51 protein-coding genes and 7 tRNA genes (1 of these 58 running past the window's edge) are annotated in these 57,671 nt (G+C 48.2%); 12 read left to right on the top strand and 46 right to left on the bottom strand.

Annotated elements, in window-relative coordinates; genetic code table 11:
• From AC50YG_RS24545 to efeO, 7 genes are all read right to left on the bottom strand, one after another.
• Positions 1 to 161: the start of a hypothetical protein gene (locus AC50YG_RS24545; protein ID WP_494830536.1), read on the bottom strand. It extends 541 nt beyond the left edge of the window; only the first 161 of its 702 coding nucleotides appear in the window; its start codon is at positions 159 to 161; its stop codon lies off the left edge, out of view.
• Positions 162 to 390: 229 nt separating this feature from the next.
• Positions 391 to 591, bottom strand: coding sequence for a hypothetical protein (locus AC50YG_RS24540; protein ID WP_341279422.1), 201 nt, complete (start codon positions 589 to 591; stop codon positions 391 to 393).
• Positions 592 to 608: 17 nt separating this feature from the next.
• Positions 609 to 1,541, bottom strand: coding sequence for a TRM11 family SAM-dependent methyltransferase (locus AC50YG_RS24535; RefSeq protein WP_494830534.1), 933 nt, complete (start codon positions 1,539 to 1,541; stop codon positions 609 to 611).
• Positions 1,541 to 1,882 (bottom strand): LapA family protein, encoded by a 342-nt coding sequence (locus AC50YG_RS24530; RefSeq protein ID WP_473756289.1) that lies wholly within the window; start codon positions 1,880 to 1,882, stop codon positions 1,541 to 1,543. The genes AC50YG_RS24535 and AC50YG_RS24530 overlap by 1 nt, the downstream gene beginning before the upstream one ends.
• A 142-nt stretch (positions 1,883 to 2,024) precedes the next feature.
• The gene (locus AC50YG_RS24525) at positions 2,025 to 3,809 is read right to left on the bottom strand and encodes an FTR1 family protein (protein ID WP_494830532.1); all 1,785 of its coding nucleotides are present in this window, start codon (positions 3,807 to 3,809) and stop codon (positions 2,025 to 2,027) included.
• A 22-nt stretch (positions 3,810 to 3,831) separates the two neighbouring features.
• A complete protein-coding gene (efeB, locus tag AC50YG_RS24520; protein WP_494830530.1) occupies positions 3,832 to 5,160 on the bottom strand; it encodes an iron uptake transporter deferrochelatase/peroxidase subunit in 1,329 nt (442 codons plus the stop codon).
• A gap of 4 nt (positions 5,161 to 5,164) precedes the next feature.
• Positions 5,165 to 6,076 (bottom strand): iron uptake system protein EfeO, encoded by a 912-nt coding sequence (gene efeO, locus AC50YG_RS24515; RefSeq protein ID WP_494830528.1) that lies wholly within the window; start codon positions 6,074 to 6,076, stop codon positions 5,165 to 5,167.
• A gap of 218 nt (positions 6,077 to 6,294) precedes the next feature.
• Here efeO and AC50YG_RS24510 point away from each other — a divergent pair, with 218 nt between their 5' ends.
• On the top strand, positions 6,295 to 8,418 hold the full coding sequence (locus AC50YG_RS24510) for a putative bifunctional diguanylate cyclase/phosphodiesterase (RefSeq protein ID WP_494830526.1): 2,124 nt from the start codon (positions 6,295 to 6,297) through the stop codon (positions 8,416 to 8,418).
• A 141-nt stretch (positions 8,419 to 8,559) separates the two neighbouring features.
• Here the strand turns inward: AC50YG_RS24510 and AC50YG_RS24505 are convergent, their stop codons facing one another.
• Positions 8,560 to 8,943 carry a glyoxalase superfamily protein gene (locus tag AC50YG_RS24505; RefSeq protein WP_494830524.1) on the bottom strand — a complete coding sequence of 128 codons (384 nt, stop codon included), beginning with the start codon at positions 8,941 to 8,943 and terminating at the stop codon, positions 8,560 to 8,562.
• A 184-nt stretch (positions 8,944 to 9,127) separates the two neighbouring features.
• Between AC50YG_RS24505 and AC50YG_RS24500 the strand changes: the two genes are divergently transcribed.
• Both AC50YG_RS24500 and AC50YG_RS24495 read left to right on the top strand, forming a co-directional pair.
• Positions 9,128 to 10,045 carry a class 1 isoprenoid biosynthesis enzyme gene (locus AC50YG_RS24500; protein ID WP_494830522.1) on the top strand — a complete coding sequence of 306 codons (918 nt, stop codon included), beginning with the start codon at positions 9,128 to 9,130 and terminating at the stop codon, positions 10,043 to 10,045.
• 124 nt (positions 10,046 to 10,169) lie between these two features.
• Positions 10,170 to 10,409: an NHLP leader peptide family RiPP precursor gene (locus tag AC50YG_RS24495; RefSeq protein WP_056037153.1), complete on the top strand. Its 240-nt coding sequence runs from the start codon at positions 10,170 to 10,172 to the stop codon at positions 10,407 to 10,409.
• 52 nt (positions 10,410 to 10,461) lie between these two features.
• Here the strand turns inward: AC50YG_RS24495 and AC50YG_RS24490 are convergent, their stop codons facing one another.
• The 9 genes from AC50YG_RS24490 to AC50YG_RS24450 form a co-directional block, all read right to left on the bottom strand.
• The gene (locus AC50YG_RS24490; RefSeq protein WP_494830520.1) at positions 10,462 to 12,378 is read right to left on the bottom strand and encodes an ATP-binding protein; all 1,917 of its coding nucleotides are present in this window, start codon (positions 12,376 to 12,378) and stop codon (positions 10,462 to 10,464) included.
• Positions 12,379 to 12,532: 154 nt separating this feature from the next.
• Complete coding sequence (locus tag AC50YG_RS24485) at positions 12,533 to 13,399, bottom strand: CheR family methyltransferase (protein WP_473756297.1); 867 nt, start codon at positions 13,397 to 13,399, stop codon at positions 12,533 to 12,535.
• Positions 13,372 to 16,068 (bottom strand): CHASE3 domain-containing protein, encoded by a 2,697-nt coding sequence (locus AC50YG_RS24480; protein WP_494830517.1) that lies wholly within the window; start codon positions 16,066 to 16,068, stop codon positions 13,372 to 13,374. The genes AC50YG_RS24485 and AC50YG_RS24480 overlap by 28 nt, the downstream gene beginning before the upstream one ends.
• Positions 16,069 to 16,263: 195 nt before the next feature.
• Positions 16,264 to 16,968: a sigma-70 family RNA polymerase sigma factor gene (locus AC50YG_RS24475; RefSeq protein ID WP_237163518.1), complete on the bottom strand. Its 705-nt coding sequence runs from the start codon at positions 16,966 to 16,968 to the stop codon at positions 16,264 to 16,266.
• Between the two features lie 44 nt (positions 16,969 to 17,012).
• Positions 17,013 to 17,465, bottom strand: coding sequence for an anti-sigma B factor RsbW (gene rsbW / locus AC50YG_RS24470; RefSeq protein WP_341279434.1), 453 nt, complete (start codon positions 17,463 to 17,465; stop codon positions 17,013 to 17,015).
• A 57-nt stretch (positions 17,466 to 17,522) separates the two neighbouring features.
• Positions 17,523 to 18,068: a DUF948 domain-containing protein gene (locus AC50YG_RS24465; RefSeq protein ID WP_494830515.1), complete on the bottom strand. Its 546-nt coding sequence runs from the start codon at positions 18,066 to 18,068 to the stop codon at positions 17,523 to 17,525.
• A 146-nt stretch (positions 18,069 to 18,214) separates the two neighbouring features.
• Positions 18,215 to 18,670, bottom strand: a complete 456-nt coding sequence (locus AC50YG_RS24460) for an ATP-binding protein (protein ID WP_494830960.1) — start codon at positions 18,668 to 18,670, stop codon at positions 18,215 to 18,217.
• Positions 18,671 to 18,687: 17 nt separating this feature from the next.
• Positions 18,688 to 19,014, bottom strand: a complete 327-nt coding sequence (locus AC50YG_RS24455; protein ID WP_046229046.1) for an STAS domain-containing protein — start codon at positions 19,012 to 19,014, stop codon at positions 18,688 to 18,690.
• 304 nt (positions 19,015 to 19,318) lie between these two features.
• A complete protein-coding gene (locus AC50YG_RS24450) occupies positions 19,319 to 20,461 on the bottom strand; it encodes a PP2C family protein-serine/threonine phosphatase (RefSeq protein WP_473756300.1) in 1,143 nt (380 codons plus the stop codon).
• Between the two features lie 225 nt (positions 20,462 to 20,686).
• On the opposite strand from AC50YG_RS24450, the gene AC50YG_RS24445 reads away from it, so the two are divergent.
• Positions 20,687 to 21,064, top strand: coding sequence for a YtxH domain-containing protein (locus AC50YG_RS24445; RefSeq protein ID WP_494830512.1), 378 nt, complete (start codon positions 20,687 to 20,689; stop codon positions 21,062 to 21,064).
• A gap of 62 nt (positions 21,065 to 21,126) precedes the next feature.
• Here the strand turns inward: AC50YG_RS24445 and AC50YG_RS24440 are convergent, their stop codons facing one another.
• A complete protein-coding gene (locus AC50YG_RS24440) occupies positions 21,127 to 22,629 on the bottom strand; it encodes a hypothetical protein (protein ID WP_494830510.1) in 1,503 nt (500 codons plus the stop codon).
• A 118-nt stretch (positions 22,630 to 22,747) separates the two neighbouring features.
• Between AC50YG_RS24440 and AC50YG_RS24435 the strand changes: the two genes are divergently transcribed.
• Positions 22,748 to 23,635 carry a helix-turn-helix domain-containing protein gene (locus AC50YG_RS24435; protein WP_494830508.1) on the top strand — a complete coding sequence of 296 codons (888 nt, stop codon included), beginning with the start codon at positions 22,748 to 22,750 and terminating at the stop codon, positions 23,633 to 23,635.
• Positions 23,636 to 23,971: 336 nt separating this feature from the next.
• Here the strand turns inward: AC50YG_RS24435 and AC50YG_RS24430 are convergent, their stop codons facing one another.
• The 10 genes from AC50YG_RS24430 to AC50YG_RS24385 all read right to left on the bottom strand — a co-directional run bounded on the left by AC50YG_RS24430 (position 23,972) and on the right by AC50YG_RS24385 (position 35,337).
• On the bottom strand, positions 23,972 to 24,685 hold the full coding sequence (locus tag AC50YG_RS24430; protein ID WP_494830506.1) for a Crp/Fnr family transcriptional regulator: 714 nt from the start codon (positions 24,683 to 24,685) through the stop codon (positions 23,972 to 23,974).
• Positions 24,686 to 24,769: 84 nt separating this feature from the next.
• The gene (locus tag AC50YG_RS24425) at positions 24,770 to 25,864 is read right to left on the bottom strand and encodes a carbohydrate ABC transporter permease (RefSeq protein WP_494830504.1); all 1,095 of its coding nucleotides are present in this window, start codon (positions 25,862 to 25,864) and stop codon (positions 24,770 to 24,772) included.
• Complete coding sequence (locus tag AC50YG_RS24420) at positions 25,864 to 26,946, bottom strand: carbohydrate ABC transporter permease (RefSeq protein ID WP_341279444.1); 1,083 nt, start codon at positions 26,944 to 26,946, stop codon at positions 25,864 to 25,866. Before AC50YG_RS24420 ends, AC50YG_RS24425 begins: the two co-directional genes overlap by 1 nt.
• 26 nt (positions 26,947 to 26,972) lie before the next feature.
• Positions 26,973 to 28,394: an ABC transporter substrate-binding protein gene (locus tag AC50YG_RS24415; RefSeq protein ID WP_494830502.1), complete on the bottom strand. Its 1,422-nt coding sequence runs from the start codon at positions 28,392 to 28,394 to the stop codon at positions 26,973 to 26,975.
• Positions 28,395 to 28,657: 263 nt separating this feature from the next.
• Positions 28,658 to 29,701 (bottom strand): LacI family DNA-binding transcriptional regulator, encoded by a 1,044-nt coding sequence (locus AC50YG_RS24410; RefSeq protein WP_494830958.1) that lies wholly within the window; start codon positions 29,699 to 29,701, stop codon positions 28,658 to 28,660.
• Between the two features lie 82 nt (positions 29,702 to 29,783).
• The gene (locus tag AC50YG_RS24405) at positions 29,784 to 30,593 is read right to left on the bottom strand and encodes an alpha/beta fold hydrolase (protein ID WP_494830500.1); all 810 of its coding nucleotides are present in this window, start codon (positions 30,591 to 30,593) and stop codon (positions 29,784 to 29,786) included.
• A gap of 85 nt (positions 30,594 to 30,678) precedes the next feature.
• On the bottom strand, positions 30,679 to 31,962 hold the full coding sequence (locus AC50YG_RS24400; protein WP_341279447.1) for an AAA family ATPase: 1,284 nt from the start codon (positions 31,960 to 31,962) through the stop codon (positions 30,679 to 30,681).
• A gap of 292 nt (positions 31,963 to 32,254) precedes the next feature.
• Positions 32,255 to 33,733: a serine hydrolase domain-containing protein gene (locus tag AC50YG_RS24395; protein WP_494830498.1), complete on the bottom strand. Its 1,479-nt coding sequence runs from the start codon at positions 33,731 to 33,733 to the stop codon at positions 32,255 to 32,257.
• A 25-nt stretch (positions 33,734 to 33,758) separates the two neighbouring features.
• Complete coding sequence (locus tag AC50YG_RS24390; RefSeq protein ID WP_494830496.1) at positions 33,759 to 34,643, bottom strand: ROK family protein; 885 nt, start codon at positions 34,641 to 34,643, stop codon at positions 33,759 to 33,761.
• 103 nt (positions 34,644 to 34,746) lie between these two features.
• Positions 34,747 to 35,337, bottom strand: a complete 591-nt coding sequence (locus tag AC50YG_RS24385; RefSeq protein WP_494830494.1) for a ribonuclease H-like YkuK family protein — start codon at positions 35,335 to 35,337, stop codon at positions 34,747 to 34,749.
• Positions 35,338 to 35,540: 203 nt separating this feature from the next.
• Here AC50YG_RS24385 and AC50YG_RS24380 point away from each other — a divergent pair, with 203 nt between their 5' ends.
• Entirely contained in the window at positions 35,541 to 36,854 is a 1,314-nt protein-coding gene (locus AC50YG_RS24380; protein WP_473756317.1) for an ABC transporter substrate-binding protein, read from the top strand.
• A 19-nt stretch (positions 36,855 to 36,873) separates the two neighbouring features.
• Positions 36,874 to 38,562 carry a methyl-accepting chemotaxis protein gene (locus tag AC50YG_RS24375; protein WP_473756318.1) on the top strand — a complete coding sequence of 563 codons (1,689 nt, stop codon included), beginning with the start codon at positions 36,874 to 36,876 and terminating at the stop codon, positions 38,560 to 38,562.
• A gap of 86 nt (positions 38,563 to 38,648) precedes the next feature.
• Here the strand turns inward: AC50YG_RS24375 and AC50YG_RS24370 are convergent, their stop codons facing one another.
• Positions 38,649 to 39,476 (bottom strand): sugar phosphate isomerase/epimerase family protein, encoded by an 828-nt coding sequence (locus AC50YG_RS24370; protein ID WP_494830491.1) that lies wholly within the window; start codon positions 39,474 to 39,476, stop codon positions 38,649 to 38,651.
• Between the two features lie 320 nt (positions 39,477 to 39,796).
• On the opposite strand from AC50YG_RS24370, the gene brfA reads away from it, so the two are divergent.
• Positions 39,797 to 40,006: a ribosome rescue factor BrfA gene (gene brfA, locus AC50YG_RS24365; RefSeq protein WP_494830486.1), complete on the top strand. Its 210-nt coding sequence runs from the start codon at positions 39,797 to 39,799 to the stop codon at positions 40,004 to 40,006.
• A 22-nt stretch (positions 40,007 to 40,028) separates the two neighbouring features.
• On the opposite strand, the gene AC50YG_RS24360 is transcribed toward brfA, so the two are convergent.
• Both AC50YG_RS24360 and AC50YG_RS24355 read right to left on the bottom strand, forming a co-directional pair.
• Positions 40,029 to 40,307 (bottom strand): YqkE family protein, encoded by a 279-nt coding sequence (locus tag AC50YG_RS24360; protein WP_341279456.1) that lies wholly within the window; start codon positions 40,305 to 40,307, stop codon positions 40,029 to 40,031.
• Between the two features lie 142 nt (positions 40,308 to 40,449).
• Positions 40,450 to 40,743, bottom strand: coding sequence for a hypothetical protein (locus AC50YG_RS24355; protein ID WP_473756321.1), 294 nt, complete (start codon positions 40,741 to 40,743; stop codon positions 40,450 to 40,452).
• A 264-nt stretch (positions 40,744 to 41,007) separates the two neighbouring features.
• Between AC50YG_RS24355 and AC50YG_RS24350 the strand changes: the two genes are divergently transcribed.
• Positions 41,008 to 42,387 carry a Glu/Leu/Phe/Val family dehydrogenase gene (locus AC50YG_RS24350; protein WP_494830479.1) on the top strand — a complete coding sequence of 460 codons (1,380 nt, stop codon included), beginning with the start codon at positions 41,008 to 41,010 and terminating at the stop codon, positions 42,385 to 42,387.
• A 119-nt stretch (positions 42,388 to 42,506) separates the two neighbouring features.
• On the opposite strand, the gene AC50YG_RS24345 is transcribed toward AC50YG_RS24350, so the two are convergent.
• The 8 genes from AC50YG_RS24345 to isdC all read right to left on the bottom strand — a co-directional run bounded on the left by AC50YG_RS24345 (position 42,507) and on the right by isdC (position 53,104).
• Entirely contained in the window at positions 42,507 to 43,742 is a 1,236-nt protein-coding gene (locus AC50YG_RS24345) for an aminopeptidase (protein WP_473756325.1), read from the bottom strand.
• A gap of 65 nt (positions 43,743 to 43,807) precedes the next feature.
• Positions 43,808 to 44,794: a Gfo/Idh/MocA family protein gene (locus tag AC50YG_RS24340; RefSeq protein WP_494830472.1), complete on the bottom strand. Its 987-nt coding sequence runs from the start codon at positions 44,792 to 44,794 to the stop codon at positions 43,808 to 43,810.
• Between the two features lie 165 nt (positions 44,795 to 44,959).
• Positions 44,960 to 45,730: an ABC transporter ATP-binding protein gene (locus AC50YG_RS24335; RefSeq protein WP_494830470.1), complete on the bottom strand. Its 771-nt coding sequence runs from the start codon at positions 45,728 to 45,730 to the stop codon at positions 44,960 to 44,962.
• Positions 45,720 to 46,703 carry a FecCD family ABC transporter permease gene (locus tag AC50YG_RS24330; protein ID WP_494830468.1) on the bottom strand — a complete coding sequence of 328 codons (984 nt, stop codon included), beginning with the start codon at positions 46,701 to 46,703 and terminating at the stop codon, positions 45,720 to 45,722. Before AC50YG_RS24330 ends, AC50YG_RS24335 begins: the two co-directional genes overlap by 11 nt.
• A 60-nt stretch (positions 46,704 to 46,763) precedes the next feature.
• A complete protein-coding gene (gene isdE, locus AC50YG_RS24325; RefSeq protein ID WP_494830466.1) occupies positions 46,764 to 47,717 on the bottom strand; it encodes a heme ABC transporter substrate-binding protein IsdE in 954 nt (317 codons plus the stop codon).
• 99 nt (positions 47,718 to 47,816) lie between these two features.
• Positions 47,817 to 51,473 carry an NEAT domain-containing protein gene (locus tag AC50YG_RS24320; RefSeq protein WP_494830464.1) on the bottom strand — a complete coding sequence of 1,219 codons (3,657 nt, stop codon included), beginning with the start codon at positions 51,471 to 51,473 and terminating at the stop codon, positions 47,817 to 47,819.
• A 164-nt stretch (positions 51,474 to 51,637) separates the two neighbouring features.
• Complete coding sequence (locus tag AC50YG_RS24315) at positions 51,638 to 52,069, bottom strand: NEAT domain-containing protein (RefSeq protein WP_473756335.1); 432 nt, start codon at positions 52,067 to 52,069, stop codon at positions 51,638 to 51,640.
• A 21-nt stretch (positions 52,070 to 52,090) separates the two neighbouring features.
• A complete protein-coding gene (isdC, locus tag AC50YG_RS24310) occupies positions 52,091 to 53,104 on the bottom strand; it encodes a heme uptake protein IsdC (RefSeq protein WP_494830461.1) in 1,014 nt (337 codons plus the stop codon).
• A gap of 536 nt (positions 53,105 to 53,640) precedes the next feature.
• Between isdC and AC50YG_RS24305 the strand changes: the two genes are divergently transcribed.
• The 3 genes from AC50YG_RS24305 to isdG are packed head-to-tail and all read left to right on the top strand — an operon-like array spanning position 53,641 to position 56,719.
• The gene (locus tag AC50YG_RS24305) at positions 53,641 to 54,609 is read left to right on the top strand and encodes an ABC transporter substrate-binding protein (RefSeq protein ID WP_473756340.1); all 969 of its coding nucleotides are present in this window, start codon (positions 53,641 to 53,643) and stop codon (positions 54,607 to 54,609) included.
• Positions 54,606 to 55,604, top strand: coding sequence for a FecCD family ABC transporter permease (locus AC50YG_RS24300; protein WP_494830459.1), 999 nt, complete (start codon positions 54,606 to 54,608; stop codon positions 55,602 to 55,604). Before AC50YG_RS24305 ends, AC50YG_RS24300 begins: the two co-directional genes overlap by 4 nt.
• The gene (gene isdG / locus AC50YG_RS24295; RefSeq protein WP_494830457.1) at positions 55,601 to 56,719 is read left to right on the top strand and encodes a heme oxygenase; all 1,119 of its coding nucleotides are present in this window, start codon (positions 55,601 to 55,603) and stop codon (positions 56,717 to 56,719) included. The genes AC50YG_RS24300 and isdG overlap by 4 nt, the downstream gene beginning before the upstream one ends.
• Before the next feature lie 183 nt (positions 56,720 to 56,902).
• On the opposite strand, the gene AC50YG_RS24290 is transcribed toward isdG, so the two are convergent.
• The 7 genes from AC50YG_RS24290 to AC50YG_RS24260 form a co-directional block, all read right to left on the bottom strand.
• Positions 56,903 to 56,979, bottom strand: a tRNA-Pro gene (locus AC50YG_RS24290).
• Positions 56,980 to 56,988: 9 nt separating this feature from the next.
• Positions 56,989 to 57,063: transfer RNA gene (locus AC50YG_RS24285), tRNA-Gly, on the bottom strand.
• A gap of 9 nt (positions 57,064 to 57,072) precedes the next feature.
• Positions 57,073 to 57,159 (bottom strand) — tRNA-Leu (locus tag AC50YG_RS24280).
• A 20-nt stretch (positions 57,160 to 57,179) separates the two neighbouring features.
• Positions 57,180 to 57,255: transfer RNA gene (locus AC50YG_RS24275), tRNA-Thr, on the bottom strand.
• A 14-nt stretch (positions 57,256 to 57,269) separates the two neighbouring features.
• Positions 57,270 to 57,346 (bottom strand) — tRNA-Asp (locus tag AC50YG_RS24270).
• A 16-nt stretch (positions 57,347 to 57,362) separates the two neighbouring features.
• Positions 57,363 to 57,438 (bottom strand) — tRNA-Val (locus tag AC50YG_RS24265).
• A 10-nt stretch (positions 57,439 to 57,448) separates the two neighbouring features.
• Positions 57,449 to 57,523 (bottom strand) — tRNA-Glu (locus tag AC50YG_RS24260).
• Positions 57,524 to 57,671 lie beyond the last annotated feature (148 nt).

Raw genomic sequence — 57,671 nt, 5'->3', positions numbered from 1 at the left:
CTGTTGTCACCATAAGGATGCAAAATATGAATGCGGGGCTCAACGCCGGATTCGCGAAATAATTGGTCAAGCTTGTCCCGACAAACGTTAAAGGCACTCTTAGTCGTAGCCACACCTGCCAGCAAAAATATGTTAACGGCTCCTCCACCAGCTGCCAGCATGCTTCTCCCTCCATTGCAAAGAAATATGGTATAGGTACATTATGCGGGAAGAAGCTTCGATTCATTCCTGCACGTGCCACTTAAAAATAATCCAAATTTGCATCAAACACTAACGAGAATGCCCGCCTTCTAGACGCTTTAATTAAAAATAAGCCTCCCGCTACGCTGCACATTCCCAGCATAACAAAAGGCTATTCAAACGATTAGGCATCGCCCAGCTGATAGCTGACTACACGCCCATCTTTTTGCGTTGATTATTGACCTTCTTCGTGTTCTGGCTCTTCATTTGCTGCGTGTTTGTTGAAAAGCCGCCTTGTGCGAAGGCATCTGCTTTCCCCTGCTTCTTCTGGGCCAGCAATTGCTTGGCTTTCTCCGCTTGAGTCAGCTTCTTCGGCTGCTCCTGTACTTCCTTGTTCTCCACGTCCGACATATTATCACCTCGCTTTATTATTTAACCAATGTAATAAATCTTGTAAAAACACCCTTATGCAGTTCGCAGCGATCGACCAAGCTGAAGCCGGATGCTGAAAGCTGCGTTTCAATCGGCTCCGTCGTCACAATGACTGCAAGGTCAGCAATCCGTCTTACACTTTCCAGCATATCAAGCTGCTCGCCAATCGGCAAGACCGAACATAAATTATACGGCAGATCTACGATTGCCGCATCATAATGCCCTTCCAGCTCACGCATATCGCCAAGTGCAACGAGTTCCTTACTATAGCCAAAATGAGCAAGATTGACCCGTGCGCCCCGTATCGCGAGCGGATTGCGATCCACACCGCGAATATCAATGCCCATCGACAACGCTTCAATGAGCACGGTGCCCATGCCGCAGCAGGGGTCGATCACCTTCGCCTTGGGCGCCTCGCCTGCTGGCCCCGAAGCTATATTGACTATCGCTCTGGCCACCCTCGTGCCAAGTGCTGTTGAATAATTTTGCGGCTTTTGCCGATGGGCGAGCCAGATCGCACTCGCTTCCACACAGTCGCCAAACCAATAACGCTGCTGCCAAAAGGTAATGCCCAGCAGACGTTCCGGCTGCCGCATATCCGCTACTCCAATTAATGATGCGCCGACGGAACGCTCAAGTCCGCGCTGCTCCTCGTAGCTGTATGGAGCGTCCGCCACTGTGCAAAGCACCTTGAATGTCGCTCCATTCAAATCGACAAGCGGCAGCTGCTCCAGCAGCTCCGGCAAAGTTTCACCTGAAAGGGAGAGCTCTAGGCGACGCTTGAGAAATGGACTGCGGCTCGGATGAACGTTATGCTCACTCACGACGAAGCCATCACTGAGCGGAGCTTCCAGCAGTCGCGACAATTCCAGTCGGCATAGCTCCAATTCCTCTTCATGACAGCTGTAGCTGTATAAATAGCGAGTCATTAATGGTCTACTGACGTCCGTGTCTGAGGAAGCGCAACCTCATCGATGCTGAAAGGTGTAAGCTCCGGCTTTGCTTTTCTTTCCACCTCAGCGGTTAATTCATTCACCTGTTTATTCAGAAGCTTAACCTGGCGCTGCAAGCGGAACACACGCACCATGCCAAACAATCCAATAACTAGTCCGCCAAGGAGCGTCGAAGCGAGAATGACGAGGATAAGCGGAATTTGAGTCTGCGCAAACATAAAATTAACTTGCACCGAATTGACATTAATTACGGCAAACAACGCAATAACAAATGCAAACAGCAGTGCGGATATAAGCATCGTCTGAGCCTTCATCATTTTCTCCACCTTTATCTGGGTTGCTATTAGTTTATCATATTCCCTATTAAACCAATAGTCGCAGCGCCAAACAGCAAGCGGATGCCCGCCTCAAGGGCAAGCATCCGCTTTAGATTGTTCCCAAAACAGCTTTAATGGTTAACTACGCTTTTCTTCTCGCCTGCTGCCACACGAACATTATGATTATGATCACCAATACCGCAAGCTGCGTAAGCGCCGTCTCCAGCGTTGGATAAATACCAAGGAAGCCAATGGTAGGCCATTCGCTTACCGCATGCGTCGGCAGCCATGCAGCGACCTGCAGCGAGTGAATGCTTTCTCCCATAAAGCGGAACACCAAATAATAAATGAGCACCGATGCCACAATGAAAAAGGGCCGAATCGGCAGCTTCGTGCTGAAGCGAATAATAACGAAAGCTATTGCTACGAGCAGCAGGAACGTTACGCCAATACCTAAGATCATTTGGTATGGATCAATGGAAGGCGCCATGCCGACATAAAATATCGTCGTCTCCGCCCCTTCCCGCATAATGGCAAGCGCCGACACAGCGAACAGGGACCACAGACTGCCGCGGGCAATTGCGCTGCCCATCTTGTTGTCTATATAGCTGTTCCAGCTTCGCAAATTCGCTTTGCTGTGCAGCCAGTTGCCAACGGTTATCATTAAGATGACGGAGACAAGACCAGCGATGCCCTCAATCGCTTCACGCGCGCTGCCAGCAGCCGCTTGAGCAATCGCATAAGTGAGCAGCACAGCCATAATAGCGCTCAGCAGTAGCCCTACCCAGACGCCAGACCATACCCAGATGCGCTTCGACTCGTTGCCCGATTTTTTCAAATAAGCCAGTAAAGCCGCAAGCACGAGAATCGCCTCAAGCCCCTCGCGGAGCAAAATCATTCCAGCATCCCAGGCGGTATAGCGCGTTTCCTCCACCATTGGAGCAAGTATCTCTCTGATTTCGGCAATTACGGCTTGGGCTTTATCCGGAACCGGTGGATTGGAGAGCAAATAGCCCGATACCGCCGTCATTTGAATTTCGATTTTCGTATAAGCATCAGCAGAACGAATCTGCACCTGCCCCTCGACCGACGGCCATTTTGAAATGAAGGCTTGCATTTGGCCATCGGCCTCACTTAAATTGCCCGCGGCTATGTCTTTAGCTGCTTTATCCACAATCGCAATCAGGTCAGCAATGCCCAGTTTTTCCGCTGGTACAGCAGCCGCATCGATTTTGCCTGCCATATAATCATTAAGCAGCTGAATCATCGCATTCGTTTCCGTCTCGGCTTGCTCCGCACGCGGAGGCTCGGCCTGCAGCGCAATCCGGATCATGCTCATTGCCGTCTCCAGCTTGCCATAGACGGTGAAATTGTCTGAGCGGATCGCAGGTTCAATCGTCAGCCAATTATCGTTAATCGTCTTATAATCAGCGCTCGCCTTCCCCCATTGCTCTCCTTGAATTTCGACCAGCAGCTTTGTCGCCATAGGCAGAAGCAGCTTCGCCGCTTCCTTGCCGCTCAGCTTAGATTGATCGTCCTTCTGGACGCTTTTCACATATTTATTAATCGCCTTTGCCAGCTCGGATAAGGAAGCCTTCGCCTCATCCGGCTTGCTGTCTCCCTGATCCAAGAGCACGATCGCATGAGCCAGCGCGGAGTCGACATCGGCGGATAAATCTGATTTTTTCACGTTTAGCTGCTTCCAGCGCTCATTCGCTTCTTTAATATGGCCCGATGCCTGTTCCCAGTCGCTCTGGCTTGCCGCCGCAAGCGCTCCGCCAACGAGCGGAAGCAGCTTATCCAAATCGCTGGACGTTTCTGCAAAAACGGGCCTCACGCCAATCGAGCCTGCTACCATGGCTGCTAAAATAACGATAATACCGAGCCATTTCCACCCTATGCTGTAACGGCTGCTACTTGAAAACATATGCCGCTTCTCCTCTCTCCTGCTACAATAACGTCTCTCCAATATAGCCGCCCTCGCTGACGCCAGGGAAACAAGCAAACACGGCGCTGCCCGTATGCACGATATATTCATTCAACTTATCCATCCGGCTCAGCTTGGTCTGCATCGGAATAAACTGCTTGCTCGTATCGCGGTTATAGCAAATAAACAATAGTCCCGCGTCAAGCTGTCCAGTGCGCTTATCAAGACCGCTGGAGTAGGAGTACGAGCGGCGCAATATTTTCAAAGACCCGTCACCTCTAGCAAGTGCCAGATGCGAGTTGGCTGGAATGACCGGCTTGCCATTCTCATCCTTTTTATTCACATCAACGGTGTCAAACTCCTTCAAGCTGCCAATGGGAGCACCGCTCTCCCGATGGCGGCCGAAGGTTGCCTCTTGGTCAGACAGCGTCGAGCGATCCCACACCTCTACCCGCATGCGAATTCTTCTCACGACCATATAGCTCCCGCCCGCCATCCATGGTACACCGTCATCGGCGGAAGCCCAGACGACCTGCTTCATCTGTGCTTCATCGCTCGTATCCGGGTTCGCGGTCCCATCCTTGAAGCCCATCAAGTTGCGCGGTGTCGCGCCCTCCTTATCAGCGCCGGATGTGCGCTGAAAGCCTTCCGTCGTCCAGCGCAGCACCGCTTTTCCCCGTGCAATCCGCGTCAAATTGCGAATGGCGTGGAAAGCGACCTGCATATCGTTTGCGCATACCTGCACGCCGATATCGCCACCGCACCATTCCGGCTGCAGCTCATCGCCGCCAAATGCCGGAAGGTCCTCAAGGGAAGAGGGCTTCTTGCTTGACAGGCCAAAGCGCCCATCAAAAAAGCTCGGCCCTACGCCGAACGTAATCGTTGTTTTGGAAGGCGATAAGCCTGCAGCTTCGCCTGTATCGGATGGCGGCAGGTTCAAGTTATTATTGTCCGTGCCAATCATCGTTCCTTGCGTCATTGCAGCCGAAGCGGCTGTCCAAACTTGAAACAAGGTACGCACATCATCGATTGAAGCTGCTGTCAGATCAAAAGCGGCAAATAAAATAAAATCCTGTGACGGCGTCGCAATACCTGCCTGATGAGCACCGTAAAAAGGCAGCACATCTCCATTTGCTCCAGCCCCTGTCGCCGCCGTCGTCGGGACGGACAGCGTTTTGCTTGCCGCCTGCATAATGCCGCCTACGCCAGTCGCGCCGATCAGCAAACCAGCCCCACCAACGCCCATGAGCCGCAGTAAATCTCTGCGGCTCATCGGTTTTTCCAGCACACTGTCGCCAGCCTGCTTCTGATTATGCTTCTGTTTATCGTCGTTGTTAGTAGTAGAACTCATGACATTAAGCCCCCAAAATTTTGCCCATTTGTGAAAGCGGTTCTGCCAAAGCGTCCAGCAGCTGGCTCAGCTTCTTCGTATCTTCTTCTTTCAAATCAAGGTAAGATTTATAGCCATCGCCATCTTTATAAACGGCAAGCGCATCGTCAAGATTTGTGAAGCTTGTGCCAATCAATGTTTCCAGCTGGGCATCATGCTTGTTCAATTGCGGCTTGAGCAGCTCATAAATTTTCTCTGCACCTTCTACGTTAGCGACAAAATCATACAAGTCAGTATGCGAATAACGCTCTTCCTCGCCGGTTACTTTAGAGGAGGATACTTCGTTCAGCAGCTCAACCGCACCCGTAACGAGCAGGCTAGGCTCAATTTCGACCGTCTCCATCAGTGCGCGAAGCAGCTTGATGTCCTCAAGCAGCGTGTCGGCATAACCTTCAGCGCCTTTTGTAGTATTTTCTTCCCATAAAATTTTCTCGATTCGGTGGAAGCCTCTCCATTCCTTCTCGTCGACATCATTTTCACGGGCATCAATATGCGGGTCAAAATCGCCCAGCGCTTCAGCAATCGGCTCGATTCTTTCATAGTACATTCTCGATGGCGCATACAACTGCTTCGCCGTCTCAATGTCGCCCGCTTTAACGGCGTTGACGAATTTTTCGGTTTCAATAACGAGCGAATCCGCCTCTTTAATCGTGAAGGCGCGATATTCGTCAAGAACAGGCTGCCATTCCTCTTCGGTGGCAGGTGCTATTGTAGCAGCAGGCGCCTCCTCCGACGCTGCTGGTGATTCTTCAGCTGTATTTGTTGCTGTCGCTGCCGCAGTGTCTGTTTTTGTATTAGTAGCAGTATCCGACCCACAAGCAGAAAGAAATAATAGGCTTGCACAAGATAATGAAATTGCGATTAACTTCCAGTTCATTCGATTTTCCCCTTTAAGAATCCACATCATGTGAATTTATTCTATTGCGAAGTATATTCCTATTGAGAATCATTGTCAATTATATTTTTATGGCAACGATGGCACTTATCTTTCCTGCATTTCTTCCTGGCAGCCAGCAGGAGGGAAATCGTTGACAATTATTCTCATCAAACATAACATAAACATAAATGAACCTCATGAGGAAGTGTCAGCAACCCTTGTCTATTACCCAACATATAGCAAAAACCATTTATCGGCCTGGTGTCGGCAAGCTTATACGACCGATCAGCAGACTGCTATTTAATCATATGAATGAAGGCATCGTCATTTATCATACAGATGGACAACTCGTCATGAGCAACCACGTAGCTGAAAAATACGGTTTTCTCGCTACAGCAGCAGCCAAGGACAGCATGTACCCGCTTTATTTTAAAATGAACGGGGCAATGCCGCTCCCCTCCGAACAGCAGCCCCTGAACCGCTTGCTTCAGGGGGAGCAGGATATTGTCCAAGAGCTATGGCTGAAGCCCGGCGAGGGAAAAGCCGGAAGCATCGTGCGAATCGTCGGCAAGGCCCTTCGCTCCTTCCGAGGAACCCCGCTCGGCTTTATGCTCGTCGTCCACGATATTACGCTCAGCAAATGGCATGAGAAGCGGCTGGAAGTAAGCGAGCAGCGCTTTAAATCGCTTTTTGAGCATAATCCGGATATGGTACTGTGGTTTGATTTGCAAGGAAAGCTGCTGAGCGTCAATGCCGCCATTGAACAAGTCACTGGCTATATAGCTTCCGAGCTTATCGGCCTTTCGGTTGACGAATTGATAAACGATGTCGAGACTTGGCAGCTGCAGCACATATTGGAGCAGGTCCATACGGGACGGACTATTAATCAGGAAACGTCTATTACTAATAAAACGGGTGAGCTTGTTTATTTGCATGCAACGGTCATTCCCATTATTGTCGAGGAGCAGCTCGCCGGGTTCTACATCGTGGCCCAAAATGTGACCGCGCAAAAGCAATCGATGGAGACGATTTCCCGCATTGCTTATTTTGATTCCTTGACGGGCTTGCCAAACCGCCATTCGTTTTTCGAGACGCTGACCGCGACTTTGGCCCAATGCAGCACATGCATGGACAGGCAGTTCGCTGTACTTTTCGTCGACTTGGATCGCTTTAAGCTCATTAATGATACGCTTGGCCACCGGGCTGGCGATTTTTTACTTGAGCAAACAGCTCTACGCATGCGCAAGTGCGTAGGAGAAAGCGGCACGATTGCCCGGCTCAGCGGGGATGAGTTTATTATTTTGCTGACGCATGCCGGAGCTCAAGAAGCCAAGCAGCTGGCAGAAAAAATACTAGACGAAATCGCCGTTCCCATCGTCTACGACAATAATCGGCTGCTCTCTACTGCAAGTATTGGCATCAGCCTATATCCCGACCATGGCACATCCTCCGAGCAGTTGATTCAATTTGCTGATATTGCGATGTACCGAGTAAAGGAACAGGGAAAAAACAGCTATCTCTTTTTCACCTCCGAAATGAATGAATCAATCGTACGCCGTACGACGATGGAGAAGCAGCTCGCGATCGCTTTGGAGCAGGAGCAGCTGACGCTGCTTTATCAGCCGCAGGTGAAGGCGAGTACAGGGGAAATCACTGGCTTCGAGGCGCTTGTGCGCTGGAATATGCCGGAGCGGGGACTGATCTCTCCTTTGGAGTTTATTCCGCTGGCCGAGGAAACGGGCATGATTATCCAGCTCGGCGAGTGGGTGCTGCGCCGAGCCTGCGAGCAGCATAAACGCTGGATAGATGAAGGGCTTATGCCGGTAACGATTGCGGTCAATATCTCGATGAAGCAATTTGAGGATGACAGCCTGTTCGAGACGATCAGACATATACTATTCGAAACGAAGCTGCCTCCTGATTTGCTGGAGCTGGAAATTACCGAGAGCATCGGACTGCAAGGCGCCGATCAGGTCATTAACAAGCTGAATCGGCTCAAGACGCTAGGCGTGCGCATTGCCATTGATGACTTTGGAACAGGCTACAGCTCGCTGCACTATTTGCAAAAGCTGCCGATTGATACACTTAAGATCGACAAATCTTTTATTCGCGACATGACCAGCGTCACGCCTGATATTTCAATCGTCCATTCCATCATCAGCCTTGCACACAGCCTCCAGCTTGATGTTTTGGCCGAAGGGGTCGAGGTCGCTTCCCAGCTGGAAATGCTGGCTGAGCTCAAATGCGAGCGGCTGCAAGGTTATTTGTTCTCTCGTCCGATTCCGGCTGATGAGGCGCGCGCGCTGCTGCATCGGCAAAAGCTGGATGAATATTATCACTGATTTCAAGGATAGCGTTAGGACATCCTTTCCTATAGTTCAAGGTGAAACGGCTGTCGTATTCCTTTGGCGGCGCTGCGCGTTTCATTCCGAGAAATATAGAAAAGCCATACAGCGGATTGAATCAGCTCCGCTTGTATGGCTTTATTTCATTTGGTTTTCATAAAAAAGCAGCCGATTGCCGAACGGATCCGTCACGACGCATTCAAGCGTATGCCAAGGCGTCCGTTCCAGTCCAGGCTTGGCGTAACGGTAATCCTTTTCAAGCAGAAGGGTATGATAGGCTTCAATTTGGCTCGTTTCAATACTAATAGCTGCGCCGGGGCAGCTATCGCCATGATGCTCAGATAAATGCAGCACACAGCAGCCATTAGATACTTGCATATACAATGGAAAATCCGCCTCATAACGATGCTCCCAATCCAGCCGGAAGCCTAGAAAGTCCATATAGAACGCTTTAGCATGTGCTTCATCAAAAATTCGCAAAATCGGTACGACTGGTTTCATTAATAGCCCGTTTTGTCCCATTCGCGACTCCTTTCGGCATTCGCCGCACTCTTTTTATCGTTTTCCCACAAAAAAGTTCCAAGTTTCTACATTTTACTTAACTTCCCCTCTATCTTCAACCGCCAAAACAAAGTATAATACTGGAAAACAAATTATTTTATGTGCCTTTAAGCCTATTATATAAAGATAAGAGGACTCTTACCCCATGCCATTTATCACCCATTTTGAAGCCAGCCTTCAGGCTGTTTTCTCCAAAGCACAGCAAATAACGGCAAAATTCCCCGCACCGCTAAATCAAACGGGACAAGCGTATATCATGCATATTAATCCTCTGCATCGCAGCGGCAGCCAGAACTATCTCGGCTATTTGCTGCCCTATTGGATGACGGAAATGGCCGATGTGACCAAGGAGCAATGCGAGCAGCTTGCGCTTGCCAATTTATTTGGCATGCTGCATTTTTTCATTGTGGATGAAGTGATGGATACGGGGAGTTCGGAAAGCAGACAGAAGCTGGCTTTGAGCCATTTATTTTATACGCAGATGTACGGTGTTCTGCACCGTATGCACACTTCTGACTCTAAGTTTTGGGAGTATTACGACCGCTACATGGCCGATTGGTCGCTTGGCGTGGCCCAAGAGTCCGAGAGCGATTATTTCAATACCGATCCGCTTCGCACCGCTTTAAAATCGTCACTCGTGAAAATAGCCAGCACCGGAGCCTTGCTCCTCTCGGGCCAGCACGCCTTCATACCAGCAGTCGAACAGGCTGTTGATTATGTCCTCGTTGCGCTTCAAATGGCCGATGATTGGACGGACTGGGAAGCTGATTTGGCCGATGGAAGCTACAATGGATTGCTAGCGTTATTCAGGAATAGATGGCCAGAGCAGTCGCCGATTACAGTCAGTAAAGTGAGAAAAGCGATATATGTGCAGGGGCTACTAACGGACTATGTAGAGCTCGCTTGCCAATTTGAGCAAGCCCATCAACAATTAGGCCTTAAGGCTGGTTATTTACTGGAGTTTCATGCCTCCATAACCGCTTCTCTCGCAAATGATGCTCAAAATATAGAGCTCAGTCGAAAAAAACAGATGGAGGGCGGACTCTTTCAAACACTATCATGACAAAATTCGCTAAAAAAGCTGCTATTCATTAGTATTTTCTGAAAATATATAGTAGTTTTTGTCGAAATTTCATGTTACAATATGTAAATGGAACTTATACATAATACTAGAAAGGTGGAACAGTATGAGCAGCGAAAACAATTTACGACAGCAAATTATTCAGAAAGCATGGGAAGATGAGGCTTTCAAGAAGCAGCTCCTGGCTGATCCACGTGCCGCTATTAAAGAGGCGTTTCAAGTTGAAATTCCAGAAGGCGTTGAAGTAAAAGCAGTAGAAGAACAGACTAACAGCTATTATCTCGTTATCCCTGTCAGTCCTGCTGATAGCTCCCAAGCAGCTGTCGCATCCCCACCTTGGAAGTAAGCCTCTACGTACAGTCATAAATCAAGCGCCCTGCCAGGACGGCAAGGCGCTTTTATTGAATTTCCGCTATAGGCAAACTTACGAACGCTTCCGTGCCTACTCCTTTAATACTGTTAAAATAGATCCGACCGTTCATCACTTCAATAATGCGGAAGGTGACCATCAGCCCAAGACCTGTACCTTTGGACTTATTGGAAAAATACGGCTCGCCCAATCTTTCCAGCTCGCTCTCCTCCATCCCTACTCCATTATCGCTAATGCGAATAATGACGGTGGAATCCTCCTGATAGGCAATAATGTCGATGCTTCCCTTTGTCGGCAGCGCTTCTATGCTATTTTTCACAATATTAATAATCGCTTGTTTGAACTTAGAGGAATTTCCCCGCACATACAGCTCAAAATTCGACTCCACCCGCAGTTCCCCACCTTGAATCGTAGCAAGCGGAGATAATATCGCTTCGATTTGTCCCAATTCCTCGGCAATATTCAATATAGTCGTCATTTCGACCTGAGGCTTGGCAAAGGTCAAAAAGTCCGTAATGATGCTGGAGGCGCGATCCAACTCGTCGATAGCCAGCAGCATATAATTTTTATCCTTCTGATCGGCAGAACGATGGCCAATTAACTGGAGAAAGCCGCGTGTCACCTGCAGCGGATTGCGCACTTCATGTGCAACCGATGCGGCGAGCTGGCTAATGATTTCCATTTTCTCAGAACGCTGCAGCTCATTATTGAATACTTCCAGCTTTCGGGAATACAGCAGCATTTGCTCATAGTTATTAATAATCCGCCGGATCAACACCACAATTAAGGAGAAAATGAAAAACAGCGTTCCCCATTTCCAATAAAACATTTCATAATCTTTGTGTGTAAAATAAATGACCAGCTCCGATACCACTGTTAGGGCAAACAGCGCAAAACCTGTAGAAATAATAATACTTTCCCGGTTTCGCTTCATACAATAAAGCGCAAGCACCGAAATTAAGATGATGTTGCCGATCATGACGGACGATGCGAAGATGAGTGGCACGATGCTCTCATAATAATGCAAAATCCCTCCGCCTAGCAGGATGCTCAGCAGCAGCCACGCGATGCTTCCGATGGAGATGACTAATTGGACGCGCAAACCATATTTTAATATTCGGCTTGTGCCTTTCCCGATAATTTGCTCAAAAAACAAAAAGATCCAGGTCATAATAAACGTTGAGGATATATCAAATAAATAATAATACACTCGGCTGGATTTGCCGAAAAACGCATACAAATACGGAGAAATCGTCAAAGTCATAACCCCAAGCGACAGCATCAGGAGACATAACGAATTCCAGCCTGGCCAATATATTTTATTCACAAACAGCATACATATAAGTAATGAAATCGATACAAATACAAGTGTGCCGCCCAAAATGATATCCAAAATATTTTTCTGTAAATATTTGGAATTCATGTTTTGGAAATCGCCAAGCTTCACGCTGCCCTCGATTCCTAGCGAGCTTGCATCTGCGTTGCCTTTTAAATATATGTATATCGGCTTATTATAATAATGAGGAGACAGCTTCAGCAAAATATTGTTCGTCTCATAGCCGTAGTTGCGCTCATCCTCATATATAAGATAACCATCGTTAAATATACGAATTTGCTGTGCAAAGTTCACGTCCAGCATAATACCTGGATTTTCCCACTTCAAATCTGGAACCTCAATCTTGATCCAGGCGGAGTTAAAGCCGTCCGGCTTGGTGGTTACCCGATCATTGCCTGTTGACCAGATCCATCTATCATTGTGCTCTTGATCCATCACATCTGCGAGCACCGGCTCCTGACTTGCCTCATCTAGCCATTGAATATACCACTGATCAATATGTGTTATTGGTGGAGGAGGAGGACTCGCAAAAGCTCGAGGAACCATTAAACAGATGGATAAAACGAAGAATAATACGATGAACCTTGTGTATCTCAATACTTCTCTCATTCCTGCACCTCAAAGCTTCGAAGATTCATCACTAGCCCATTTCTCCTAAAGTATTCGACAATCTTTGATAGCATCCCTGCCTTTTTTACCTATTGGCAAAAAAATTATATAACACAAAAAAAGAGCAGACAAGCCGCTCTTTCAATAATATACCTTATGTTACGGCATCTCCACTTAATGTTGGTTTGCGATAAATCCGCTCATTCGGGTTAAATTCGACATATTTCAAATGCTTATCGAGCTGGACAATGGACTCCTTATTGCCCAAACCGAGAAACCCCTCCGCCGCCAAACTGTTGTAAAACAGCTTATGGACTTGCTGCTGCAGGGTCGTATCGAAATAAATCATCACATTGCGGCAAAGAATGAGGTGAAATTCATTGAACGAGCCGTCCGTCACCAAATTATGCTGGGCGAACATAATATTATCCCGCAGCTCAGGCAAAAAATAAGCATATTGATGATCCGTTTGATAATATTCGGAAAATGCGCTCATACCGCCTGCTTCCATATAATTTTTCGTATAGATTTGCATTTGCTTGAGCGGGTAAGCACCGCGCTGGCACTTTTCAATCGCGCTCTCACTCATATCGGTCGCATAAATTTTGCTATGCTGGGTGAGGCCCTCCTCTTTGAGCAAAATTGCCATTGAATAAACCTCTTCGCCTGTCGCACAGCCGGCATGCCAAATTCTAATTTCCGGAAGTCCCCGCAAATAAGGAATTACCTCTTGCCGCAGGGCACGAAAAAAACCAGGGTCCCGAAACATCTCGGTCACTCTAATAGAGAAATCATGCAGCACCTTGTCCAGCATTTCTTTATCACGAAGCACCTGCTCGAGCAGTCTTGTAATCGTAGGAATTCCTTCAATACGCAACCGATTTTGAATCCGGCGCAAGAGCGACGAACGAATATAATGCCGAAAGTCAAATCCATAATAACGGTAGATGCCTTCTAAAAATAATTCCAGCTCTACGTTTTCCACTTCTTGATTCATCGGCCCTCCTGCTTCGTCATCCATACGCGCAGCAGCGAGTAAAGCTGCTCCATTTGGAGCGGCTTGCTAATATAATCCGAGGCGCCCGCCTGCATGCAGCGTTCCCGATCATTCCTCATTGCTTTCGCTGTGAGTGCAATAATCGGCAGCTCCTTCAGCAATGGATTGCTGCGAATGCTGCGTATAGCTTCCAATCCATCCATAACCGGCATCATAATATCCATAAGAATAATATCAAAATCAGGTTGTTTATTCAAAAGCTCCAGGCCGAGCTTGCCGTTGCTCGCTGATTCCACGATAACCCCTTTACTGGTAAGCGCCGTCTTGAGCGCAAATACATTGCGATCATCGTCATCAACGAGCAGCACCCGTTTTCCTTCAAATAGCCGCGTATCCTCTATATGAGCTTTAAGCTGTGCCGTCTCTTCCTCGCTAAGCTCTTCTACATCCTGTTGCTTAGAATCGCCTCCAGCAGCATCAGATGCAAGCCATATTACGGTATTGGCACCAGCCGCCGACTGGTCACGACTATTCAGCATTTCCTGGCTGAACGCTACGAATTCTTCACTTAAGCTTGGCAAAAACAACGTAAACGTACTTCCCTCGCCCTCCACGCTCTCAAGCTGTAGCCTGCCTCCCAGAAGGCGGGTAAATTCACGGCAGATGGATAAGCCTAAGCCCGTACCGCCATATTGGCGATTCGTTGTGCCATCCGCTTGCTGGAACGCTTCGAATATAATGGCTTGCTTGTCTGGCGAAATGCCAATGCCGCTGTCGCTTACCGAAATCGCAATCATCGTATCCGATGGAGCCTCGCCATTATAAAGCTCAAGTATTCTTGATTGTTCAACAGGAGAAACGCTGAGGCGCACGGAACCTCTATCTGTAAACTTGAACGCATTGGACAGCAGATTTTTTAATATATGCTGCAAGCGGTGACCGTCCGTCGAAATAATAGGCGGCGCTTGCTCATCGAAGCCAGTAACGAAGGAAAGCTGTTTTTTCTCGGCTACAGGATCGAATAACTGGCGCATCAACATTGGAATTTCTGTCATATTCACTTCGTCAATCGTCACTTCAAGCTTACCGGCTTCGATTTTCGATAAATCCAAAATATCGTCGATCAGGCTGAGCAAATCCTTGCCCGCCGAATGAATGACGTGGGAATAATGCTGTTCTTCCTCCGTCATCGTCTTATTTTCATTCTCATAAAGCATCTGCGACAAAATTAAAATGCTGTTAAGCGGCGTACGCAGCTCATGTGACATATTGGCCAGAAAATCCGTCTTGTACTGCGAGCTCTGGACAAGCTTCTCGGAATAATCCTCAAGCTCATGCTTCGTCTGCTCCAGCTGACTGTTGCGCTGCTCCGCCAAGTCCCGCTGCTCCTGTAAATAATCGTTCGTCAGGCGCAGCTGCTCCTGCTGCATTTGCATTTCTTCAGACTGTGCCTGCAATTCCTCAGACTGCGCCTGAAGCTCCTCGGTCAGCATTTGTGATTCATTAAGCAGACGCTCGATTTCCATACGTCCTACGACGCTGTTTATAGCTACGCCAAGGCTTTCCTGCAGCGCTTTAATAAGCGTAAGATGTTTGTCATCGAAGCTTCCTAAAGAGGCAAATTCCACAACCGCCAGCACTTTACCCTCGAAGAAAATCGGAGCCACCAGCAAGCTTCGAGGAGAAGCCTCCCCTAAGGAAGAGCGGACTTTAACATATCCCATCGGCAAATCTGTCAAATGATACAGCCGTTTGTCAACGACACATTGACCAGCAATTCCTTCTCCGGGCTTGAAGCTTACAGCCGCTTCTATGGCATGCTCATGCCCGGCAAAAGAAGCCGTCTTCACATAGGTAGTCACGCCATTTTGTACATGGCGCAAATAAATAGCGCTATAAGTAGCATCAACCATCGGCGTTACTTGATAAACAAACGCTTCGGACAGATCAGCAATATGCTTAAAGCCCTGATACATATCCGCTACCTCCACGGTACGCTTCTGTACCCAGCTTTCTTCATTGACGTTGTCCAGCAATTCATTGGTCGCCTCGGCCAGCTCGCGAATTTCATCCTTCGTATTCACGCGAATCCGCTCATTAATATCACCTTCTGAAGCGATGATGCTGCGAATCGTATGTTTGACATCCTTAATCGTACGAACAATGGCACCTGAGACGAATATAGCAGCAGCAATCGCGCTTATCGTCACTAAGGCAAAGGCAATAAACAGCACATATTGCAAATTGCGATTATTTTGTGAGAGCGTCTCCACTCTTAGCTTCGTTAGCTCCTTCTCCGAAGTGCGAAGCTGATCCAGTTGGGTACGCACCTTTTCGACAATTTCCTTGCCCAGATCACTCGCATAATAGGTCCGGATCGCATCCATCTTGTTTTCTTTACGCAGTTGAACAACGGGCTGCCCTGCAAACTTGCCCCATTGCTCGATATTCGCTTTAATTTCCTCTAAATTCGCCTGTTGGGTAGGATTATCATTCAATAGCTCATGCAGCTTATTATAATTGCTTCCCCATACTAAAGTAGCATCATTGTAAGGAACCAAATACTTTTCGTCACCACTGATAACGTAACCCCGCTGCCCATTTTGCATATCAAGCATATTAATTTCAAGCTGATCAACCATTTCATGAACCGTAATATCGTGATCTGCTATGAAATTGATTTCGCTCTGCAAAGCATTTATACGCACAACAATAATAACAATAGCAACAGCTAAACATAGTAGTATGCTAAGGTAGCCTAATAAAATTTTCGCTCTTATCGTAAAGCGCATCGAACGCCAAATAAGTCATTCCTCCATTCCAACCATACCTATAACTCTATCATTATTGCTTAGAGTATGGCAAGAAACGAGGCACCCAAGATGAACTTACAGCCATGCCCGCAGCTTCTCAATCGCGCGCTTCTGAATCCGGGAAACACTCATTTGCGAGACTCCCAGCTTGTCGGCTATCATGCGCTGCGACTGGCCTTCCTGATAGATTAAATGGATGACGGTCTGTTCTTCTTCCTTGAGGCTTTTCATCGCTTCCCCTATATCCAGCTTCATATCAAGCGCTTTAAATTCATCGGACGGATTAGCGATGAGATCGCCAATCGAAGCACCATCCCCTTCGCTGGTGAGCGGTGTATCTAGAGACGTGTAATGGTAATAATCACGTCCTGCCAAGATTTCAATCGTCTCTTCCTGCGTAAGCTCCAGATGGGCCGCGATTTCCTCCACTTTCGGCGAGCGTTCCAGCTTTACCGTCAGCTCATCTATCGCATGCTGAAGCATGCTGCCTTTTTCCTTTACACGTCTAGGCACTTGAATATACCAAGAGCGGTCACGCAAATAATTTTTCAAATTGCCGATGACGCTTTTCATCGCATAACCTTCAAACGGAATACCGATTGAAGGATCGTATTGTTTAAAGAGCCGCAGCAGCGACATTTGGCCCACCTGATATAAATCCTCATATAAATCCGGGCGGCTGCGAGACATTTTGCCAGCAGCCATTCGAACGATATCCTCATAATGCACCAGAAGCGCCGTAGCCGCTTCATTACAACCTTCATCACGGTAGGTTTGCATGAAAGCGGCTATTTCACTTGGAGCTTTGGAGGAGGGTTTTGTACTCATGCCATCTCCTCTTTTCTGCCAAGCAGTTTGGTAAGAATGACCTCCGTACCGCTAGTCGTATTCACTTCCACATGATCCATAAGCGCCTGCATCATATACAGGCCAAGTCCGCCAATTGGAGCATCGCTTAGTCTCGTCGTATGGAGCGCCCCCGCTGTACGGTTGACAGCCTGTTCATAATTAAAGCTGGTGCCATTGTCACGAATACAAATTTTCAAGCCGTCGAGCTGCTGTTCAAAATTCACTTGCAGCTCGCCAGAGCCAAGCTGCTCATAACCATGTATAATCGCGTTATTGCACGCCTCGCCTACGGCTACCTTCATATCTTCAATTTGCTCATATTCAAAGCCTAATTTAACGGCCAGACCATATAAGGTCAATCTTACAATATCGAGATAATCTGCCTCCGCTGGAATTGTCAACTGCACCGATGTTTTCATATCAGCCATTCTTTCCTTTCTACAGTAAGATGTTATGTTTTGTGCGTCATGCTGCTAACGGTCTGTTTACTGTCTGCTTGAAGCCGTATTATGCATACCAGCTGGTCCAGATACACTTTCTGCGGCTCCTGCAGCAGCTTTACGCTCTACGAGCAGCTGCAGTACTTTCGCTGCAAGCGTTGCTCCTTGGGCAAGTAATTCCGTCTTTGTGTTATTTACTGCCACTTTCGGTCTTGCTGCTTCCGCTTCGGCTTGTACAGCGGCTCTTTCCTTCCGCAGCTTCTGCCCTGATTTCACAGAGGAAATGAGTGCAACCGCCGATTCCTTAACCGCCGAGGTCGCTTCCTGAACGACATGGCCCACATCATCAAGTGATCCGAACAGCGAATCAAGCGATTTGAGCTTCATATTTACATCATCCGCAACAGAGTTCGTGGTTTGAACGACACTCTTCACCTCTGTACCGATTGCCGATATCTCATGCTTCACTTCGATTAAAGTTACCCTCATTTCATCAAGTGAATACTTAAGTGATCTAAGCGCCTCTATCACATAATAAACGAGTATGGCAAAAGCAATTGCTGCTATCAAAACCCCTATCTCCCATAGCATAAGCATAGCCCCCTTACTTTCCTTGTGCTTCTTGTTACGTTTAAGTTACCCTGCTCCACAAGGAATGAAACAGCAGCCGGCTAGCAATATAAAAAAACAAAACCACGACTTGCCGGGGCGTCCCATGCCTTAGTCGTGGTTATGTGTTATTGCAGCGGCAGAAGACGCTTGGTCATGATGACCTGCGTGCTTTCAGCGGAATGTATATTAACTTCATCCATTAACGCCTGCATTAAATACAAGCCAAGTCCGCCAACTTCCAAACCGCTCGCGTCTTCACCTTCAAGCGGCCCGGCCTTTTCCATACAGGCGCCAGCTTCAAAGCCTGCTCCGCTGTTCGTAATTTTAATCGTCAAATGATCTGGCAGCACTTCAAATTCAACTAAAATTTGAAGCTCGTCCTCCGCTGCTTGAACGGCATCAGACGCTTCCCGCTCGCCCGCTTGATCTGGCGTATAATGCAAAACAGCGTTATTGCAAGCCTCTCCAACAGCAACCTTCATATCCTCGATATCCTCAAACGAAAAACCCATTTTAGAAGCAATACCGTATAGGCTAAGCCTGACGATATCCAAATATTGTGCGTCCGCCGGTATTTGCATCACAATACGCTTCATCCTTAGCTTACGGTCCCTTCATTGATATAGCCTGAAATACCGGTAATATCAAATAGCCGCTTAATGCTTCTTGGAATATTTTTAACGATAAATTCTGCTTTCTTCTCATCACGCGCTTTAATGACCGACACAACGATGCCGATACCTGTACTATCAATATAAGCAAGGCGTTCCGTATCAAGAACAAGCGTTTTATCCGTACGATTGACAACCGTTTCGAGCAGGGAGCGCAGCTCAGGCGCTGCGGCCAAATCAAGCTCACCGCCTACTTGTACAATTATCGCGCTATCCGTTTCATGAATAACTGCCTGAAATTTGTTTAACGTCATTGAACACACTCCCAAGGCAAATTTTAAGTAGATCATATCAATAACACCGTCACTGCACAAGCGGAGAGCAGCCGATCTTGAAGATCGGCTGCCCGCTTGCCGCTCGCGGGATGAAAGCGACTATTACATTTACCATGCCTACGTTTGCAATAAAGTGAAAGGCAGCCGATCATGCTGTTCATACAAAACCAGCATCTGCTGAAATAGTCAGATATCCTTATATTAAACCGTTTGGGAATGATTGAAACAGCTCGCGGGCCATGATTTCAAAATTTTTTCTATGTCTATCTCGCTTGTACTTCTATCACGCCTTCGCTTTTGTTTCGACCGTAACGAGGCAAATATCATCCTGCTGGCTTACCTGTCCCAAGCCTTCGAACAGATTCAGCACATGATCCTCGAGCTGTTCCCCATTTTCACCCAGCCTTGCTTGCAGCTGCTGGACATCATCCTCTTGTCCTTTGGCGAGCTGATCGAGCAGGCCATCGGTATAGAGCACGATTTTCACCTGATTTCGATAAGCAATCGTGCCTTTTTTCACTTCAATGTTATCAAAAAATCCTAACGCGCAGCAGCCTTCCGTCAGCAGCTGCGGTTTTTGATCCACAAAAGCGATACCAGCGGGATGCCCCGCATTGACATACTCAATCGTCTGCTCGTTCGTGTCCAGCACATAATAGATGGCGGTAAAATAATAGTTCATCAGTTGATTCGAGCCCTGCAGCTGCATCATTCTCCGGTTCAGCTCAAGCACGACGAGCTCGGGATCGGAAATGCTTTTAATCGTATCCTGCAGCGCCGAATAAATATACATGCATACGAGCGAGGAAGAAATGCCATGGCCCATCATATCAAGCAAAATAACGCCATATTTTCCGCCGCCTAAGCAGTACCAGGCATAAAAGTCGCCTGCCAGCTCAGAGGATGGCCGATAAATCGCATCGATTTTGACCCGATCATTGTCTATCGGATCGCTAAGTATGCTGCGCTGCACCTGCTTCGCCAAATTCAGCTCGAAGGAAATTCGCTGATCGCGCTCCTTATGCCAATCCTTTTCATATTTAAGACGAAGCGCTGAGCGGATGCGGGCAAGCAGCTCGACTTTATTGATCGGCTTCATGACATAATCGATCGCTCCCGCGTCCAGCGCTTCCGCCAGCTTATTTGAATCCCCAAGCGCCGTAACAAAAATAACCGGTATATCGCGGTAGCGCTCGCTTTCCTGAATGCGCCTGCACGCTTCAATGCCATCGATGCCCGGCATCATTAAATCCATTAGAATGAGAGAAACCGGCGGTTCCGTTGCATTCGGCTCATCTAGCTCCAAAATATCAAACAGCTCCATTGCTGAGGAGGCTGTTGCTAATTTCGTATATCCGGCTTTTTGCAAGATCTTCTCTATAATGAGCAAATTCGTAGCGTTGTCGTCCACAATTGCAATTCGCATATGCTCGCGCTCCTTTCGTTGCTACAAGTTAATCAACCTTTTTTTTCAAAGTGAAACGCTCTAGTAGTTATATCATATACGAATATGCCTTTCCAATCCTATAAATAATGATCCTTCCATAAAGAGTGTTTCGCTGCCATTCATTTTAACCATTGTTTCAAAACTTGCTAGGCGGGTTACTTAATGACATGAGAGACGATAACCAGATAAGAGGAGAGGATTAATATGTCAAACCCTGTAAACGAAGCAAAATCAAACGGACTGCTCGCGGGAATTCTGATTGGAGGTGCGCTCGGTGCTTTGTCGGCCCTGCTGCTTGCTCCAAAATCAGGCTCCGAGCTGCGAAAATCTCTTTCCAATACATGCTCCGATTTATCACAAAAAACAGGTCGCCTAGCTTCCAACATTAGCGAGAAAACGAGCGATCTCGTTTCAACTATAGGCCATAAAACGCAAAATCTCGCCACCACCGTTCGCGATGAGGCCTCTGACATAGCCGACCATGCGAAGGAAAGCACCGAACATGTCATCAACGCTGTTACTGAGAAAGCCGAAGAAGCGAAGGAAGGCATTGAGGCTCAGCTTGAGGCACCGAAAGTTTAATCGAAATACTAAAAAAGGAGCCACACCAATCGGTGAGGCTCCTTTTTTGATGATCTAATTAGCTAGAGCGCCACATGCTTAATCCGCATAAGCTCCCCAACCTTGCTGAACAGCGCGGCGTTATGTCCAATAGACATGGCGCAGTGATGGGTTGGCGCTTCGGCAAACCATTTTGACATATAATCATCCGGATGCAGCTTGAACTTCACTGGCGTCTGCGTATTGCCGATGCGCATAATTGGGCCGTTGGTTGACTCCGCCTCGCTGCTGATCAGCTTTAGCCTGCCATCGCCTGTCTGGGTTAGGTTGAGCGTCGTAATCGGTCCCGTCTGCACCTTCGCTTCAACGGATACGCCCGTTCCTTGCTTGCCATGATACATACCCATGCCGCGCAAAATCGGCTTACCCTCGGATATCGCCACATGGAACGGCCCATCATGCCCGAGCAAAATCGTCTCGTCAACGTAATCGACGACGACGATTTCCGCGAAACTCCCGCCTGTACCGAGAATATCGCATATTTTCATAGCGATGGCCGTCTTCAAATCTCCTTCTCCTGAGCAAGGAATACCTCTGGCTGTCAGCAAAGAATGCCCTACGATAAAACCGCCTTGCAGCTTCTCGTATTCGCTGCCTGGCGCACCATGATAATAATAGGTTAGTGCATCAAGATCATATTCGCGCACCAGCTTTTCCTGTGCAGCCGCAACCTTGCATGACCATTCAAGCTGCTCCTCCGTCGGTTTTCTCGCAATCGGATCAGAAGGGGAGTCGCCGCTGAGCTGGAACATTGCCAGTACTTCATCCAGCTTGCGCTTCGTTTCCTGCGGCGTAATCGCCTTTAGCATGCGATCCAAATCGCACATTTCCAGCACTTCAATATGAAGGCCGGTCTGAGCCTGAATCATCGTAAAATCGCTATACATGTCCAGCATTCCACTGTACGTATTGCCGAGGAAGCCAAAACGGCCGTGGCGCAGCGTGCGTGGAACAGCAGCAGCCCTTACCCATTGTTCAATTTCCAGCCATGCGCGTTTGGCTTCCTTGCGTTCGCTAGTCACCTCATTCGTAAGCGAAATTTCCGGCGTATAATCAAGCCCGAGTAGGCCATTCACGACTTTGAAGGGAATTCCCGCTCGATTAAAGGCATTCGCAAACTCGGGAACCGGGCAAGCGCCGCAATGCGCCAGCCATTCTCCTGTCGTCGAGCTGTCATAATTCATTCGCTCAGTCGGCTGCAAATTAAGGAACACGACAGGCGCTTTATTAATTTGATGGATAGGCAGTACCGTCGAGCTGGTCGAATACGTGGCGGCATGGCAGAAAACCAAATCTACATTTTGCATATTAAGCCATTCTCCCACCTTGCGCCCCTCGCTTTCCGTATCCACCAAGCCATAATGGAATACTTCGCCCCATTGGGCGATTTTCTGCGCAATAAACGTTCCATATTGCTCAAGGCGCTCGCGCAGGCCGGGGAACTGCTCCCAATAAGCTCGCAATCCTACGGAATACAAGCCAATTTTCGGTTTACGGGCAGGCTTAATCGGTGTCAGCAGTGTCATGACGGATCATCCTCTCGGCTATAATCATGTTTTATATGACTATTGTAACGGCTTACATTATAATAAACATCAAATAAAGTTGTTCAAAAATAATACAATCTTGGGGAGGTATTCATCCATGCCTGCTTATCGTGAAAAAGCCATTCATGCCTGGACACCTGAATCCGTCCGCCTAGCCGCCACTCCATCCCCATTCGCAAAATCTGCTCTTTTTTACATTCAGGAAATTGGACATTTTCAAGCATTCTCCCCTTATTATACCGAGCGGGAGCAGCTTGAATCGTTTCTGCTCGTCTATACGCTCGCGGGTGCAGGACGCTTGACGTACCGTGACGTCACTTATGAGCTGCGGCCCCATCAGTTGTTTTTCATCGATTGCATGAGCTACCAGCATTATGCCGCAGATGCCGCTGCCGGCGGCAATTGGGAGCTTTTATGGGTACACCTCAGCGGCAGCACCACGCATGAATATTATGAGCAATTTGCCGTGGGGAGTTCCCCAGTCATTACGCTTCAAGCAAATTGCCGGACTGAGGCCTGCCTCAAGCAATTGCTGCAAATAAATCAGCAAAAAAGCACCCGCACAGAGCTCGCCAGCTCACTGCTGCTTGCTGAGCTTTTAACCGAGGTGCTGCTTGCAGCGCACGAACCGGAGCTGCCAAGCGCAGAGCTGCCGCCCTATATTTTCGCTACTATTGGGGAAATAGAGCAGCATTATGCACAGAAATTGACGCTCGATCAACTCGCGCGCCAGCATGCGGTGAGCAAATACCATCTCGCCAAGCAATTTAAGCGCTATACAGGCTTCTCTCCTCACGAATATGTCATTGGCATTCGCATTTCACAAGCAAAGGAGCTATTAAAATATTCGGATCAGCCTATAGCCGAAATCGCCCCGCTTGTGGGAATCGACAACGTCAGCCATTTTATCAATTTGTTTAAGGGGAGGGAGGGTATGACGCCGCTTGCGTATCGTAAACAATGGCAGCCATCATTTATTCGTTAAGCAAGGTGAAACGGCTGCCGGCATCCTTTGGCGGCGCGGCGCGTTTCAGTCCGAGAAATATAGAGAACGTATTACATTAAGATATACTTTCCTATATTCGAAAAAAAAGGAGGCCGCCCTCTCAGTAGTGAAACACTACTTTCAGGGCGGCCTCTCGCAAGGCATCATGCTTGCTTAATAGAGAGGGCGCTTCGCTCAGAAGCGCATTATGAATAGGTAATGAATAAACGGGAGGATGACATCACGTCATTATTATTATCTTCTTCTTTTAGATCATAACAACTTCTCCCGCATAAAAATGTAATCCAAATTACATTTTCGCAAAAATAATGGCAATCAGCCTTCTTGAGCGATAGCTTCCTCATCATTAAGCCTGCCATCCTGGTGGATTCCGCCGATGACCTGCAGCTGCTCTTTGTTCAAAATGCTGATTTTTTTGCTCACAATACGAATATAACCTTCATTTTGCATTTCAAGCAGCACCTTGGTCACCGTCTCCCGCACCGTTCCCGTCATATCGGCAATTTGCTGATGCGTCAGCTTCAGACCGATCGTCGTTCCGTATTTATCCGACAGCCGCAGCAGCAGCCGCGAGATTCGCGTACGAGCATTCGTAATCGTCAGGTCGGTAATCAGCTCATTCGCCTTGCGCAGACGTTCCAGCGTAATGCCCAAAATATGAATCGCAATGCCCGGATTTTCCTTCAGCAGGGCGAAAAACTGCTCGCGCTTCAATACATATAGCTTGCTTTTCTCCAATACTTTCGCTGACGCAGAACGGAGCTTCGTACTATCAATCAGCGCCATCTCGCCAAAATAGTCCCCTTCATGGAAAATAGCAAGTATAACCTCGCGATCCTCCTCATGCCGGTAAATTTGCACCGCTCCGGCTTTAATCATATACAGCTCATCGCCTTCATCCTGCTCCCAGAACAGCTGGGTGCCCTTAGCAAAGGTTTTCGTCACGAACAGCGGAGCGATCGCCGCCAGCTCCAAATCATTCAAATGTTCAAAAAAGGGGAAGTTTCGCAAAAATGTAATATCTGACATCCTCAATCTCCTCCTACCCAGCTATTGTACCCAATCTTTCGGGCATACGCACGGGTTTCTTGAAGGAGAGGCGCCATTAGATGCCTAGCCTTTCACCGAGCCGCCCAATAAGCCGCGTACGAAATATTTTTGCAGGGCGAAAAATACAGTTAGCGGCATCAGCATCGAGACGAATGCAGCTGCTGTCAGCAGATGCCAATCGCTGCCTCTTGATCCTACCATTGCGGCAATCCGCATCGACATGACCTGTACATCCGGCTGGCTGCCGATAAACACCAAGGACACTAAATAATCGTTCCATACCCATAGAAACTGGAAAATACCGATGGAGGCAATCGCCGGAACCGACAACGGCAGAATAAGCCGTGTGAAAATCGTAAAGTTCGACGCGCCATCCATAAATGCCGATTCGAACAAGTCCTTAGGCAGCTGGCTGATGAACGTATACATAAAATATATCGTCAGCGGCAGGCCGAAGCCGGTATGCGCAATCCATATGCCCAGGTAGCTGCCGTTCAGGCCAAGTGCCGTATAATCCTTCAAAATCGGGATGAGCGCAACTTGGAGCGGCACAACCAGCATCATAATGACAGCAACGAACATCGATCGACGCAGCGGAAACCGCAGCCAAGCAAATGCATAAGCGGCGAAGGTCGCGATCAGGATCGGGATAATCGTCGATGGAATCGTCACAACCAGCGTATTGAGAAATGCTTTGGAGAGGCCTTCTCCCTTCTGCGCTCTTACCGTGCCGTCTGACTGCATAATTTCAAAGGTTTTGCCTGTCAGTACGCCATTATAGTTATCCAGCGTAAAGTTCGAGTTCACCTTCCAGTCTGGCTGCTGCACCTGAATCGTGCGCGCCCGGCGATTTTCCCAGATCAGCCTGCTGCCATCCTGCGCGGTGACGCCGCTGCGCAGCTGATCATCGTCAAACACCTCGCCATTCACCTCAATCGGCTGCCGCAAATCGGTTTCCTTCGGCAGCGTGATCGTCGATTGCGCAACATAATCACGGTGCGGGAATACCGTCCACCAGCCCGTCTGCAAAATATCAACCGCAGGCCGGAAGGAGGAGACCAAGAGGCCTACCGTCGGGATGAGCCAGATGAGGCAAATAAAAGCGAGTACGACGTTGACGATTGTTTTCGACATCGTCTTTTTCCTTGTTCGCTTCATCAGAATCCCCCCTGTTTCCGGAACTGCCGCAAATTAATAATGATGACGGGAATGACAGCGATGAGCAGCACAATCGCCAGCGTTGAGCCATAGCCCGCGTTGCGATACATGAAAAACTGGCGGTAAAACTGCGTCGCCACCACTTCCGTATCATATTGCCCTCCAGTCATCACCATGACGACATCGAAAATTTTGAGCGTAAAGACAACAATTGTCGTCGATACGGACAAAATAGTCCCCGAAATCGCCGGTATAATGATGCTGCGAAAAATACGAATTTCCCCTGCGCCGTCAATGCGCGCCGCCTCAAGCATATCCTCCGGCACGCCCTTGAGCGCCGCCGAGAACAGCACCATCGCAAATCCCGTCTGCATCCAAATCAGAATGGCGACCAGGAAAAGATTGTTCCAGGGCTGGAGCATGCTGGTAAATGCCTGTGGTTCCCCCCCGAAGGCGACCACGATTGCATTGAGCAGACCGATCTGCTCATCTCCCGGCTTGTAGAAATAAATAAATTTCCAGATGACGCCAGCAGCGACGAAGGAAATCGCCATCGGCATAAAGATGATGCCCTTCGCCAATTTCTCGAAGCTGCTGCGATCAGCGAGCACTGCAATGAGCAAGCCCAAGCAGATGCAGGCGGTAGCGCCAAAAGCGACCCATATTAGATTGTTGCGCAGCGCGGTGAGCAGCAATCTGTTTGTAAAAATAGCGGCATAATTGGAAAGTCCGACAAACTTCTCCGTACCGGCATCCATAAGACTCATATATAAGGTGCGCAGCGTCGGGATAAGCAGCAGCCAGCCGAGCAGCAACGCAGCAGGTCCTACGAAAATAAAGGGCTGGATGCGTCGCTTCCAGATGTCCGGATATTGTTCCACTGCCCAGTTAAACGACCAATAAATCGAATAAACGCCCAGCACTCCCCAAATGATAGCAAGCAAAGCATATAAGACAGATGGCAAATTCGTATCGCGCAGGAATAGGTAAATGCCTGAATGTAAAATCGCATTTACAAGCACGACAGCCAGAGTAACGGCAACGTTTCGCGACTTGCTCGTTTTTGGCGTGGAAGCTAGCATGGCCCAGCCCCTCCTTCAATTAAAATTTAATTGTTAAAGCCAGACTGTATTTCTTTAAGCGCGCCGTCCAAATCAACAGTACCGCTAATATAGTCCGTCGTTCCTTTCCAGAACGTGCCTGCTCCTACCGAGCCAGGCATCAGGTCAGAGCCATCGAAGCGCAGCGTCGAAGCATTTTTCACGAGCTCGCCCATTCTGCGCTCCACATCCGTCGGATACCAATCCAAGCTTGCATCATTCATTGGCGCGATTATGCCACCGGACTGCACCCAAGTCTTAATCGATTCGCCTGTCGTGAAAAACTCCATAACTGCGCGCACTTCCGGACGGTCGTTATGCATCGCATACAAATCACCTGCAACAAGCACTGGGTCACCATAAGCCTCATCAATCGACGGCAAGTAGAACCAGTCATAATCTTCACCCGATTTCAACCCTTCAGGGAAAAAGCTTGTAATAAAGCTGGCTTGGCGATGCAGCCATGCTTTAGGCGGATGATCAAACATCGGTGTAACCGAATCCCCGAACGCGGTCGTTACGATCGACTTGCGTCCACCGTAAACATAGTCGTCATTCAGCCAAATTTGCGACAGCTTCTCGAATGCATTTTTCACAATAGGATCTGTAAATGACAGCTCGCCTTTTACCCACTTATCATAGTTTTCTGGTGTTGTCGTGCGCAGCATAATGTCTTCAATCCAGTCGGTTGCGGGCCACCCGGTTGCCGCTCCGCTTTCAATGCCAATTGCCCATGCCGGATCGCCGTCTGCGGCAATTTGCTCCGTGAGCGCCAGCAGCTCATCCCAAGTCTTAGGTACGGTATAACCTGCATCATCGAACTCTTTCTTTGGATACCAGACGAGACTTTTCACGCTGCTGCGATTCCATATGCCGGCCATAATCGATCCACTCGGACCTTCCATCGTCGCCATATCCAGCCAGCTTTGATTGTAGTTGCCCTTCAGCTTATCGGCGTCCAGAAATTGCGACACATCGATAACCTTGCCCGATTTCACGAAATTCGCCAGCAGGCCTGGCTGCGGGAAATCGGAAATATCCGGCGCATTGCCGCCGTCGATTCGAATGGAAATCGTCGCCTCAAATTCCTTTGAGCCTTCATATTGAATGTCGATGCCCGTTTGCTCCTCAAACGCCTTAATGCTCTCCTCGAATTTCACCTGGTCCACATCAACGAATGGACCAAACATCGATACCTTCGTTCCTTTGTAGTTGCCGGCAAGCGCCTGCTCCAGCGGCGAACCCTCCGCGTTTCCTGCCGGCTCCTTCGTAGCTTCCGCACTAGCCTCAGGTGTAGCTGTTGCTGCCGCTTCCTCGCTTGGAGTGCTATTGCTGCCGCCACTTCCGCTGCTGCAAGCAGCTACGAGCAGCGCCATAATTAAAACCATGCTCAGCATGAGCGTGTAACCAAACTTAAATGGCTTTTTCAAAAGAACCATCCCCTTATCGTTCATAGTCAAGTGAATCGCAAGTCATTCTCGTTGATGAACGTTCGCCGCATGGTGTACGTTTGCAGGTTGTACGTCGTTCATGGAAGCTATATTCATAGCGTAATGATGCATCCCCCCCTTCACGATTGAAGCGAAATGAGATAGCCAAAGAATACCACTGCTCTGCCCTAAATGAATACGCTTACATCAAGCGTATTCAGCAAATGAACCGCAGGTGACAAGTACAGCGAACAAACATCAGCCTAGGCTTCTTTATGCACAGTGCTTTGGAGGCGAACATGAGGCGCAGGCAAAGTGGACTCTCTGATGATTAACTCGTGAGGAAGCCATTCTCTTAGAACAGCAGCTTCTCTGCCTTCGAGCTGCTCATGCATTTTTTCTACAGCTCTCCAGCCGATCGCATACATGGGCTGGGCAATCGTCGTCAGCTTCGGTATCGTCATCCAAGACATGCGCAGGTTGTCAAAGCCTACAACGGATACTTGATCGGGAACACGAATTCCGCGATCATTCAAGCAGGAAATAACGCCCATTGCAAATTCATCGGAGCAAGCAAATACAGCAGTAAGATGTGGGTGTCGGTCGAATAAGCGAGAGGTGGCTGCATATGCTTCTTCAAACCAGTGTGTTGCAAACTCTACGTAGTCTGCACAATGATGGAGGTTGTTTTGTTCGAGAGCCCGGACGAAGCCGTCATGGCGGGTCTGACCTGAGATGGGGTCGGGCAGCGTGAAGCAGATGAGGCCAATATGCTGATGCCCTTGTTCGATTAAATAACTGACCGCTTCGAAAGCAGCTGCCTCCTCGTCAACCTTGACGGATGGAAGCTCATATTCGAAAGACACGGTTGACACAAGCACGACCGGATAGCCGCAAGCTTGCATCGTTTCGTAATACTGGCTTTGGACATAATCGCTGACGAACAATAAGCCGTCGGCCTGCTGCTTGTTCAACGTATCCAGATAAGAAATAGTTCGCTCTGGCACCCGATCCGTATTGCAAATCATCAAATTGTAGCCGAGCTGCTTAGCCGCATCCTCCATGCCGCGAATAATTTCGCCAAAATAAGCATTGCGGATGTCGGGAATGAGAACACCAAGCATTTGCGACTTTTTGAATATAAGACCTCGGGCCAGCGCATTCGGGTGAAAATTCAAGCTGTCAATCGCTTCTAGCACACGCTGTCGCTTATCCTTCGTGACCGATTCCGGCGCATTCATGACACGGGAAACGGTGCTGATGGATACGTTAGCCATTCTAGCAACGTCGCGGATCGTAGGCTTCATCGCCAAACCATCCTTTATTTTCTTTTTTTTGAAAACCTTTTCAACGTCATTATAATGGCTAAAATATCCTTTGGCAACCGTTTTATTTTTGCAGCTTCGAAAGCCAAGCATCGATTGCAGCTGCCACCTTGTCCGCTTGCTCGGCAGCAGATATCGTCGCATCGTTGTCGCCGGACTGCTTGCCATATGTACCAAAGCCGCCATGATTGCCGCCCTCAATCGATACATATTCGGTCAGCTCCGCAGGCAAATTTTGCTTGGACTGCTCCCAGGTTTCCTTGTTCAGCACAGCATCCAGCGATCCCGTAATTTGCAGAACCGCAAGTTTGCTGCCACTCAAATCAGCGCCGTCATCGGCATATGCGCCCATAAAAAAGATGCCGGCCAGCTTATTCGGATTCTCTGCCGCATATCTCGCAGCAAATGCACCGCCAAGCGAATGCCCGCCAATCACATAGCTTTCTTCTGGATGCTCTGCTATGTATTCATCTGCACGGTCCTGCGCAGTAAGCGCCAAGTTAAATGGCATTGACGCCACATAAACGCGATGTCCAGCTTCCGCCAGGCGCCGCGCAAGCGGTGCGTAGCTTTCCGGCTTCACCAGACCTCCTGGATAAAAAATGATGTTAGGCAAGAGCAGCTCCTCGCCCGCTGCCGGCTCAAAACGGTAACCATGCTTAAGCTCACTTACCTGAACAGAGCCGTCGCTTTCCAGCGCGGTGAGCGCTTCTTCCAGCGGACTATACGTCTTCGCCTGTAAAAATAGGAAAATCCCCAAAATCAAAACAATGACGACAATGGCTGCCCATAACAGCACTCGCTTCCAAGGCGAACGACGTCCACGCGAATGACGGGATGGCGAGATTGCATTTGAACCATAATCCATTACCATTTCAAAACTCCTTTCAATTCAAACATAATCGGATGGCAGCATCCTTTGCCGCCATCCGATTATGTTAGTTAGGTGCGAGGCACGCTTAACGCGTTTGAAAGCCTACCGGCTTTTGTCCCTTGTCTGCCATCCATACTCCGCGGCGGTCCTTGTCAAAGTCTGTTTTCAGCTCTTCAATGACCCGCTTCAAATCTACAGTTTGCTCGTAGTGCTTCTGAAGCGCCGCGGACACATACAGCTCATTTAGCTGGGCAAACGAGAAACCCTCGGTAAATAACGCTGCGTCCTCCATAAGTCCATCCGCTTCCTCTGCCAGTCTTCCGAACCCTTTGCGCTGCAAGTAGGCGAGCCGCAGCTCTTTATCCGGCAGCTTCATCTCATAAGCCCGGTCGAAGCGGCCCGCGCGGTTCATGAGCGCCGGATCGATTTTTTCTGGATAATTCGTCGTGCCGATTAGAAACAGCCCTTCACGGGACGTTGCCCCGTCGAGCGTATTCAGAAAGAAGGAGCGTGCCGACTCCGGCATCGAATCGATATCCTCAATCACGAGAATCATCGGCGCCATTTTCATCGCAGCGGAAAACACCTGTTGAATCGAATCGCTCGTCGTATACTCCGTAATTTGCCAGTAGGCGACGGGAGCCTCTACGCTGCCTGCGATTGATTTTACAAGCGTCGTCTTGCCATTCCCCGGCTTGCCATACAGGAGGATACCTCTTTTATACGGCACGTTATAGGTTTGGAAAAACTCGCGATCCCGGGAGAAAAACTCATCGATGGAACGGTAAATTTGCTGCTTCAAGGAATCGCTCATCATCACCTCGTCGCGTTCTACCATACGCGTGATTTGCTCCTTGCTGCGCTCAAACCCTTCCTTCGTATCAGTAAAAATCGTCACGCGCCGCTCACTAAGCTGCCTCGCCTGCATCGCTTCGAGAAAAGCACGCATCGTCTCATCATTTTTCGCAAAAATAATATCTTCCGTGTTCAGGCCATACTGGCGCAAAAAAGGAATACGGGCGAACGCTACCTCATATTCGGGATAAGAAATGACATTATTGCGCAGCGAAGGATTGATCCGGTAATTGGCTTCAGACTTCGAATCCTCAAAGCGAAATGAGCGATCCTCCACCAAGTCGTATATAGCAGCCTCCCGCTTTACACCTTCGTATCCACTCGCGAGATCATCCGAAACCCAGTCCCACACATCGTCCCCGTCATCCTGCATGTACAGCTGCATAGGTGAGCCGAAGGCTTCCTCAAGCATGCTCTTAATCGTTTGGACGGCCGTTGCATAATTGAAATAATCATCGGTGGATTGGCCTGCTTCTGCTTTGAAAATATAAGGTTTATACGTTTTGGTAATCATAAATGGGGCATTATCTCCTTTAAAATAGGAATTACGACCGGGCTTGTCCGCCACACCCGTTTCTATATTTGGACAAAAAAAGACCGCAAGCCATCAGCCTACGGTCCTTCTGCATATGAAGAGAAGCTGCCTGCGGCAGCGGCCTATAATAAATAAGCCATATCCTCTTCATGCTTATGCTTAAAACGGCCCGTAGAGGCCCATGGACATTATAAGGCTATGACACAAACGCTTCATGACCAAAGGCCTCCTTTCTCCGCAGCTTCAAGTTTAATAGAATAGTTGTCAAATGCTAGTTTGAAAGCCGCTCGCCAGCAAGCTCGCCATGCCGGGTTACAAAATCAAAATGCTTGTAGGCGATTGTAATACGATTGCCGCTGAATGTGCAAATAACCTCGTCATGATAAGGCGTAAAGACGCGGCAAATATCGAAAACCAGCGTATCGCTGCTCAGCCAGGTCGCGCGGGCTGCTGTGGCTTCATTGGCCAGCTCATTGCCATAATACCATTCTTGATGGCCAGAGTCCAGACGATGCATCCCTGCCGCATCGCTCCACAATAAAGTTGTCACTTCTCTGCCAAATATCAGGCTGAGCTCCGTGACCTCATCCTCGTTTTGCTCCACCTTATAATGAATCGTCCCCTCGGCAAACAGAGGGCGCGGCTGCGCAGTGCGCTCTAGAAGGACTAGGCTGCCCAGCTTCTCCCGCAAGCCCGCAAGCTCGGCTTCATTCTCTGGCAGCGAGTTTGGCAGCATGGCTGGCAGCAGATGCTCCCACATCATGTCCATCACTAGCTGCATGTCCTGCACGCCGCTGTTGATGGCAATGACGGCATCCTGCCCCGGCAGGACGACGCAAAATTGACCGAAAGCCCCATCGCCTCTATAGGCGCCATGTCTGCACTGCCAAAATTGATAGCCATAGCCCTGCTGCCAATCCGTGCCGGAGCCTGTTACGACGTCGCCATGATTGATGTTGTCCATCTGCTTGGCAGTCGCCTGCTCAATCCATTCGGCGGAAATAATGCGCTTGCCGTTAAACATACCTTTATCCAGCAGCATTTGGCCAAAACGCGCCCAGTCTCCAGTTTTCAGCCTGGCTCCCCAGCCCCCAGTAGCTTCTCCGTTAGGCGCCGCATCCCATACTGGACGATCAATACCCAGCGGCTCGAACAGCCGCGGCATTAAATAGTCCGGCAGATCATGGCCGCTCACCCGCTGTACAAGAGCTGACAGCATATGGCTTGCCCCACTGTTGTAGAGGAAAAACGAGCCTGGCTCACGCTCAATCGGCTGCTCGAAAAATCCTTTTATCCAATTGCGGTCGGCCCGATCGCCTACCTTGGGAGTGACATGATCAGACAACCAGGATTGGAACATATCAAAGCGTGCCGTGTCCTTCGTATGTCCGGTGGACATCGTAAGCAAGTGGCGAATTTTAAGCCCGCCCATATTGGCTTTGACCTCCTCGGTCGCTTCCTCGGGAAAATAGTCCAGCACCGCATCCTCCACGGAAAGCAGACCTTCTTCCACCGCGAAGCCAATCGCCATTGAACTCAAGCTTTTAGTCAACGAATAAGCGATGTGCTGCCGCTCCGCCTGATAGGGCGTCCACCAGCCTTCGGCTACTACATGCCCATGCCGAATCAGCATCAAGCCATGCAGATCCAAATGATTATCTGCAATGCCTGCCAAAAAAGAACGAATAGCTGCCGAGCTTATTCCCTGACTTTCCGGTGTTGCACGAGGTAATTCATAGGGTTTCTGCATTGTCGTCTCCTCTATAAAGGACTTATTATTTCCGGCTATTTGTCAAAGCGTCAAGCCCAAGTGCAAGCGAACCGGATAGTCCTGCATTATCACCTAGTCCTGGCGATACGATATAGTCTTCAATGCTGTTCAATATTTCCGCTGCCTGCACGTAACCATTCAAGGCGCGTTTCACTTCGGCGTGAATAAGCGGGAACAGCTGCAATTGATGCATAACACCGCCGCCCAAAATGATTTTGCGAGGCGACAGCAGCAAAATGCTGCCCGCTACAGCCTGTGCGATATAAAAAGCTTCCATCTCCCACGCCTTATGCTCCGGTGGAAGCTCTACTGCCTTCACGCCCCAGCGCTTCTCAATAGCAGGACCTGCCGCTACGCCTTCCAGACAGTCGCCATGATAAGGACAGAAGCCATCATACGTATCCTCAGGATGACGGCGGGTCAAAATATGTCCGCCCTCCGGGTGCACAAGTCCGTGGACCAGCTTGCCCTCCGAATAAACGCCTACGCCTACGCCAGTACCAATCGTATAATAAATGCAGCTATCCAATCCTTTGGCAGCACCCCACACCGCTTCTCCATAAGCAGCAGCGTTAACATCCGTATCCCAGCCATAAGGCACGTCATAGTGCGCTTTCAATGCGCCAAGAAAATCGAAATTCCCCCAGCCTGGTTTAGGCGTTGTCGTAACAAACCCATATTGCGGGCTGGATTTATCAATATTAATCGGACCGAATGTGCCGACGCCAATAGCCTCGACCTGCTTGTCCTTGAAATAGTCGACTACATTCGCCATCGTTATTTCTGGTTTTTCCGTCGGAAAGCTTACGCGATCCTCAATGACACCATGCTCATTGCCAACGCCACACACAAATTTTGTACCGCCTGCCTCAATTGCCCCAATACGCACGATAATCCCTGCTTTCTATTCCTATGATCTAACAGAAATATACCATGCTGGGCAGCTAAGTGCCACCGTATATGCAAGAAAGCCTGCCTGATGTCTAGCTGCTTCAGAACAGACTCCTGCGCTTGTAGCGGGGAACCGCCTTTTTCGTAAAACGGTTGGCATAGGAGGAAGCGGCATAAGAATCCGGCTTGACGCGCGCAGCATAGGTTCCCATTCCCTGCACCCGCTCTACCATCTCCTGTACATAAAGCGAGGTTTCATTAACAGAAGGCACCGTTCCGGCATCGATATCAATGAAATGCGCCAGTGATGCCCCTTGATACACAAAGGGCAGCAGCAAATCCTCCATTCGCTGCAGCACGCCATCCATGAAATAATAAGCAACCTCCTGCGACAATACCGTCTCGAGCGTCAGCTTTTCTCTGAGCTTCATCATTTCCCTGGGAACAACCGTTTGGCGGTAGCAGGCCCAGGCCCCTTTTCCAATTCTGCGAATGACAACCCCCGTAACAAACTTCGTATACCCCCGAAATACTTGACTGTCCGTCCCCACTACAAAATGATACGAAGCATGCACATCTCCAGCAATAAAGCTGCAAATCCGCTCACTCACATCCTGAAAGGTTAAGCGGCTTTCGGTCACATTTTGGAACGATAATCCCTCTGGTATAATCAGCTGCTGATTGCTTCCCACTATGGATACGATCGCAAATTCCTCCCCGTGTGATAAGGTGAAACGGCTCCTTTTAATACCTATGCAAACAGTGCCGTAAAATAGTATTCGCCATCCATTCAATAAAATTGGACATGTCAGCTCTAATTAAAAAAATTGTAAATCCGATATAATAAGTAGTTAACCATATATAAATGGCAAAAAAAGCCGCAAGGGGGAAATAAGTGAAGACAGCTCTTAAAATCCGATTCAGCATTCTTACTGTCATCATTGTTGCTTTAATCGCTACTGGCTGCTCAACCAAAGCTGCTACCACAGAGTCTGCAGCAACAGAAAATGGGCAAAAAACGCTTAAGGTTTATTGGTGGGGCAATGACGGGCGGCGTGAAAGAACGCTTAAAGTCATTGATTTATTTGAAAAGCAATATCCAAACATAAAAATTGAACCGGTAGATGCACCAAATGCTGATTATTGGACGCTGCTCGCTATGACAGCAGCTGATCAAGACTTCCCTGATGTCATTCAAATGGATTACAAATATATTGATGAGTATGCCAAGCGCAAGCTGATTTTGCCGCTGGATGATTTGGCTGCCTCCGGCAAGCTTGATCTTTCCGATCTGGACGCAAGCTCGCGCACGACAGGCACGATAGACGACAAGCTTTACGGCGTCGTTACCGGCATAAATGCCTTAAGCATGATGTACAATCCGGAAATATTCGAGAAAGCTGGCATTCCTGTTCCAGAAGCAGGCTATACGTATGAAGATTTCATTCAAACAGCCCGCGACCTTAAGGAAAAAATCAGTGACCCTAACTTTGTCCCGATCGGTACGGAGTCGCTCGACTTTTCCTATTACCTCAGACAGCGGGGAGCAAGCTACTATTCCCAGGACGGCAGCTCGCTTGGCTATGATAAGGATGAATATTTATCCGACTTCTTCACATTGGAGAAAATGCTTATTGATGACGGCCTAATGGCAAGCGCAGCAACTCTCAAAGACCGCTCAGCTGACAAGGATTCGCTTCTCGTCAATCAGCTTGCTGCTTTCCATAGGCTGACGAGCAATAACGTCGTCTCCTTTACGGACCTGTCAGGCACAGCATTAAAGCTGCTGCCGCTTCCAGCCTTTAAAGGCGGCTCTGAAGGAAACTACGTTAAGCCTTCGATGTATTTCTCGATCTCTGCCTATACGAAGCTGCAGGATGAAGCGGCTTTGTTCGTTGACTTTTTCTTCAACAACTTTGAAGCGAATGATATTTTGCTTGGCGAGCGCGGTGTTCCCGCCACAGCTAAGGTACGCGAGCATCTGCTCAGTACGATGAAAGAAGCCGATAAAGAGCAGTATATTTATATGGATGAAGTTGAGAAAAATTCTAGCCCGCTTGATCCGCCTGTTCCCCTAACTTCGACCAGCATCAACACATTGTTCACCAAAATCAGAAATCAAACGCTGCTTGGGCAAATTACGCCGGTTGAAGCCGCAAAACAATTCCGGGACGGTGCGAACGAAATTTTCGCAGATGCCGCTTCTTAGGCGGAAAGGACAATAACTGATGAAACTAACGATTAGTAAAAAGCTTTACGGCGGCTTTTTCTCGATTCTGCTGCTGCTCATTGTTATCGCCTCCCTTAACTATGTGGAAATTGGCTCGATTAACAGCACCTATCAGAAGCTGTTGCAAGAACGCGCCCATAGTGTCAGTCTGGTCAAAGATTTAAGTCTCTCTATTAAAAATGAAAACTTGAGCATTACAGGCTATCTTCTGATGAATGACGAGGCGGAAATCGATGCCTACCGTGATTCCGTTCGCCGTTATAATGAAGTCAGTCAGCAGCTGCAGGGCATGACAAACGATTCAAATGACTGGCTGCTGCTGCAAGGACTCGATTTGCTCCAACAAAGCTATACGAGCAATGCCGAGGAAATGATTGAATTCAAGAAACAAAATAAAGTAGAGGATTATATGCGCCTCGCCGCCAAAAACGAACCGATTATCAGCAAGTTTATGGAAACAGCGGATCGCTTCGTTCTGGAGCAAGAAGAGGTGCTCCGTCTAAGCTCGGAAGAAACGTCGGCCAAAGTGGCCAGCACCAGGCTGATGGTTCTCATTATTTCATTAATTTCGATTGTGGCCGGGATAGCTATTGCTTATTTCATTAGCCGGATGATTACGGTGCCCATTGTTCGAATTACTGCCGTCGCTGAACGTATTGCGAATGGGGATTTGACAAGTGAAGCCGTTAAGGTGAAAAATCGCGATGAATTAGGTGTATTAGCTGCATCCTTTAATGCCATGTCGCAAAATTTGCGCAATCTGATTGAGCAAGTATCACAAAATGCGCTGCAAGTTGCAGCCTCGTCCGAGCAGTTAACTGCCGGGGCTGAACAGACGACTAAAGCAACCGAGCAGGTCGTTGAAATTATTGAGCAGGTAGCTGGCGGCTCCGAGCAGCAAATTAGAGTCGTTCAGGAGAGCGTAGCTTTTGTAAACAATATGTCAGTGGAAGCGAGCGGCATTGCGGCGAGCGCCCTTCAGGTTTCGGAAAAATCGCGGGCAGCCGCTCAGACTGCTGTAGATGGAACGGTCGCGGTGCAATCCGCTGTCGAGCAAATGGGCCATATTCAGTCCACGGTACAAAATATTGCGGAGGACGTTAGCATTTTAGGCTCACGCTCCGATGAAATTGGCAAAATCGTAGAGGTAATCGCTGGTATTGCCCAGCAGACGAATCTGCTGGCGCTTAACGCCGCGATTGAAGCTGCACGCGCGGGAGAAGCAGGACGCGGCTTTGCTGTCGTCTCCGCAGAGGTTCGCAAGCTGGCTGAGCAGTCGACCCAGTCCAGCCAGCAAATTGCAGTGCTGGTCCGCTCCATTCAGTCGGATACCGAGCGTACCGTACAATCCGTTCATGACGGCAAGGAGGTTGTACAAGCAGGTATTGCTGCGGTATCTGCTGCTGGTGAGTCCTTTAACAACATTAAGCAAGCCGTAAATTCCGTGACCTTGCAAATCCACTCCGTTTCCGAAGCCTCGCAGCAAATGTCCGAGGATACGAATAAGCTGGCGGCGTCCCTGCAAGGGGTAGCCGAGGTTGCAGAAGAAACGTCCTCCGGCGCCATAAGCGTATCGGCCGCAACCGAGCAGCAGCTGGCTACGATGGAGGAAATAACCTCCTCGTCCCAAGCGCTGGCTAAAATGTCAGAAGAGCTGCTGCAATTTGTTAAGGATGTTAAGCTATAGAGGTTTAATTTAGGAAATCAATAAACGCATGAAAAAAGGTTGAATTGGACGGAAGCCCAATTCAACCTTTTTTATTAAACCGACCTCTATGCGTATTCTGAACGAATGCGCTCAATATAGCTTTTGGAAAACGCCATTTGCTCCTCGCTCGCCGTCTCCATAATAATATGAACGCCCGGCTTGTACTTATTAAGCAAGCGCATATAAAGGCTGTAATTCATTTCGCCATAGCCCGCCGGAACCGTCTGCAGCTCTCCATTCGCATCGGGTTTACGATCCTTCGCATGAGCGCCTATGATTCGGTCGCCAAGCAAGGCAAACGCTTCTTCAATGACTTCATCCTGACGGGCAAAGTTTTCTGTCGTCAGCAAATTGCCCGGATCGATTACAACGCCAACATGCGAGGACGGGATCTGTTGCAGAAAAGCATGCAGCTCCGCCGCCGTGCCAATCAAATGACCGCTGGCTGCCTCGATGCCAATGAATACGCCCCATTTTTCCGCTTCCTCTATAAGCTCCTGAACCGTCGATTTTAGCGTCTTCCAGTCCTGCTCGGTATAAACGCCATCCGGATGGGTTCCCGTCTCAAAAGCAACCATAGGCGCGCCGAGCAAACGTGCGTAGCGAATCAGCTCCTTAAACCGCTCTATATTTTCGCGAAGCTTCTGCTCTTCGCGCTCAAAGAAATGCAAATAGCAGCCAAGCACGGAGATCGACACGCCTTGTTTGCGAAGCTCCTCCGCTATCGACATCGCGAGCCCCGGAGTCAGCTTGCCCGGTTTATTAAAATCGACATCATTAATAGCCTTCCACATCGCCAGCTGGATATGGCCAAATCCGGCAGCGCCCACCTTCTCAGCCAGCTCCCGGTAAGACAAGCTCCCAAATAAATGTGCCAATACGCCTACGGACATTTCCTTCACCCTTTCTTTTTTCGCAACAACAAGAGGATGTAATTGCGCCTCAATTCAGTATAACGAAACAAACCGATGTACAGGCGTTAAGCAGCCTAATATAACGGTTAATTGAACATTTTCACCTGATTTTTGACGGCTAGCCCGTCCAATATGATGACGCTTACTTTTCAAGCTCGCCTATTGACTTTAACGCAGCCTGCAAAGTCTGTCAATTGCCAGAAGCCGACACTTTCCTAAGCACGTTTTTCAGCATATAATAGAAGCAAGTGCTTTGAAGCATCGGGCACCACATAGCAGCAAACAGGAGGCATACGATTATGGCAATGAGCACAGCGAAGAAAGCAAGACAGAAGCTCGCACAACGAGGCTTTATGAATCCCGAGCAGCTGCGGGGAAGCTGGAATGGCGTGAAGCCTGGCGAACGAAAAACCCCTACTCTGCAAGAGCGAGTAAATAAACTGCATACGAAGCACAAAAGGAATCACGCAGGCAGAAGCGATGATTCCTTTTGTATTTATTGCTCCTAACAAGCAAACGCGCTATACGTCTTTATTTGTATTTTTTCCAGTCGCCCGGCTTGCTGTTATTGAGCAAATACTCCATATCGTTTTCCAGCCGCTTCTGCTCCTGCTTCCGCGCTTCATCCGCCTTCTGGGCGGCATCCTGCTTCTTCTGCTCCTCCGCTGCCTTCAGCGCATTCGACTGCTCCTTGAGCTTGCTCAGCACATCAGCACTCAACAAATCCTTCAAGGTCGCCTGCTGGCTATCTGCCGCGGCCGCTTTCGGCTTGCTCGCTTGCGTTGCTGCCTGCCGATTTTTTTTCGCCATCCGTAACACCTCTATTTCCATGGTAGAATTTCATTGTCGTTTATTATAGCATGATTTGGGCAAAATGAAAGACGCCCCTCGCCGCATGGCAGCGGGTTGGAGCGCCATTTGTTTACCTGCTTGACGCAGGCTGCTTTAAATATTAGTAAGAGTAGTTTTCCATTTCGGAAATGCCTGCAATTAGAGCAGCACCGAATACTAAGAAGAACAAAATGTACAAAACGATACCGATTGCAGCCCACAACAATGAAGCCTTGGCATAGTTTGACTTGCTGATTTTTGTATTGCCTCCAAAAGCCCAAATGAACAGCATAATAATGTTCACGAGTGGAATAGCGCAAAGCAGAATAGTAATCATCCACTCTTTAAAGCTTACCGGCTCTGCCAAATGGTTTTGTTGTTGGTAGCCATTCTGATTTTGATATTGTTGTTCCATGACCTTTCACTTCTCCCTCTATTTATCTAATGATATTTTCTCTTGCTCTGTACATGTTAACGAGGAAAGCGACATATTTCAACATACTTTTGGATTATTTTCCATTTGTCATATGGGTCTAAATAACTAAAAAACTCAGTATTCATTACGAAATACCTATATTCCATTTTGGATTAGTCTTCTTGCTATGTTAAAATGATGTAGGTGCCCTCTCCGGCTCCATGTACTACAATCTTCGTTACCCATACTGGAGGTCGATTAAACATGGCAAACCAAACTGGCACAATCGTTCAGCAATCGTTGCATGCATTATCAGGTGACCCCACCTTTTTGTCCGATTTACAAGGAAAGCATCGCGATCAGGCTTTCCTCTCTTTAGCTGCTATTTTATCCACGCCAAACAAGGTGAATAAAGCCTTTTTACGCATTACGATGGATGATGGCGACGTCGTTCGCATACCCGCCTATCGCATCCAGCATAACGATACACTTGGACCATACAAAGGCGGCATTCGCTTCCACGAATCCGTAAATGAAGAAGAGGTTACCAATCTGGCAGCCTTGATGACGCTCAAAAATGCGCTTCACGACGTTCCTTTCGGCGGCGGCAAGGGCGGCGTCGGTATTAATCCGCGCAACTATTCAGCGAAAGAGCTATACATTATATGCAAAAAATATGTCCAATATTTTACCGATATTCTCGGTCCGGAAAAGGATATTCCCGCACCCGACATGGGGACTGGTGAACGCGAGATGGACTGGATGATGGCCGAATATAAAAATATTCATCCCGGCAAGCCCTATCTCGGCAGCTTTACTGGAAAAAGCGTCATTAACGGCGGCTCCTTAGGACGCCGGGAAGCGACAGGCAAGGGCGTTTATTTCACCTTCCGCTATATGCTGCATGATTTTATTAAAGTGCATCGCGGCTATTTGACCAACAGCTCTAATCCATTTGCTGAAAATGTTCTCGCCCAAGCGGAAAAATCGCTGTCCATCGCCGTTCAAGGCTTCGGTAATGTTGGCTCCATCGTAGCATTGGAAGCGCATAAATGTACCTATCTCAACAACAAGGTCGTGGCGGTCAGCGACCGCAATGTAACGCTTTACAATGCCGACGGCTTATCAATTCCGGCACTAATTGACTACGCCAATCGCCATCAAGGCGATTTGCCTAAGACGAAGGAAGAGCTCGCAGAGCTTGAGCTCAAAGCAGACATTTTGGAACGTGAGGAAGTGCTGTATCTGGATGTCGATGTGCTCGTGCTGGCCGCGCTAGAGGAGCAGGTACGTCAGGATAACGTAGATAAAGTGAAAGCCAAGATCATCGTCGAAGGGGCAAATGCGCCAATAACCGGCGAAGCCGACCAGAAGCTTTCCGAGAACGGCGTTATTATTATACCCGATATTCTTGCCAATGCCGGCGGCGTTATCGTCTCTTATTTCGAGTGGCTTCAAGGCCGTGAAACGCAATATTTGACGGAAGAGCAGGTGCATCGTATGCTGTTCGAGAAAATGCAAAGCACACTCGGCTCCATTTTGCCTTCCTTCTTCAGCGCCACTTACACGCTGCGGCAAAATTGCTATAATCATTCGGTGATGAAGCTGTCAACGGTTCTGTACCGCCAAGGCAAGCTATATTAGAGACTTGGCCGGGGGAACCTAGCCGTTATCATACACGAATCAGGCAGAACAACGAAAAACAGGCCCGAAGCTGCATCGTGCAGCTCCGAGCCTGTTTTTTCATGCTTATTTTTCACATCTTAAAACGCCCAGTTGCCTTTACGGAATACAGGAACGACGGTGCCATCGGCTTGAATGCCATCAATATCCATATCGGCAGAGCCGATCATGAAATCATTATGGGTCAGGCTCGCATTAACGCCGTTTGCTTCCAGCTCCTCTGGCGACATCTTCTTGCCGCCTTCAATATTAAAGGCATAGCCGCTGCCGATGGCCAAGTGGTTCGAAGCATTTTCGTCAAACAGCGTATTATAGAACAAAATGTTGGACTCCGATATTGGGGAATGGTGCGGCACCAGCGCAACCTCTCCCAAATAACGCGCACCCTCATCCGTATCAATCAGCTTTTGCAAAATCGCTTCGCCTTCCTCCGCCTCAGCCTTCACAATACGGCCGTTCTCGAAGGTCAGCTTAAAGCGGTCGATGATGTTGCCACCGTAGCTGAGCGGCTTTGTGCTCGATACATAGCCATTAACGCCCGTTTTCAGCGGCACTGTGAATACTTCTTCCGTCGGCATATTCGCCATAAACGGAACGTTTTGCTCGTTCTCGCTGCCGGCAGCGACCCATAGATGCTTGTCATGCAGCTCAATGGTCAAATCTGTGCCCGGAGCGGTGTAATGCAGCTTTTTAAAATGATAGCTGTTCAGCGCCTCTCCCTTGCTTCCAAGCGCTCTGTTATGCTCCTGCCAAGCCGCAACCGGATCTTCTGCATGCAGGCGCACCGCTTTAAAGATTGCTTCCCATAGCAGCGCGACTGCTTGCTCGCCCTCAGCCTCCGGGAACACTTTCTTCGCCCAGTCCTTGGCGGCTGCCGCAACGACCGTCCAGCTCACTTTGTCCGCTTGAATCGCTCTGCGGAATTCCTTCAGCCCTGCTCCAGCCGCCTTCTGGTAGTTGGAAATACGCTGCGTGTCGACACCCTTCAGCAAATCTGGGCTGGAGGATACGATTGAAATAAAGGCGGCGCCCTTATCAACAAACTCCTGGCGCTTCGCCGTTTCCCATTGCGGGAAATGCTCGAAAATTTCAGCGCCCGCTTTTTCATATTTCAATCGGGATAACTGGTCATCCGTCCAATCAATATGTACATTGCTTGCTCCAGCTGCATAAGCCTTCTCTGCGACGAGACGCACTAGAGGCGCTGCCTCAATCGCTCCCGTTACGAATACCGCCTGCCCCTGCTGGACATTCACACCTATTTTCACAATAATCTCAGCGTATTTCTCCAATTGAACAGCTAATGTATCGCTCATTCCAAGTCTCCTTTATCTCTATAAAATAGATCTTGCTGCATTCCATTTACTTCCTTACATCCATATTATAGCCGATCTGCAGGGAAAACAAGCCCGATCTGGCTGCGCGCCTCATCCAGCACCTCAAGTACAGCAAGCGAGTTCGCAAGCGAATTAATGTCTGATTCATGCTGGCCGCTTTGAATGAGCCGAATAAACGCCTCAGCCTCATACACCATCACATTCTCTGCCTGCGGCACCGTCAGCTCCTCCACATCGCCATTGCGGTATTCGATGCGCACCTGATTCGGGTAGCTAATATTTTCAATAATCATATTGCCCGCTTCGCCTTGAATTTCTGCTGGAAGCTGGGAATTAGAAATTTTGGAGTGCAGCACGGCCGCATCCATTCCATCATATTGCAGCAGCAGACTGCCCTTGCCGTCCACACCAGACTCCAGCATAACGGCACTTGCTTTTACCTTATTCGGCTTGCCGAACAATGAGACCAGCGGGTAAACGCTGTAAATGCCAATGTCCATCAGCGAGCCATTCGAAAATTCCGGCTTAAACGCGTTCATGATATTTCCTTCCTTGTACGCATCATAACGCGAAGAATATTGACAATAGGATGCAAAATAACCCCGGATCACCCCCAGCTTAGGCAGGTGCTCGCGAATAACTGCAAAATTCGGCACGAACGTCGATTTCATTGCCTCCATAAGCAGCACATTATTGTCTTTCGCCGCTGCGATCATCTCCCTCATTTCCCGGGCGTTTGAAGCAATAGGCTTCTCGCAAAGCACATGCTTGCCATGCTTCATGCAGGTGATCGCATGCTGAGCATGGTGCGAGGTGGGACTTGCGATATATACTGCGTCCACCTGATCACTCTTTGCCATTTCCTCCAAATCCGTGAACGTATGCGGAACCTTATATTTGCTCGCAAATTCTGCCGCCCGCTCGGACGTTCGCGAATACACGGCCGCTAAAGCAAAGTCCTCCAGCCCGCGTGCCGCTTCGATAAAAGAATCTGTAATTTTGTTAGTCCCAATTATGCCAAAACGTATCATCAGCTTTTCCTCACTATCTCATCTTGATTTGTTCCTCTTATTCTACCACTACAGCCAGCGAAAAAAAATAAAAGCCGACTGCCCGCGCATCCATCTGCACGAACTGTCGACTTTCTAAAGTGTGGCATCCAGCCTGCGCCTCGGCTTTGCCTTTCAAACACGAGCTCAAATACCAATCGGTACGACATACAGCCCCGTATCGCTTTCTTGCTTAAGCATAACATCAACCTGATACGTTTCTTTTACGATCTCCTTCGTAATCACGGCCTCCGGCTTACCGCTCGCTACAATTTCGCCCGCTTTCATCACGATAATCCGGTCGCTGTAGCGAATGGCTTGATTAATGTCATGGAGTACCATGACGATAGTCATGTCATGCTCCCGATTTAATGCCTTTACCAGCTCCAGTATTTCAATCTGGTAATACATATCGAGGAAGGTCGTCGGCTCATCCAGAAACAAGATCGGCGTTTGTTGCGCCAATGCCATCGCAATCCATACCCGCTGCTTCTCGCCGCCAGAAAGCTGATTGAGCCGCTGGCTTCGCTTCTGCTGCAGGTTGGTCGAGTCAAGCGCCTCTTCAATCGCCTTCTCGTCCTCCTCACTTGCCTGTCCGAGAAAGCTGCGATGCGGCAGGCGGCCATAGCTGACGAGCCGCTCCACCGTTAGATCGTAAGGCGCCTCATTTTGCTGATGCACGACCGCAAGCTTTTTAGCAAGCTCCTTTGGCTTGATTTGGGCCAGCGACTTGCCATCAAGCAGCACCTTCCCGTGAGCGGGCGCATAGTTTTGCGATAAAATACCGAGCAGCGTCGACTTGCCGCAGCCATTCGGGCCGATAATCGTCGTTATTTTTCCCATTTCAATTTTATCGCTAATGTTTTTAAGCTGATCAGTCTTTTTGTCATAGGAGAACGTCACCTGTTTAATTTCCATATACGCGCTCACTCCTTCTAAGCATAAAGATGAGGAATGGTCCGCCGATAATCGTCATAATGATCGAAGCCGGAATTTCCGTCGGCGCGAGTACCATCCGTCCGAGCGTATCCGCAGCTAAAATCAGCAGGGCGCCGCCCAGTGCCGAAAACGGAATCAACACCTTATGATCGGAGCCAACCAAGGTACGCGCAATATGCGGAACGAGCAGGCCGACGAAAGCAATTAAGCCGCCAATGGCCGTTGCTACAGATGCGAGCAGCACCGCGACGACCGAGATCAGCAGCCGCGCACGCGTTACCCGCAGCCCGAGATTTTTCGCTGTTTTATCCTGTAAGCTGAGCATGTTGCACCATGAACTTAGCAGCAAGGAAAGCAGCAGGCCAATGAGGCCATACAGCCCGATAATTTGCACATCCGTCCATGTCTTCATGGTGAAAATCGATGAAATCGCCTGATTGACGCTCGTAACCGCGTAGCTGCCGCGATAATTAAACGATTGCCCGAGCCCCGTAAATGTCGCATTAATCGCAATCCCGACGAGAATGAGCCTCAGCGGGCTAAGTCCCGACTTCCACGACAGCGCATAAACGAGGTAGCAGGCTAGTGCACCACCGAAAAAGGAAAACAGCGGCATCCAGAAAAACAGCCCTGGAAAAATCGTCACAACGGTTAGCGATACTAACCCTGCGCCCGATGAAATCCCAATCACGCCAGCATCTGCGAGCGGATTTTTCATCACGGCCTGAAGCAGCACACCGGAAACGGCAAGCGCCGCTCCTGTAAGCAGGGAGACGAGGATACGCGGGAATCGCAAATCTTTTATAACCTCAACCTGATCATTCGTTCCTGAAAATAACCCCTGCACCAAATCCATAATGCCTACTTTAATACTCCCGGTCATCGCCGAATAAATAATAGCAGCCACCAGCAAAGCGATAACAACAACAAAACTGCCTACCTTTTTAATCATGACCAACGTCCTTTATAAAAAGTTCCCGAGCCGAGCCGCATCAAGCTAAGCAATATTCACTTATGGGTAGAGCATACCCATCAAAGTGTCGATAGCATCTACAGCGTATAAATTACCCGTCGTTCCGAATAATGCTTCTTCCAAATCATATACTCGGCCGTTTTGTACGGCGCTGAAATGCTTCCAAATATCGTTTTTCTGGAATTCCTTATCGAACATTTTCACAACTTCCTCCGGCATGCCATGGGCGGCACGCAGGATTACATCCGGATTCGACTGCTGTAAATATTCTGTATTGGAAGCCAAAAACTCTACACTTTCACCTTGCACAATGTTGACGCCGCCAGCAAGCCGAACCAAATCACCGATGTACGAATGCTCAGTCGCAACAAGATAGCTGCCAGGCACCCCTAGCAAAATCAATACGCTTGGCTTTTTCTTCTCAGCGGTAGCTGCATGAATGTCTGCAACCTTCTGCTCGAACTTATCGATGATGGCTTGCGCTTGTGCTTGCTTATTGTACGTCTCGCCCAGTCTTTCAAGAGCATCATTCATGCTTTCCACACTCGTAAGGTTGAGAAAATCAGCCTGCATCCCCGCCGCTTCAAAAACCGGCTTCAGGTCATACTCCAGCGTCGTCACCGACAATATTTCGGTTGGCTTGAGCGATTTGACGAGCTCCATATCTGGGCTCATCGGATTGCCTATCCTTGTCACTTGGTCATAGCGGACAGGCAGCATCTTTGAGCTGGTTGGCACGCCGACAAGCTCAACTTCAAGCGCATCAAGCATTTGCGTAATCGCGACGGTCGTCGATACGACGCGCTGCTCTGCTGCAGGAGAAGCAGCCGGCTCGGCCGTATTTTTCTCTTGCTCCGCTTGCTCAGCCTGTGCAGAGTGGCCAGCTCCCTGCTGCTCTGCTGCAGGGTCCGTTCCTGTCGCCGAGCAGGCGGCTAGTAGAAGCAGTGCTAGCAATCCGAGCAGCCCAAGCATTTTGCCAAAAGCGTTATTCATCCGTTGATCGAACTCCCTTCATGAGAACATGACAAGGATACCGGTCTCCCGGCATCCTTGTCAGTTTTGCTTCACTTGTGTATGGAGCCTAGCAGCAGCCTATTTCGTTTCCAGAAGCTTCATGATCAGCGTCAATGCTTCTGCTCTTGTTGCATGAGCAAGCGGCTCAAACTTGTTGTCGCCTTTGCCTTGAACATAACCGGCTTTTGCAGCAGCGGCAATGTCATTTTTCGCCCAATCCGGAATCGAGGCTGCATCTGCAAAGCTAAGCTCGTTTGTTTCATCAATATCGAGCTTAGCTGCTCTTACGATAATGGAGGCCAGCTCCGAACGGGTAATTTCTCTACTCGGAAGGAACGTTCCATTCGCATAGCCAGAGATTAAGCCTGCTTTCGCGGCACGGTCAATATGCGGCTTCGCCCAAGCTGGAATTAGCTTGCTGTCATTGAATGTCGCACTTGTCGATCCGTCCGTGAGTTTCAAAGCACGGCTGATCAGAACAGCGAATTCAGCGCGAGTCACAACGCCATTCGGACGGAATTTGCCATCGGAATAACCTTTGACGATACCAAGCTCCAGCGCTTTTTCAATGGATGCTTGAGCCCAGTGGCCTTGAATATCCTTGAAGTCCGTTACAACAGGCTCATTGAGGTCATCTTCGCCGGCATTCGGATCTGTCCCTTCAACCACTTCTACATCGCCTACACCAGGCGCTACAGAGCCGGATGTTGATACAAGAGTTTCAGGTTTAAACTTAATTTGAATATCATATTCGTGATGATAGTTCACTTCTGGCCAATCAATTTTAACCCAGCCGTCAATCGTGCTGTTAAGGTTCGGAACATTGAAGTAAACAACTCGCGTGTTATTTACCGTATCTCTGCTTTCGACACTAACATTATTGTTATTAAATTTGAGCCCTGTAATTTCCTTATCCTTCGTAAGCGTCATATAGAATGTTTTTGTGCTGCCCGAAACTTTCAGCAATCCTGGGGAGACTACGTAGCCCTGCATAACGGACTCATTTTCGGTGCCGTATTTTTTAATTTCATATTGCAGGAAGTAGTTTCCATTCGCCAGTTGACCTGGAACCGTCGTATTTGGCAATTCGACAACAGGAGCATCAGCTGTTTTCGTTATGTCGGCAAACTGAACCGCATATTCCACATCCGCTGTTGCTCCGCTAACTCCAAGCACGAGTGAATACGTGTCCGTCAGATTTGGAACGGTGAATTTAACAGGCGTACCAGCTACAATGGCCGCCAAAAATACAGCGTTTGTCAGCGAAGCGGCATTGTTTGCTCCGCCAGTCGAGCCTATAGGAAACATTTCTGCTCCTGTTGCATTATTTTTCAGCTTCTTAATTGTTACTCCCGCTTTAGGAGTGAAGCTAATAACGCTGCTTCCGCCACTGAACGTCAAAACTCCTGAGGCTTCCAAATGCTCAGAAATACCTTCATCTGATGATTTCAACACAATGCTATACGTGCCATTGCTCAAAACTTTTGCAGCTTTAAACGCAGTAACCGCCTGTTCCAGAGCCGTGCTTCCGTCTTTCACTTGTGTTTCTGTCGCTATCGGATTTGTTGTAATAGTTTTCGCGGCATTGATTGCCGTTTGCAGCTTCGTTTTAGCCTCTGCAGGGTATTTATCGATTACTGTTCCTTCAGCAGCTTCATCGTGCAATTTTTGAGCCGCAGCTATGCTCGCTTTCAAGGCTGTAGCATCACCTGTACCAAAGCTCAAGCGAATGTTATGATCCGCCTCATAAGGCTGTCCTGATCTCGGATCAATAACCGTTGGCATGGAAATATGAACCTGAGCGTCCAGCAGCGCCGTCAAATCATTTACTTTGAACTTAACTACTCTTGTATTAGCCGTTGTATCTGTACTTACAATCGTAGAATCAACTAGTACGCCGTTTTCCTTAACTTTGAATGCTGTAACGATACTGCTATCTTTGATCGTAAAGCTTACATAGGTGGAACCATCAACTGAAGTTACGTTTGCCGGTTTCAGGAAGTAGCTGTCCATGCTGGAGAATGCCTGATTAGTTGCATGTAGAGCTGCATAATTAATTTGACGGTTCGCTGATGCTTTAAATGCCGTCACTGCCTGCTCCAGTGTTGTGTTGGCACTGATTAATTGCGGTCTTGTCGCCGATAATTGCTCAGCTTTCACCGTAGCAGCCTCAATAGCAGTAAGAAGCGCTGCTTTGGTGTTGTTATCGTATTGACCAGCTTCTGTACCGACAGTCGCTTGATCATGTACCAATTGGGCTTCTTCTATAGTCGCGTTTAACGTCTTAAACTGTTCTGAGTTATAGCTGAAATAGACGGATTTCGTTACGGAATCCGTTTTGTAGACCAGGTACGAAAGTCCTTGGAATGTAGTATCGAGTGCATTATCGTTTCTCACCGCCACCTGATAGATGGTTTTGTCTGCATCAGAAAGGCTGTTTACTCTATAAAATGGTGGGGAGATGGTAGTAGAAAGTCCTCCTCCGCTCGATGGAAAAGAAGCTTTCAAAGCAGACTCGTCAATCGCTACTTTAAACGGTATATTAGCAACGGTATGTTTTATTTTTCCCTGCAGCAACGTAATTTGTGAAACGAAATCTCCTGCGAACTCAGAAATTTCAGCATCGCTTGCAAGGGAGTTCAGAACAATGAGATCTAGCACCTTCGCATCGTAACGGCTATTTTTTACAAATGTCTCCTCATTTTTCAAAGCAAGTACGGCATCATTAACTTGTTTTTGAGTAGCATCCTTATTAAAAGCCCAGCCATTCGCCGTAGTAATGGCATTTTGCAAACGCAGCTCATAATTATATGGATACTCTCCATCACTTATAATGCTTGTTCCACTTCCGTTATCTGCCGTTCCGGAGTTTTTAACCGTAGCAGCAAATGCCCCTACATCTGTTATAGCTTGGAATAAGGCAATTTTGCTGACGCTAATCCGTCCAGACTCATACTCTTTTTTAGCTTCATTTAGAATGGCATAGGCCGCTTTAGTCAGTTCAATATTACCACCTGCCGATGCAGCGATACTGTCTGCTAATTGAATCGCATTATAAAGCTTTGTCTTGGAGCCAGCAGGATAGAAGCCATCTCCTGTACCTTCATAAGTGCTTTCATAGACGGATCTGGTAACTGTGAAAAGCTCATTCAGCTTTTCAAGTGTTACCGTTTCACTGCCGCTGCCATTGTCACCGCCGCCATCTACTGGACCAGTAGGAAGCGTTGTTGTATCCAAATCGAGCTGCAGATTGTACCAGCTGTCATAATTTGCAGCCGGTAATACGATATGCACCAGAATGTCCTGACGCTGGCTCAAATCAGCTATATCGATTCGCGCTTTAACAGAATCCGGGTTCGTTCCATCACCAAGCAAGGTCGGCGTTACTGCTTTATAACCATCCATGCCTGTAATCGTTTGACCATTTACTGTTGCTTTTGCTTGCCCTTCCATTCGTGCAGAAAAATGTTGAAATGCTGTATATTTAAAAAATTCATTTTCAAATTGAGCCTTGCCATCTTTCACTATCAGTTTACCTGTATTAGGTACGACGACCATCGATTCTAAAATCGAGGTTTCATTGGTGTTGTCTTTCAAATAACGAAAGTTTATTGGATATTCTCCATCCGGCACCGTTGTAACTGCCGCTTGTGCAATTGGACCTATGCTTGCTACTTGCAGCATTAGCACTAATGCGAGTAGCAATGCCACCACTTTTGTATATTGCTTTTTCACCCTGCTTACTCTCCTTTTAACAGTTCATTTATTTCCGCTATTTCTGTGTATTGCTTACTAGACACTGTAATTTCCTAACATGCTGATTCACCCGGCAAAAGAACGGTCTGTATAAAACAGACCGTTCTTTGTACTCTATCTTTGTTTAATTAGTGCGAATGATCTTACAGATCCCAGCTGAATTTGATGTCATGAACCGTGTTGTAGCCATCTGGGTAACCTGGGAATGGTGGCACTGTAACATGGATTTTAGCAACGGTTTGAGCAGAAAGGTCATCTACTTCGAAAGTAAATTGTTTGTCACCGTTTGTAAGAGTAGTTGCATTAACAACAGTGTAAGTAGCGCCGCCGTCATTAGAAATGCTCAACGAGTTGATATAGCTGCCGCCAGAGAAGGACAGAGTAACTGTTTTATCATCCGATGCAAGGCTTGCAGGGCTGTTTGCGTATGCGTTAGCATAAGAAACTGTGCCGTCTGGTTTCAAAACAGTAAAGCTCAGTGAAGTTGCCGCAAAAGCAGAACCTACTTGAACAACCAAAGCAACAGCCATAACCAACAGCATCAAAGGCATCATTTTTTTGAACGATTTAATCATAATTATAAACACTCCCTATTATTAGTTTTTGGTTTTGTTCTTACGATAAAAATACATAGCAGCTCCTGCTAAAATAACGATACCAACAACCGCGAGTGGCGTCGCCCAATGATTGGAGCGCTCTTGAAGCGGCTCTACCTCTGCCGCAGCTTCTACCGAAACGGTATCAGCGACATTAGCCTTGCCTGCATCCTCAGCCATCACTTCGGCCTCCGTTGTACTGGCAGCTTCAACAGACTTGTCTGTTCCCGCTTCCAATACTGCCTTCTCCGCTTCCTCTGGTGAAGCAGTTGCCTCCTCTGCAGAAGCAGCTGCATCAGTTAACGCTTCTGGCGTCTCTACAGCTACAGGAGATGCGCTTGCTGCTGCCTCCTTAGGCTCTGCCGATGACGGGGTAGCGCTTTCCACTACACTGTTGTCAGCTGTGCCTTTTTCTTCAGCAGCAGTCGGCGTTGCTTGAGCAGAAGCCTTAGGTGTAGCTGCTGCCCCAGCATTTCCATCCTTAGCAGGCGCCTTGGTCGCTTTCGGGGAAGCAGTCGCCTTAGGAGTCGGTGTGGCAGTCGGCTTTGTTTCCGCAGACGCTGCAGGTTTAGGAGCGGTCTCCGCTGTCGCAGGCGTTTCTGCCTTGCTTACAAGCTTCAGGCTATTCGCATCAAACACAAAACGTATAGTGTAGTCATGATCATAATCAATATCTGGAACTGTGACATGAATTTTAGACAGCATCGCTTGGGACAAATCGTCTACGCTGAACTGCACGACCCGCGTATCATTAGCCTTACTGCTGCTGATAACCTTCGTGTTCACGTAACCTCCACCGCCAGGAACTTTAAACTCTGTTACCCAAGCACTATGATTAATTTGCAGCTGCACTGTTATTTTTCCGTTTTCAACGATAACCTTGGCAGGCTTTTCCCAATAATCATTTGCCATAGATGCCGATTCGTCTTCAGCTTTCTTGATGACATAATCAATCGTATATGTACCGTCTACCATGCTCTGCGCATAGGCCGCCGGCGCTGCAAGAAGAATCATAAAACAAATAATTAAGAAAGCTGATATTGGGAGTTTACGAATGAAGTCTTTCTCCTCCTCTCCTGTCGTATGGAAAAAAATAGTTTGGAAAAGGTAGACAACAATCAAGTTAATGATTATCATTATCAATTGAGTGTCAAAAAAAATACCTTCTCTTCCCCTCTCCTAAGTCTGCTCATCATGTTCTTCACAGCTCTTTAGGATGTCTAGCAAATGGTTTCTCAGCTGCCCGACAACTTGATATTAACGTAACTGTATTAATTTTGTCAATCACTTATTTTAATATTTTTTGTTTTATTTTTCTTTATATGATTTTAAAGCTTTAGATATGATTTATATTTCACTGATAAAATATAATTATTTTCTATTTTCATATTAAAGTACGATAATTCACTTTTTAAAAGAATGAATTTACTTTTTCAATACCAATATTATTTTTTCTATATATTGTTTATTTCTTATTGACATTGATTATCATTTACAATATCATTATTTTAATAATAATAATCATTATCAGATCGGATTGGGAGGATTATATGAAAATTTTATACCCTGCGATGCTGGCTCTGCTTCTCTTAGCTGCAGCAGGTTGCTCGCAAACTGTTGATTCGAACGCTGCACAAGGAGTTACGAGCAATGCTGAAAAACAGAATGCCGTAGCCATAACCGATTTTGCAGGAAGGCAATTAACATTTGCTGCTGTCCCTTCGCATATTGTAGCGTTAAGCAATGGAGAAGCCGATATTATTTATGCCCTCGGGGGAACTCTCGTCGGCAGGCCAACCTCCTCCGTTCCATTAAGCAACGAAGCAGCAGAGGCAGTGGAACAAATCGGATCTACCCACGAGGTTGATCTGGAGAAAATCGCATTTTTGAAAGCGGATGTCGTGCTGGGCAACAATCCTATGAATACGAAGGATATCCCCACTATAGAGAGCATTGGAGCCAAGATGGTGCTTTCCTCTGCCAATTCTATAGATGATATTAAAAAGCAGATTACCCTGCTAGGCCAGCTTCTGCAAAAGCAGTCGCGCGCTGAAGAGCTTATTGCCGAAATTGATGACAAGCTCAGCCAAATTGCTGCAAGTGCCAGCACGAACAAGACTCGAGCTCTATTAGTATACGGCGCTCCTGGCACCTTTATGGCTGCACTGCCCAACTCCCTCAGCGGCAATATTTTGGAGATGGCTGGCGGGGAAAATATTGCTTCCGACTACGAAGCACTTCAAAGCTATCCACAATATGCCCAGCTCAACTCAGAAAGAATTGTTCAGTCCAATCCGCAAGTTGTCATGATTATGACGCATGGCAATCCGGATCAGGTAAAGGATGCCTTTCTTAAGGAAATGCAAAGCAATGCTGCCTGGAATGGACTAGATGCTGTAAAAAACAATGCTATCGAAGTACTGCCTGCCGACCTGTTCGGCACAAACCCGGGGACCCGTATAACAGATGCGCTCACCCTTATGATTGAAATGCTAGACGAAGAGAAGAAGCAGCCATGAATAAAACAGAGCGAAGCCGCCGGCGCAAATGGTCTATCATAATTGCGCCTATTATTTTGCTGCTCGTTACTTATTTCGGTCTCGTTTACGGCTCTGTCCCTATTACGTTAAAAGAGATTGGCCAGGTACTCACTTCCGATGCCGATCCCCGTTACGAAACCATTATTATGAATCTAAGAATGCCGCGTGTCATTATTGGCCTGCTGGTAGGTGCTTGCTTAGCTGCATCAGGCGCTCTGTTACAAGGCGTAATGCGCAATCCTCTCGCGGATCCCGGCATTATCGGGGTTTCCGCTGGCGGCGGCCTTGCAGCTGTTATCACAATGGTTGTCCTTCCGCAGCTTGGCTATATGCTGCCAATAGCAGCCTTTTTAGGCGCGAGCATTACTTGCCTGCTGATCTATTTGAGCGCATGGGACAAAGGGACCTCGCCTATCAAAATCGTGCTAGCAGGTGTAGCCATTAATGCACTGCTCGGAGCTGTAACAAATGGACTTATGGTCGTCTATAGCGACCGTGTACAATCGGTTCTACCTTGGCTTGCAGGTGGGCTGAACGGAAGAAGCTGGAGCCATCTCTCCTTCATGGCACCTTATGCCATAGTAGGCCTGCTGCTCTGCTTCCTGGCCATTAAGCCTGCCAATTTGCTGCTGCTTGGCGATGACTCCGCCCAACTGCTTGGCCAAAAAGTTCAGATCCAGCGCTTTCTGCTCATTATTTTGGCTGCACTGTTAGCCGGAGCTGCCGTCAGCGTAGCTGGATTAATTGGTTTTGTTGGGCTTGTCGTCCCACATGCCGTTCGTTTAATTATCGGAGACGACTATCGCTTTCTCCTGCCGCTTTCTATCGTTGGTGGAGCATCGTTGGTCGTTTTAGCAGATACATTTGCACGTACCTGGTTTGATCCGATTGAGCTTCCTGTAGGCATTCTTCTCGCCTGTCTAGGGGCACCATTCTTTCTTTATTTATTACGTAAAAAGGGGGCAATACGATGAATGCTGCTATCAATATCGAAAATGTAGGCTTATCCGTCGGCGCTTTCGAAATGGAAGATGCCAACATGATTATTCCTTCAGGAAAAATCACAGCCATTGTTGGTCCTAATGGATCAGGCAAATCCACGATGCTGAAGGTCATTACCAAGCTGCTTACGCCAGATAAGGGCGAAGTATTTATTAATCAGAAGCCGCTTAAAAGCTACAAATCCAAAGATTTTGCCAAAGATATCGCAATGCTTACGCAATCTAAAGAAATGATTCCCGACCTAACGGTACGTGAACTCGTCTCCTTTGGACGTTCGCCTCACAAGCCTATGTTCAAAAACAAAATGACTTACGAAGATAATGACATCATAGATTGGGCACTAACCATTACCGGCACTAAGCGTTACCAGCACCAAATGTTTTACACTCTATCTGGAGGTGAACAGCAAAAAGCGCGAATCGCCATGGCGTTAGCGCAAAAAACGAATATTCTTCTGCTCGACGAGCCTACTACTTATCTCGATATTGCACATCAATTCGATGTGATGGAGATGCTGCAGCAGATTAATCGGGATCATCAGATTACAATTGTTATGGTTTTACATGACCTCCAACAAGCAGCTGCATACTGTGACCATATGATTGCTATGAAACGCGGATTAATTGCCATGACAGGGGAACCACAAACTGTACTAACTTCAGAGTTTTTAAAAGATGTGTATAACATGGATGCCCGTATCAAATTTGATGAAGGTTATCCCCTTATTATCCCGAATCCAAGAAAAAATCAGGAGGACACTAAAATGATTATTGTTACTAACGCATCCCATATTACAAAAGGCAATGCCCACAAGCTGATTGAACGCTTTGATCGCGTTGGCGACGTAGAAAAAGCAGAGGGCTTCCTTGGCCTTGAGGTATTGTTGACAGAGAAAACGAAAGACTACGAGGAAGTATCCATTGTTACACGCTGGAATACGAAAGAGGATTTCAATGCTTGGACTCGCAGCGACGCTTTCCGTGAAGCTCATTCCCGTCGCGGAGGAACACCGGACTACATCATCTCCAATACGATTACATTCTACGAAGTCAAAGTCATCAGGAACCCCATTGCTGCGGTTAACTAACCTGCTACTTTAAACCAGTTGTATTCCTATAAAAAAAGAAGCTTGCAGAACCACTTTTCATGTGGAACTGCAAGCTTCTTACATATGTATAAGCTATCGCTCTTATGTGTTATTTCCAAATAAAAAAGCCTGCTCTTGCGCTCCAATTGCTGAGCAAGTTCAGACATACTGTAAATCATATAATGGTCGGGACGACACGATTTGAACATGCGACCCCCTGGTCCCAAACCAGGTGCTCTACCAAGCTGAGCTACGTCCCGAAATAAAAATGGAGCGGACGACGAGATTCGAACTCGCGACCCTCGCCTTGGCAAGGCGATGCTCTACCACTGAGCCACGTCCGCAAAAAAATATGGTGCGGTCGAGAGGACTCGAACCTCCACGGCTGTTACACCACTAGAACCTGAATCTAGCGCGTCTGCCAATTCCGCCACGACCGCATATTTTTTTTTGAAAAAGATGGTGCCGTCGAGAGGACTTGAACCCCCAACCTACTGATTACAAGTCAGTTGCTCTACCAGTTGAGCTACAACGGCACGTAATGAAAGAATGGCGGAGCTGACGAGATTCGAACTCGCGGTCTCCTGCGTGACAGGCAGGCATGTTAGGCCTCTACACCACAGCTCCGTATTCAAAATCATAATGGTGGAGGCTGAGGGGATCGAACCCCCGACCCTCTGCTTGTAAGGCAGATGCTCTCCCAGCTGAGCTAAGCCTCCGAAAATGGTATGGTGACCCGTAGGGGACTCGAACCCCTGTTACCTCCGTGAAAGGGAGGTGTCTTAACCACTTGACCAACGGGCCATGATCACGTTTAAAACCAATCAATGTGTGTTGCACATTGAAAACTGGATGCGAAAGACAAAGTGTAAAACATTTAGCGTGTTGTTAGGATAAGCCCTCGACCGATTAGTATTCGTCAGCTGCACGCATTGCTGCGCTTCCACCCCGA

Source organism: Paenibacillus sp. J31R34 (genome assembly GCF_059383715.1).
The sequence above is the reverse complement of the archived record's forward strand: the minus strand, read 5'-3'. Positions and strand labels throughout refer to the sequence as shown.

Bases quoted from the DNA above. Each gene is read 5' to 3' on its own strand.
- AC50YG_RS24540 (WP_341279422.1), bottom strand. From the start codon at position 591: ATGTCGGACGTGGAGAACAAGGAAGTACAGGAGCAGCCGAAGAAGCTG.
- AC50YG_RS24535 (WP_494830534.1), bottom strand. From the start codon at position 1,541: ATGACTCGCTATTTATACAGCTACAGCTGTCATGAAGAGGAATTGGAG.
- AC50YG_RS24530 (WP_473756289.1), bottom strand. From the start codon at position 1,882: ATGATGAAGGCTCAGACGATGCTTATATCCGCACTGCTGTTTGCATTT.
- AC50YG_RS24525 (WP_494830532.1), bottom strand. From the start codon at position 3,809: ATGTTTTCAAGTAGCAGCCGTTACAGCATAGGGTGGAAATGGCTCGGT.
- efeB (WP_494830530.1), bottom strand. From the start codon at position 5,160: ATGAGTTCTACTACTAACAACGACGATAAACAGAAGCATAATCAGAAG.
- efeO (WP_494830528.1), bottom strand. From the start codon at position 6,076: ATGAACTGGAAGTTAATCGCAATTTCATTATCTTGTGCAAGCCTATTA.
- AC50YG_RS24505 (WP_494830524.1), bottom strand. From the start codon at position 8,943: ATGGGACAAAACGGGCTATTAATGAAACCAGTCGTACCGATTTTGCGA.
- AC50YG_RS24500 (WP_494830522.1), top strand. From the start codon at position 9,128: ATGCCATTTATCACCCATTTTGAAGCCAGCCTTCAGGCTGTTTTCTCC.
- AC50YG_RS24495 (WP_056037153.1), top strand. From the start codon at position 10,170: ATGAGCAGCGAAAACAATTTACGACAGCAAATTATTCAGAAAGCATGG.
- AC50YG_RS24490 (WP_494830520.1), bottom strand. From the start codon at position 12,378: ATGAGAGAAGTATTGAGATACACAAGGTTCATCGTATTATTCTTCGTT.
- AC50YG_RS24485 (WP_473756297.1), bottom strand. From the start codon at position 13,399: ATGGATGACGAAGCAGGAGGGCCGATGAATCAAGAAGTGGAAAACGTA.
- AC50YG_RS24475 (WP_237163518.1), bottom strand. From the start codon at position 16,968: ATGCAAACCTACCGTGATGAAGGTTGTAATGAAGCGGCTACGGCGCTT.
- rsbW (WP_341279434.1), bottom strand. From the start codon at position 17,465: ATGGCTGATATGAAAACATCGGTGCAGTTGACAATTCCAGCGGAGGCA.
- AC50YG_RS24465 (WP_494830515.1), bottom strand. From the start codon at position 18,068: ATGCTATGGGAGATAGGGGTTTTGATAGCAGCAATTGCTTTTGCCATA.
- AC50YG_RS24460 (WP_494830960.1), bottom strand. From the start codon at position 18,670: ATGCAAATACCGGCGGACGCACAATATTTGGATATCGTCAGGCTTAGC.
- AC50YG_RS24455 (WP_046229046.1), bottom strand. From the start codon at position 19,014: ATGACGTTAAACAAATTTCAGGCAGTTATTCATGAAACGGATAGCGCG.
- AC50YG_RS24450 (WP_473756300.1), bottom strand. From the start codon at position 20,461: ATGCGAATTGCAATTGTGGACGACAACGCTACGAATTTGCTCATTATA.
- AC50YG_RS24445 (WP_494830512.1), top strand. From the start codon at position 20,687: ATGTCAAACCCTGTAAACGAAGCAAAATCAAACGGACTGCTCGCGGGA.
- AC50YG_RS24440 (WP_494830510.1), bottom strand. From the start codon at position 22,629: ATGACACTGCTGACACCGATTAAGCCTGCCCGTAAACCGAAAATTGGC.
- AC50YG_RS24435 (WP_494830508.1), top strand. From the start codon at position 22,748: ATGCCTGCTTATCGTGAAAAAGCCATTCATGCCTGGACACCTGAATCC.
- AC50YG_RS24430 (WP_494830506.1), bottom strand. From the start codon at position 24,685: ATGTCAGATATTACATTTTTGCGAAACTTCCCCTTTTTTGAACATTTG.
- AC50YG_RS24425 (WP_494830504.1), bottom strand. From the start codon at position 25,864: ATGAAGCGAACAAGGAAAAAGACGATGTCGAAAACAATCGTCAACGTC.
- AC50YG_RS24420 (WP_341279444.1), bottom strand. From the start codon at position 26,946: ATGCTAGCTTCCACGCCAAAAACGAGCAAGTCGCGAAACGTTGCCGTT.
- AC50YG_RS24410 (WP_494830958.1), bottom strand. From the start codon at position 29,701: ATGAAGCCTACGATCCGCGACGTTGCTAGAATGGCTAACGTATCCATC.
- AC50YG_RS24405 (WP_494830500.1), bottom strand. From the start codon at position 30,593: ATGGTAATGGATTATGGTTCAAATGCAATCTCGCCATCCCGTCATTCG.
- AC50YG_RS24400 (WP_341279447.1), bottom strand. From the start codon at position 31,962: ATGATTACCAAAACGTATAAACCTTATATTTTCAAAGCAGAAGCAGGC.
- AC50YG_RS24395 (WP_494830498.1), bottom strand. From the start codon at position 33,733: ATGCAGAAACCCTATGAATTACCTCGTGCAACACCGGAAAGTCAGGGA.
- AC50YG_RS24375 (WP_473756318.1), top strand. From the start codon at position 36,874: ATGAAACTAACGATTAGTAAAAAGCTTTACGGCGGCTTTTTCTCGATT.
- AC50YG_RS24370 (WP_494830491.1), bottom strand. From the start codon at position 39,476: ATGTCCGTAGGCGTATTGGCACATTTATTTGGGAGCTTGTCTTACCGG.
- brfA (WP_494830486.1), top strand. From the start codon at position 39,797: ATGGCAATGAGCACAGCGAAGAAAGCAAGACAGAAGCTCGCACAACGA.
- AC50YG_RS24360 (WP_341279456.1), bottom strand. From the start codon at position 40,307: ATGGCGAAAAAAAATCGGCAGGCAGCAACGCAAGCGAGCAAGCCGAAA.
- AC50YG_RS24355 (WP_473756321.1), bottom strand. From the start codon at position 40,743: ATGGAACAACAATATCAAAATCAGAATGGCTACCAACAACAAAACCAT.
- AC50YG_RS24350 (WP_494830479.1), top strand. From the start codon at position 41,008: ATGGCAAACCAAACTGGCACAATCGTTCAGCAATCGTTGCATGCATTA.
- AC50YG_RS24345 (WP_473756325.1), bottom strand. From the start codon at position 43,742: ATGAGCGATACATTAGCTGTTCAATTGGAGAAATACGCTGAGATTATT.
- AC50YG_RS24340 (WP_494830472.1), bottom strand. From the start codon at position 44,794: ATGATACGTTTTGGCATAATTGGGACTAACAAAATTACAGATTCTTTT.
- AC50YG_RS24335 (WP_494830470.1), bottom strand. From the start codon at position 45,730: ATGGAAATTAAACAGGTGACGTTCTCCTATGACAAAAAGACTGATCAG.
- AC50YG_RS24330 (WP_494830468.1), bottom strand. From the start codon at position 46,703: ATGATTAAAAAGGTAGGCAGTTTTGTTGTTGTTATCGCTTTGCTGGTG.
- isdE (WP_494830466.1), bottom strand. From the start codon at position 47,717: ATGAATAACGCTTTTGGCAAAATGCTTGGGCTGCTCGGATTGCTAGCA.
- AC50YG_RS24315 (WP_473756335.1), bottom strand. From the start codon at position 52,069: ATGATTAAATCGTTCAAAAAAATGATGCCTTTGATGCTGTTGGTTATG.
- isdC (WP_494830461.1), bottom strand. From the start codon at position 53,104: ATGATTCTTCTTGCAGCGCCGGCGGCCTATGCGCAGAGCATGGTAGAC.
- AC50YG_RS24305 (WP_473756340.1), top strand. From the start codon at position 53,641: ATGAAAATTTTATACCCTGCGATGCTGGCTCTGCTTCTCTTAGCTGCA.
- AC50YG_RS24300 (WP_494830459.1), top strand. From the start codon at position 54,606: ATGAATAAAACAGAGCGAAGCCGCCGGCGCAAATGGTCTATCATAATT.
- isdG (WP_494830457.1), top strand. From the start codon at position 55,601: ATGAATGCTGCTATCAATATCGAAAATGTAGGCTTATCCGTCGGCGCT.